The sequence below is a fragment of the Salmonella sp. 741265050_HSA genome (assembly GCF_046569445.1).
Taxonomy (GTDB): Bacteria; Pseudomonadota; Gammaproteobacteria; order Enterobacterales; family Enterobacteriaceae; genus Salmonella; species Salmonella enterica.
Genome location: NZ_JBKFSV010000016.1, coordinates 1 through 57,671, shown reverse-complemented (window position 1 = coordinate 57,671; position 57,671 = coordinate 1). Strand labels below are relative to the sequence as shown.

Genomic DNA, 57,671 nt, shown 5'->3' with positions numbered 1-57,671 from the left:
CCCTTCAGCGTCAGGGCAATGGCTATCAGGTGAGCAACACAACCGGCTACTACGTGGTGTTAAGCAACGCCAGCAACCGCATGGACGGCACACCAGCCAGAGGCTTTAGCCCTTTAGTGATTGCACCAAAAAGCAACGTGACGCTGGGAGGGGACGCCAGTGAATTAGGTCACTCGCCTGTGCTGACTTACGTCAACGATTATGGCGCGCGGTTACCGCTGATTTTTAACTGTACTGACAACAGTTGTGCGGTAGATGAAGCAAAAAGCAGAAAGTCGTAACCGACAAGGAGACGCAAGATGAGGCAATGGCGGTTACGGCTGGGCACGGTAACGTGTGCGGCCATGCTGAGTGCGGTCAGTATGCCGCTGGCAGCGGGAAGTAAGACGGTCAACATGACGCTGACGATAGTCGTTAATGCCGCGCCGCCCTGTACTGTGACCGGCGGTGAGGTGGAATTTGGCAATGTGTTGACGACGAAAGTGGATGGGGTGAATTACCGGCAGGCGGTGGGCTATCGCCTGAGCTGTAACGGCAGAGTGAGCGATTACCTGAAGTTACAGATTCAGGGGAATGCGGTGACTATCAATGGCGAGTCGGTATTGCAAACCGATGTCGATGGATTGGGTATCCGTCTGCAAACCGCCACGGATGGCGCGCTGATTTCACCCGGCAATACGCAATGGTTGTCATTTCAATACAGCGGCGGCAGCGGTCCGGCCATTGAGGCGATTCCCGTCAAAAATAATGGCGTAACGTTAACAGGTGGCGCGTTTAACGCAGGCGCCACGTTGGTGGTGGATTACCAATGAAAAAAATAGTTTTGACGATGTTAATGGGGGGCAGCCTTGCCGCACAGGCAGCCGATAATCTTAAGTTTCACGGCACATTAATTTCACCGCCGAATTGTACGATTAACAATGATCAGACGATCGACGTTAAGTTCGGTAACCTGCTGATTAATAAAATAGATGGTACGCGTTATGCGCAGAATGTTCCGTATGAGATCACCTGTGATTCAACGGTGCGCGATGAGACGATGGCGATGACCCTGACGCTAAGCGGTTCCGTGAGTGATTTTAATCCGGCGGCGGTAAACACCAGCGTGGCGGGGCTGGGGATTGAACTCAGGCAGAACGACCAACCCTTTACGTTGGGGTCCACCATTACGGTGAATGAACAATCGATACCTGTTCTGAAAGCCATACCGGTTAAAAAGAGCGGTGCTTCGCTGAAAGAAGGCGGCTTCGATGCGACGGCAACATTACAGGTGGATTATCAGTAATGGCTAAAAGACAGGCGTTATTACACGGCGCGGCCTGCATCCTCTGTGGGGCGCTGATATTGCCGGTCTCAGCGGCAGATAACCTGCATTTTTCCGGTAGCCTGGTGGCCAGTCCTTGCACGCTCACGATGCAGGGGACGGGGATTGCCGAAGTCGATTTTTCGTCGCTTGACAGTTCTGATTTCACTCCCGACGGCCAGTCTGCTCGTAAGCCTTTGGTGTTTGAACTCACGGATTGCGATTCGGCGCTGAGTAACGGGGTGCAGGTGACTTTCACTGGAACCGAAGCGACCGGAATGCGCGGTATCCTGGCCATCGATAGCTATTCAGGCGCTTCCGGGATCGGGATTGGTATTGAAACGCTATCCGGCGTTCCCGTGGGCATGAACGATAAAGAGGGTGCGATATTTACGCTGGTGACGGGGAAAAATACGCTAAACCTGAATGCCTGGGTACAACGTCTTCCCGGCGAGGACCTGATTCCGGGAAGGTTCTCTGCAAGTGCGCTAGCCACATTTGAGTATTTATAATGAAAATAATACGGACTTTATTTTTGCTGCTGATTGCCGTTTATGGCAGTTCGGTAGTGGCCAAACCCATGCTGAAAGCGACGTTTTCAAGCACCACGATGTATTATGGTATTGGCCCTAATAGCGACAAATCTATTGTGGCGGAGGTGACGATAGCGACTCCGGAGGGAGTGTACTATGGCTCCTGGAACCTTTCGGGACATCGTAAAGGAGAAACGCTAACCGCAGACTCCTGGTCTGGGCCAGAACCTGCGCCGAAGGTTGTATTGAAGGATTTTGATAACACTGTTTCGCGATCTGCGTGCAAGAATCTTCCCTCGAACTGGAGGGGGTGTGGTTCTTTTACCCTGGAGATTACGGTACAAAGCGATGATTATGGTTGCCCCTGGCTGGCGTCGAGCCATATCGTTGCTACCACTTTTATCACTAACGAAACGTATTCCCCGCCGGATACGCGCAGTTCAGTTTGCCCGAAAGTTCCCGTTGATACTTTTGATATCTCCTGGGATGCGAACGTTTCGAAACAGAAAACAACCCTCATGCTTGATGCCACCGGTGGCACGGTGAATCGCACGTTACATACCTATTTGATGGAGGGGGGAAAACTGTGCGATGGCAGCAAATTTGACAACCGTGGCGCTTATTGCCGTTTTGTCTCATCGGGTATTACGCTCAATGTGCTGGGCTGCGACCAGTCGAGCGTCACGACCAGCGCCGTTGATCATCCGATAACCGATGTTGAGCTTCATGACATTAATGTAGCGGTGAACACCCGCAACATTGGCTCCGGGCAGTTCACGTCGACCTGTAGCTTCCAGTATATTATTGATGAGCTTTAGGGGGGCTGGGTGTTTGGCGAAGATTCACGCTAACCTGGTATGAACCAAAAAAAAACCGGGTGGCGGCTTCGCCTTACCCGGCCTACGTTGTTTCTGGACGTTCTCTTTTACAATTTCGCAAACACCCGACGTGCGGCGTCAATGGTATTATTAATGTCGTCCATGCTGTGTGCGACCGACATAAAACCCGCCTCAAACGCCGATGGCGCCAGATACACGCCTTCCTCCAGCATCAGGTGGAAGAAACGCTTAAAGCGTTCAACGTCGCACGCCATCACGTCCTGATAGCAGGTTACGCTCTCAGCGTCGGTGAAGAAAATCCCGAACATGCCGCCGACATGGTTGACGACCAGCGGAATATTCGCTTCTTCGGCAGCTTCCAGCAAACCTTCCGCCAGACGGGTGGTAAGCTCATCCAGCGTTTCATGAATGCCGGGCTGGGCGACTTCATTCAGGCAGGCGAAACCGGCCGCCATCGCAATAGGGTTGCCGGAAAGGGTGCCCGCCTGGTAAACCGGGCCCGTCGGCGCCAGCGCATCCATTACATCGCGACGACCGCCAAACGCGCCTACCGGCATCCCGCCGCCGATGATTTTACCCAGACAGGTCAGGTCCGGCACGACGCCGTAGTAATCCTGGGCTCCGGCCAGCGCTACGCGAAAACCGGTCATCACTTCGTCGATAATCAGCAGCGCGCCGAACTCATCGCACAAGGCGCGCAGGCCCGGCAGGAATTCCGGCAGCGGCGGGACGCAGTTCATATTGCCCGCCACGGGTTCGACGATGATACAGGCGATTTCCTGCGGATATTGTTCAAACGCCGCGCGTACTGACGCCAGATCGTTATAAGTGCAGGTCAGCGTATGTTTCGCGAAATCTGCCGGCACGCCCGGCGAGTTTGGCTGACCGAGCGTCAGCGCGCCAGAACCGGCTTTGACCAGCAGGCAGTCTGCGTGGCCGTGGTAGCAGCCTTCGAATTTGATAATCTTATCGCGGCCAGTAAAACCACGCGCCAGGCGAATAGCGCTCATCGTTGCTTCGGTGCCGGAGTTCACCATGCGCACCATGTCCATGGTCGGCACCAGGTTGGTGACCAGTTCCGCCATTTTCACTTCCATCTCGGTTGGCGCGCCGAAGCTTAAACCGCGCTCCGCAGCTTCGATCACCGCATTGCGGATAGCCGGATGGTTATGCCCCAGTACCATTGGCCCCCAGGAACCGACATAGTCGATATACGCTTTGCCATCGACATCATAAAGATACGCGCCGTCCGCTTTTTCGATAAACAGCGGGGTGCCGCCCACGCCAGTGAAGGCGCGAACAGGGGAGTTCACGCCACCGGGGATCAGCTCGCGGGCCGCGCTATAGAGATTTTCAGACTTACTCATGGAAAGATTCCTGGTTCGTAGAAAAAGTGAATACCCGCTATTCTAAGTTATTCAGAGAAGGTTATGAAAGTTTTACGCATTTGAAACAATACGATTTGCAGGGGATTTTCGCGGCGTTGGCGAGTAGAATGCCGACTTTAGATTTGTATTACTAATTAATGATCTTCTGATGAAAACAGACACTTCCACCTTTTTAGCTCAGCAAATTGTGCGTTTACGGCGCAGAGATCAGATTCGCCGGTTAATGCAGCGGGATAAAACGCCGCTGGCCATTCTGTTCATGGCGGCCGTTGTCGGCACGCTTACCGGACTGGTTGGCGTCGCCTTTGAAAAGGCGGTTTCCTGGGTACAAAACATGCGCATTGGCGCGCTGGTTCAGGTCGCGGACCATGCGTTTTTGCTTTGGCCGCTGGCCTTTATCCTTTCGGCGTTACTGGCGATGGTCGGCTACTTTTTGGTGCGAAAATTTGCGCCGGAAGCCGGCGGCTCGGGTATCCCGGAAATTGAAGGTGCGCTGGAGGAGCTACGTCCGGTGCGCTGGTGGCGCGTGTTGCCGGTGAAGTTTATCGGCGGGATGGGAACGTTGGGCGCAGGAATGGTATTAGGGCGCGAAGGGCCAACGGTGCAAATCGGGGGCAACCTGGGGCGCATGGTGCTGGATGTTTTTCGTATGCGCAGCGCCGAAGCGCGGCATACGTTGCTGGCGACCGGCGCGGCGGCGGGGCTCTCTGCGGCGTTTAACGCGCCGCTGGCGGGTATCCTGTTTATTATTGAAGAGATGCGCCCGCAGTTTCGCTACAACCTGATTTCGATTAAAGCGGTGTTTACCGGCGTCATCATGTCGAGCATTGTGTTCCGCATATTTAACGGCGAAGCGCCGATTATTGAAGTCGGCAAACTGTCTGATGCGCCGGTTAACACGCTGTGGTTATACCTTATCCTCGGCATTATTTTTGGCTGCGTCGGGCCGGTATTTAATTCGCTGGTGCTGCGTACCCAGGATATGTTTCAGCGCTTTCATGGCGGCGAAATTAAAAAATGGGTGCTAATGGGCGGCGCGATCGGCGGCCTGTGCGGTATTCTGGGGTTGATTGAGCCGGAAGCGGCAGGCGGCGGATTTAACCTTATTCCTATCGCCGCGGCAGGTAATTTTAGCGTCGGGCTACTGCTGTTCATCTTTATTGCCCGGGTGGTCACGACGCTGCTTTGCTTTTCTTCCGGCGCGCCGGGGGGCATTTTCGCCCCGATGCTGGCGCTGGGAACGCTGCTTGGTACGGCCTTCGGTATGGCGGCGGCAGTGCTTTTCCCGCAGTATCACCTGGAGGCCGGTACCTTTGCGATTGCCGGGATGGGGGCGCTGATGGCGGCGTCGGTGCGCGCCCCGCTGACGGGGATTGTGCTGGTGCTGGAGATGACCGATAACTACCAGCTCATTTTGCCAATGATTATCACCTGTCTTGGCGCGACACTATTAGCCCAGTTTTTGGGCGGGAAACCGTTATACTCAACCATCCTGGCACGCACTCTGGCGAAGCAGGATGCGGAACAGGCGGCGAAAAACCAGAATGCGCCTGCGGGCGAGAATACTTGAACGAATTACCAGGGTATTAGATAATGACTGCCAATATTGGGTGAAAATTTATCCAATTACCGATGTCGTTTGGAGCAAAATATGAGTGATGACGTAGCGCTGCCGCTGCAGTTTACCGACGCAGCAGCGAATAAAGTAAAAAGTCTTATCGCTGACGAAGATAACCCGAATCTGAAACTACGCGTGTATATCACTGGCGGTGGTTGCAGCGGCTTCCAGTATGGTTTTACCTTTGACGATCAGGTTAACGAAGGGGATATGACCATCGAAAAACAGGGCGTTGGCCTGGTGGTTGACCCGATGAGTTTGCAGTATCTGGTGGGTGGTTCGGTCGATTATACCGAAGGCCTGGAAGGTTCCCGCTTCATTGTAACCAACCCGAATGCGAAAAGTACCTGCGGGTGTGGCTCTTCCTTCAGTATTTGATTGCTGTTCGTTGTGCCGGATGGCGACGCGAGCGTCTTATCCGGCCTACAACATCTTTCCTGTAGGCCCGATAAGCGTAGCGCCATCGGGCAAAACAATATCAACGTCCGTTTTCATCCAGGGCAAACGTCGGCAATTTCAAATGCCAGCGAATGGCCGCCAGCCGAATGAACAGCGTGACCACCATACCCATCATGCTGGCGCTTTCCAGCGGTACTGAAAACGTATAAAACGCGGTGGCGTGAACAATCCCGCCGATAATACAGGCCGTGGCATAGATTTCGGTGCGTAGGATCATGGGGATCTCGCGTGCCAGAACATCGCGAATAATCCCGCCGCCGACGCCGGTAATCACGCCCATACAGACAGCCACTAATGGCCCCGTTTCAGCGAGGAAGGCTTTATTCACCCCAATGCCGACAAATACCGCCAGCCCGACCGCATCCAGTACCGGCAACATCCATTTCGGCAGACGTCTTGGCTGGCGAACCAGCAGGATGGTCAGCATACTGGTGACCATGGCGACGACCAAATCGGTAGGATCTTTAACCCAGAATACCGGGCCGTTATCCAGCGCCATATCGCGGATTGTCCCGCCGCCGACGGCAGTAACGACGCCGAGCACCAGGACGCCGAACGGGTCCATACGTAATTTCCCGGCCAGCAACACGCCAGAGATAGCAAATACAGCCGTGCCTACAATATCCAGCCAATAGACGAGCATTGTCGAATCCCCACTGGGAGCCTGGTAAGACAGGCTCTAATTCACCTGTGAAAGCGCATTACAGAGTTGTTTTGCGGCGAGGATAATACGCGGGCTTGCGCGTTCAAACCAGTCGCTGTTAAGCGGAATAACCGGAATTTTTAACAGGTTTCCCCAGTATTGTTCAATTTTGAGAATTTCGCCCGCTTTTCCGGCCACGATAATGGCCTGGGGATGCCTTGCCAGCACCTGTTCACGGCTGACTTGCGGCCACGGCACGCGGCTGTCAGCAAAGACGTTTTCTCCGCCGCAGGTCGTCAAAACCTGATGTTGAATAGACCCTTTACCACTGGTAAACAGAGGATTCATGCCAAACTGAAGAAAGACGCGCTTTTTAGCTTTACCGGCATACTCGGCGTTGAGTGCGGCGTACTCGTTTAGCAATGTCTGCGCTGCCTGCTGAGCCTTTTCCGGCTGCGGGCTCCAGGCGGCCAGTTGACGGAGCGTGTCGGCGATCTGTTCGATGCTTACCGCGTCCACCCACATGACCTTAATACCTAATGACGTCAGTTGGTTTACCTGGCGTTCCGCATTACCGCCGCGCCAGGCGACGACCAGATCCGGCTTCAGCGCCACAATGCGTTCCAGATTCATTCCCTGCCAGGTAGAGACCTGTTCTATTTTTTGCGCTTCGGGCGGGTAGTCGGAATAGCTGCTGACGCCAACGGGCGTAATCCCGGCGGCAAAAGCGAGCTCCGTATTGGCGGGAGAGAGGGTAATGACGCGCGGCACAGCGTAAAGCCACACCGGGAGCGTAAGCAGCAGGGCGACCAGCGCCCTGAACATTTGCTTAGCCATGCGCCAGTTTCTGTACCAGCGTTTCGACCATCAGAGTTGACTGTTTCGCCGCCACCGCGAGGAATTCGTCAAAGCTGAGGTGCGATTGCTGATCGGCCACGTCAGAAATAGCGCGTACCACCACGAACGGCACGTTGAAGTTATAGCAGACGTGGGCGATAGCGGTGGCTTCCATCTCTACGGCGACCGCGTCGGGGAAGTTATGCCGAATTTTCGCCAGCCCGACGGAGCCGTTAATAAACGCGTCGCCGCTAACAATAAGGCCGCGTACCGCGTTCAGATTCAACTCCCTGATGCAGGATTCCGCGGCGGCGATCAGTTTGTCATCGGCCTTAAATCCGGCCGGACAGCCCGGTAATTGCCCGTATTCATAGCCGAAAGCGGTCACATCAGCGTCGTGGTAACGCGCTTCGTCAGAGACGACGATATCGCCGACCTTCAGCGTGGACGCCAGACCGCCTGCGGAACCGGTATTGATGATCACGTCCGGCTTGCAGTGCTCCAGAAGCAACGTTGCGCCCAGCGCCGCCGCGACTTTACCGATACCGGATTTCAGCAACGCCACTTCGGTGCCGTTCAACTGGCCGGTGTAAATTTCGCAGCCGCCCAGCGTAATCGTCTGATGGTTGTCAATTTTGTCACGCAGCAGCGTAACTTCTTCTTCCATTGCGCCAATGATGCCGATTTTCATAGATTTACTCGCGATAAGTCAGTTTTGAGGGCATAGTTTATCATGCGCTTATGGGGAAGCGCATTTCTCAGGCGGGGAGAGGATATGGCATCGATCGATTTCCGAAATAAAATTAACTGGCATCGTCGTTATCGTTCACCGCAGGGCGTAAAGACGGAACATGAGATCCTGCGGATTTTTGAAAGCGATCGCGGGCGGATTATCAACTCTCCGGCTATACGCCGTTTGCAGCAAAAAACGCAGGTTTTCCCGCTGGAGCGCAATGCCGCGGTGCGTACTCGCCTGACGCATTCGATGGAAGTGCAGCAGGTAGGGCGTTATATCGCGAAAGAGATTTTAAGCCGCCTGAAAGAGCAAAACCGACTGGAGGAGTACGGTCTGGATGCGCTGACCGGTCCCTTTGAAAGTATTGTGGAAATGGCCTGCCTGATGCACGACATCGGTAATCCGCCGTTCGGTCATTTTGGCGAGGCGGCGATCAATGACTGGTTTCGTCAGCGGCTGCATCCGGAAGATGCGGAAAGTCAGCCGCTCACGCATGATCGCTGTGTGGTTTCCTCGCTACGGTTACAGGAAGGCGAAGAAAATCTGAACGATATTCGCCGCAAGGTACGTCAGGATATCTGCCATTTTGAAGGCAATGCACAGGGAATTCGTCTGGTGCATACGCTCATGCGGATGAATCTTACCTGGGCGCAGGTTGGCGGAATTTTAAAATATACCCGTCCGGCATGGTGGCGAGGGCCGGTGCCGGATTCCCATCGCTATTTAATGAAGAAACCGGGCTATTATCTTTCTGAAGAGAAGTATATTGCGAGGTTACGTAAAGAACTTCAGTTAGCGCCTTACAGTCGCTTTCCATTAACGTGGATTATGGAAGCCGCAGATGATATTTCTTATTGTGTCGCCGATCTTGAAGACGCGGTAGAGAAAAGAATCTTTAGCGTTGAGCAGCTTTATCACCATTTATATCACGCGTGGGGCCACCATGAGAAGGATTCGCTGTTTGAGCTGGTGGTAGGAAATGCGTGGGAAAAATCACGCGCCAATACATTAAGCCGCAGTACCGAAGATCAGTTTTTTATGTATTTACGGGTAAATACATTAAATAAACTGGTGCCCTATGCCGCTCAGCGTTTTATTGATAATTTGCCGCAGATTTTTGCCGGTACCTTCAATCAGGCGTTGCTGGAAGATGCCAGCGGTTTTAGCCGCCTGCTTGAACTCTATAAGAATGTGGCGGTTGAACATGTGTTTAGCCATCCGGATGTAGAACAGCTTGAACTACAGGGATACCGGGTGATCAGCGGGTTATTAGATATCTATCAGCCGCTATTAAGTTTGTCGCTTAACGACTTTCGCGAGCTGGTGGAAAAAGAACGGTTGAAACGCTTCCCCATAGAATCGCGCTTATTTCAGAAACTTTCTACGCGCCATCGTTTGGCCTACGTGGAAGTCGTCAGTAAATTACCTACGGATTCGGCGGAGTACCCGGTGCTGGAATATTATTATCGCTGTCGGTTGATTCAGGATTATATCAGCGGGATGACTGACCTTTACGCATGGGATGAATATCGGCGTTTGATGGCGGTCGAACAGTAAATGGACTTTTGTAAAGATGGACAATAAATTTTTACTTTTTCCAGAAACTTTGTTCCGGAACTTCGCGTTATAAAATGAATCTGACGTACACAGCAATTTTGCGTTACCTGTTAATCGAGATTGAAACACATGAAAAAAACCACATTAGCAATGAGTGCACTGGCTCTGAGTTTAGGTTTGGCATTGTCGCCTCTGTCTGCCACGGCGGCTGAAACGTCCTCTTCAGCAATGACTGCCCAGCAGATGCCAAGCCTGGCACCGATGCTCGAAAAAGTGATGCCATCGGTGGTCAGTATTAATGTAGAAGGTAGCACCACGGTGAATACGCCGCGTATGCCGCGTAATTTCCAGCAGTTCTTTGGCGATGACTCCCCGTTCTGCCAGGACGGTTCTCCGTTCCAGAATTCTCCGTTCTGCCAGGGCGGCGGTAACGGCGGCAACGGCGGTCAACAACAGAAATTCATGGCGCTGGGCTCCGGCGTAATTATTGACGCCGCGAAGGGCTACGTCGTTACCAACAACCACGTGGTTGATAACGCCAGCGTGATTAAAGTACAGCTTAGCGATGGGCGTAAATTCGATGCTAAAGTGGTGGGCAAAGATCCGCGTTCTGATATCGCACTGATTCAAATTCAGAATCCGAAGAACCTGACGGCGATTAAGCTGGCGGACTCCGACGCGCTGCGCGTGGGGGATTATACCGTCGCTATTGGTAACCCGTTTGGTCTGGGCGAAACGGTGACGTCAGGTATCGTTTCGGCGCTGGGGCGTAGCGGCCTGAACGTAGAAAATTACGAGAACTTTATTCAGACCGACGCCGCGATTAACCGTGGTAACTCCGGCGGCGCGCTGGTGAACCTGAACGGTGAGCTGATCGGTATTAACACCGCGATTCTGGCGCCGGACGGCGGCAACATCGGTATTGGCTTCGCTATCCCCAGTAACATGGTGAAAAACCTGACGTCGCAGATGGTGGAATACGGCCAGGTGAAACGCGGCGAACTGGGGATCATGGGGACTGAGCTGAATTCCGAATTGGCGAAAGCGATGAAAGTCGATGCCCAGCGTGGCGCGTTCGTCAGCCAAGTGATGCCGAATTCGTCCGCAGCGAAAGCGGGTATCAAAGCCGGGGATGTCATTACCTCGCTGAACGGTAAACCGATCAGCAGCTTTGCGGCGCTGCGCGCTCAGGTCGGCACTATGCCGGTCGGCAGCAAAATCAGCCTCGGTCTGCTGCGTGAAGGTAAAGCGATTACGGTTAATCTGGAACTGCAGCAGAGCAGCCAGAGTCAGGTTGATTCCAGCACCATCTTCAGCGGGATTGAAGGCGCTGAAATGAGCAATAAAGGCCAGGATAAAGGCGTTGTGGTGAGCAGCGTGAAAGCGAATTCACCCGCCGCGCAAATTGGCCTCAAAAAAGGCGATGTCATTATCGGCGCTAACCAGCAGCCGGTGAAAAATATCGCCGAGCTGCGTAAGATTCTCGACAGCAAACCGTCGGTTCTGGCGCTGAATATTCAGCGTGGTGATAGTTCTATTTATTTGCTGATGCAGTAATCACCTTTGTCCCCCTTCCTCCATGGAAGGGGGCAACCCTTTTCTGTGAAACCCCCCACAACTCCATACTTATTTGCACCGTTTTGTGCATTTGCACAATGTCGAGACCTGTCATCTTCCTTATGCTTGTGCTCTGCTCACAGGAGGGATTTATGGCTGGCTGGCATCTTGATACCAAAATGGCGCAGGATATCGTGGCGCGCACTATGCGCATCATCGATACCAATATCAACGTAATGGATGCCCGCGGGCGTATTATCGGCAGCGGCGATCGGGAACGTATTGGTGAATTGCACGAAGGCGCGCTGTTAGTGCTGTCGCAGGGCCGGGTTGTGGATATCGACGACGCCGTGGCGCGACACCTGCACGGGGTGCGTCAGGGGATTAATCTTCCCTTACGCCTTGAGGGCGAAATTGTCGGCGTGATCGGCCTCACCGGCGAACCAGAGCATCTGCGTAAATATGGCGAACTGGTGTGTATGACTGCCGAGATGATGCTGGAACAGTCGCGGTTAATGCACCTTTTGGCGCAGGATAGCCGTTTGCGCGAAGAGCTGGTGATGAACCTGATTCAGGCCGAAGAAAATACGCCGGCGCTGGTGGAATGGGCGCAGCGTTTGGGGATCGATTTGAACCAGCCGCGTGTGGCGGCGGTGGTGGAAGTCGACAGCGGCCAGCTTGGCGTCGATAGCGCAATGGCGGAACTTCAGCAGTTGCAGAATGCGCTTACCACGCCGGAGCGTAACAACCTGATAGCCATTGTTTCTCTCACCGAGATGGTGGTGCTCAAACCCGCCTTAAACTCCTTTGGTCGCTGGGATGCTGAAGATCATCGTAAGCGCGTAGAGCAGCTTATCTCGCGAATGAAAGAGAATGGTCAGCTACGTTTTCGCGTAGCGCTGGGCAATTACTTTACCGGGCCGGGCAGTATTGCACGCTCATACCGCACGGCGCGCACCACGATGATGGTCGGCAAACAGCGGATGCCAGAAAGCCGCAGCTATTTTTATCAGGATTTGATGCTGCCGGTTCTGTTAGATAGCCTGCGTGGCGGCTGGCAGGCCAATGAGCTGGCGCGCCCGCTGGTAAAACTCAAAGCGATGGATAACAACGGGTTATTACGTCGGACGCTGACGGCGTGGTTTCGCCATAATGTCCAGCCGCTGGCGACCTCTAAGGCGCTGTTTATTCATCGTAACACGCTGGAATATCGGCTAAATCGTATTTCGGAACTGACCGGGCTGGATTTGGGAAATTTTGACGATCGGCTGTTGCTGTATGTGGCGCTACAACTGGATGAACAGCGTTAAGTCCGGCGGCGCTTCGCTGACCAGACCAGGGGATTTGGGCGAAGTAGTAGGCCGGATTAGGCAAAACCGCCATTCGACAACGTAATCTCACAGCGCCCGAAGACGCTGTGATGGGGTGGGGTTAATTCGTGGTCAGGCGCTGCAATCCCCGCGCCGTGACCTGCCAGATCACGTGTTGCGGCTGCGGCCAGCTTTCGCCATTGAGCGGGTTGCGGATAACCGACTGGTCTGCGCCCTCGGCATGAAAGACCTCAATCGTATAATCCTCATCCAGCCCGCAGACGTCAGTATAGCCGCCAAGCTGCACCGAACCTTTTATCGACTGACGGTAAACCACCGTACCGCGCGTATTATAAATCGTCACTGCCGCATATTCTGTTGCGAAGTCGCTATGCGGCGCAATTGGGTATGCGGTAAAGATAAATTGTTGCGCACGGATGTCTATTTCCATACTGGCAAAACCATTTTCTTCCTTGCCAATAAGCTGCCAGCTGAATTTATCGCCATATAATACGGCAGCATCGGAGGTATTTTTCTCTTCCGTTTGTTCCGGTGAGTCGACCTCCAGCCCATCGCTCACCACGCGCCAGCGGTTGTGTTTTTTCAGCGTGACGTTTTGCCCGGTCGTTTCATTGATGGCGCTGCAACGGTAAGGTTCGTCATGGAAGAGCTCAATGTACATTCCCGCTTGCAAAACAACCGTATCGCTATCGGCTGGATAGTGGGTGATGCCATCATAATGACGGCTATAGATAACCTCGCCGGACTCCTCCTTCACCGTGAGCGTGCTGTATGTCGCGGTATAGTAAGGATGAGGCTGCCCGGCCTGTGTTTCTATTGTCATGCGCTGTTGCCGATTATCGTAAGCAAGCTGGCAAAACGTTCTGTCGCCTTGTCCGCGTAACTGCAACGTCACGCCTTTACCGATGCCTTCGCCCGGCTCGCTGTTATCCGCCGGCAGCACATCAACGCTGTCGCGCATTAACGCGCTACGGGTCGGCTCTTCAATGTGGGAGAGCATCAGCCAGAGATCGTTTTTGCAAGCGGCATAAGGTTGCGCCATTAATAAAGGGCAGGCGCGGATAGCATCTGCGCGATGGCTGAACATAGCCTGGAGATCTGCGACAGGATCGTTGTTGAGCGAAAAATGATAAAGCCCTTCGCTATCAAGACGCAGTAACTGATATTTCGTCGACGAGACCAATGTCAGATAGCCCGGCGAGGCTTTCAGGCGGCCAGGCTCGGCATGATAAAGATAAAGGTGGTAGTGGTCGCTAAACGGCACCACAATTTTTCCGGTGGCGCAGTTTGTTCCGTTCATCTTACGTTCAAAAACCTTTTCGCCGCTGGCGGTTAACACCGTTATGCTGGCGTATAACGTATTCGCGAAGTAGCTGTGCGGCGTGGCGTTCGTGATATCCAGAACTAATTGTCTGGCCTCATGATCCACGGCTAAACGGGCGAAGGGCATGTCACCGTAGCCGAGGAAAATCAACTGCTCGTTATGCGCGGCGCTGTCCTGCAAGGCGGTGAAATTAACGGTAAGTGCGTTTTCCCCTTCGCGGATAACCACATAGTCCGTGTCCGGGCGGTATTTCTGCGATCGCCCTTTGGGCAGGGTGAGATGGTAAATGCCAATGGGCAGGGGAGTTAACGTGAGCGTACTGTCGTTGACGGGCAATGTATATGTGCTGCCGGCGTTGTCGTGTAGCGTTAAGGCGCGTCCATAAAGTTGCTCCGGCTGATCGATATTCAGCGTTAGCGTGAGCGTTCCCGTTTTGTTCAGCGCCGCCAGCTCGGCGTTTTCAACCAGCCAGACAAAAGAGTCCAGCCCTAACTGTTGGCGCGCGCTTTCCCATTCGCGCTCCGGCAGCAGATCGTAAAGCGGCCAGACGGGTTTTACCGCCCGTGCGGCGATCTGCTCGCGGGTGAACGCATCGACCGGTAAGCCGCACAGCTGAATAAACGGCGCGACGTCATAACCTGAGGCTGTGGCGATGGCGTCCGCCAGCAGATCGGTCAGGCGATGCTCGCAGGGCAAAAAGTTTTCGTCAGCACCCAGCTCGCGGTAGTTCTGGTTAAACACCCGGAAGGCTTCTGTTCCGCCTTTAAATAACATCAGCATCAGAAATTGCAGGCGGGGGCGGACGCCCCAGGCGCTAACCGGCGTGCGATTCCGCAGATAGGTAATGAATTGCAATTCCTGCTCAGACTGCCGTCCGTAATTGTAGAGCCAGCCGTCGGTATAAAGATGGTTCCCCTGGTTCAGGTTAAACTGCTGGAAAAACGCGGCGTAAATGTTGTTCCACACCTCACCGACTGGCAGGTCGACGTCATTCATAAAGACGCCCTGATAGCCGTGACCGATTTCATGCAGAATCGTCCACTGCGTGGCGACATTATCGATCCACCCCTGGCTTAATGTTGCAGCCGTTTGCGCGCACCACCAGGGGAGATAATAAGCCGCGCCGACGCCGTGTTTATCCGCTTTAATAAAATAGCGGTTAGCGACATTTTGATTAAGCGGCGAAGCAGGGCTATCGCTGAGACCAGTCCAGTCATTATAGGCGTCGATCACTCGCGTGTAGTACGCATCCAGCGCGGTGATACCGGCGTTGATGACATTAGCGCGATCCGCCCAGGGCAGCAGAAAACGCACGCGGTCCAGTTCCAGCAGGGCAAAAGGCGACGCCTGTTCTTCCCAGGTCTGGAAAAAAGCGTCTTCGGATTGCCCCTTACGCCAGTGTGGCAAATTTTTATTGCTGGTTGGCTGTCGGTAGATCACCGAAAACTCGCCGCCCTGCGCAAAAAAGAGGGTATCAATAAAGGGAACGGAATCGACCGTTGTGCTGATCGTTTGCCAGTTGCCGTTCAGCGTAAGCGATTTCTCACACGCTGAGTCATTGCACAGCAGACGGAGTCTGGCGTTACCGGCGTTGTTATTTGGCTGGCGGATTTGCAGCTGCGTATTCGCTGGCAGAATAAATCCCAGCGCCTGGCGGTCGTGCTCGCGCCCCTTTTCAAATTTGATGTTATCCAGTCCGGGGGCCGCAGGCAGCGAATAACATGTTAGTGTGATTTCCTGAGTCATATAACCTCCATAAATAGGGAGGATGAACATAGCTTTTTATTTTTATTAATAAATACAGCAGGATAACGAAATGATATGTATTGAGCCGCTGTGAGGCATAGTGATGAAAAATGGTGGTAGCCGTGAGGCGGATGAGAGGGAGCAGCAGCGTGAGAGGGGCCCGAAATGAAGCCCCGGCAGCTTTTTTATTTGCGGGTAAGCTTGTCCAGATCGGCTTCGATTTCACTGATCTTATTCGCGACGACGCTTTCCAGGTGGCGCAAGTCGTCGAGGATCTTACGTTTGAGATCGAGTTCTGAGCGGTCGCGCTGGCAGATTTGGTCCAGCTCGTCAATCACATAGCGTAGGTTAGGGCTAATCTCCTGTACTTCTTTATAACCCTGACCGATGCCATCGGCCACCACCGTTTTACGCTGGCGTGGATACTTAAACTTCACGCTTTTAGCAAAGAATTCACCTCTATCCTTTTGAAAATAGATTTTCAGGATATCGTTATTGGCTTCTTGCCGCAGGCTGTAACGATCGATTTCCTCAGGATTGGTAATGCCCAGACTTTTTAGATTGTCATACATAGCGGTATCCTTCATCACACTATAACTTTTGAATAATTAACGAAAAATTGGTTTTTCGCCACCAGTGTATACAAAAAAAGCGCGGTTGATCGCAGAAGACGTCTCGGCAACGTCATGAGCAAAAGGGCGGCGGTTATTGATAGCTTAAGTAATTCAACGCGATATTCCGTTTATAGAGAAAGCGTTTGAGGTCAGTGTGGGAAATTGACCGGAGGTAGTGGTCGATAACCTTGAGAGGCGGAGTCTATGTCCGGAACGTATAATGCTACTATTCGCCGGGTGGTGGTTTCCGCCTGGATAGGAAACTCCATTGAATATTATGATTTTCTATTATACGGCCTGGCAAGCGCGCTGGTATTTGGCCCGCTTTTTTTTCCTGGCGCCAGCCCATTGACTGCAACGTTATCTTCTTTTGCCAGTTTCGGCGTGGGATTTATCTCCCGGCCGCTGGGCGCACTATTTTTTGGCAACAGGGGAGATACGCTTGGGCGTAAAAACACGTTATTAATTACGTTAGGGGGGATGGGCGCGGTCACGTTTCTCATCGGTTGCCTGCCTTCTTACGCCAGTATTGGCGCGCTGGCGCCTGCTTTACTGGTTATTCTGCGTTTTCTACAGGGATTTATGGTTGGAGGCGAATGGGGAGGCGCCATGTTGATGGTCGTGGAATATGCTGCTGGAAAGCACCGGGGGCGGTTAAGCGCGCTATCGCAAACAGGAGGACTCACGGGACAATTATTGGCGACAGGCGTATTTATAGTCGTGACCCAATTACCGAAGGAGGCGTTGTTATCGTGGGGATGGCGTATTCCTTTTCTGCTCAGTGCGCTTTTGGTGTTGCCTGGATTATATATGCGTCATCGTCTGGATGAGACGCCTGTCTTCCGTGCGTTTAAAAAGCAGCAGGCCATTAATCATAGGCAGCAAAGAGAAGAAAGGCCGGTGGTCAAAGTAGTACGAGAACAATGGCGCAGCATTTTGCTGATTATAATTCTGCGTTTTGCGGAAAGCGTTCCCTTTTTTCTTGCTACCGTCTTCGCGGTTTCCTGGGCGACGACGCAGCTTGGGATTGCCAGCCTGACTATTCTGTACATTGTAATGTTCACCTGTCTGCTGGCGTATCCCATGCACGTGCTATTTGGCATCATGTCGGATCGGCGTGGCTGCCGTCAGGTGTATATTTTCGGCGCGCTTTTTGTCGCGGCAATGGCTTTTCCCTTTTTCTGGCTGCTGGAAAGCCGTTCGCTCATACTGATGACAATGGGCTACGTTCTGCTTATTAACATTGGTCATAATTCACTGAATGCCGTGCAACCTTCTTTTTTCGCCGGACTGTTTCATCCGCCTGTACGCTACAGCGGTTCATCAATTGGCGCTCAGTTGGGGGCGGTTGTGGCAGGGGGATTCACGCCGTTTATCGCTAAAGCGTTAAGCGCAGTCTATGATAACAGTTGGACTTTGATTGCCGGTTATGTCGTTTTAACTGCGCTGGCTTCGGCGTTTGCGGCAAAGATTGCGCCGGAAACCGTGTTACCGCATTCGCCGTAATGCAAAGGGGGGCTGTCGCCCCCACTTTTCACTCGCTTAATCAATAGTACGCAATAATTCGTTAATGCCCACTTTACCACGCGTTTTGGCGTCGACTTTTTTCACGATCACCGCGCAGTACAAACTGTACTTGCCGTCTTTTGACGGCAGGTTGCCGGAAACGACCACGGAGCCCGCCGGTACGCGGCCATAGTGAACTTCACCGGTTTCGCGATCGTATATTTTGGTGCTCTGGCCGAGGTATACGCCCATGGAAATGACGGAACCTTCTTCGACAATGACGCCTTCCACGACTTCAGAACGCGCGCCAATAAAGCAGTTGTCTTCAATGATGGTCGGGTTAGCCTGCAGCGGCTCCAGTACGCCGCCGATACCCACGCCGCCGGAAAGGTGAACATTTTTACCAATCTGCGCGCAGGAACCCACCGTCGCCCAGGTGTCAACCATGGTGCCTTCGTCAACGTAGGCGCCGATGTTAACGTAAGACGGCATCAACACGGTGTTGCGGGCGATAAATGCGCCCTGACGAACGGCCGCAGGCGGAACGACGCGGAAGCCTTCTTTCTGAAAACGCGCTTCGTCGTAATCAGCGAATTTCATCGGGACTTTATCGAAGTAGCGGCTTTCCGCACCGTCGATAACCTGGTTATCGTTAATACGGAAAGAGAGCAGAACCGCTTTCTTCAGCCACTGGTGAGTGACCCACTGACCGTCGATTTTTTCTGCGACACGCAGCGCGCCGGAATCAAGTAGAGAAATGACCTGGTTTACCGCCTCTCGGGTCACGGTATCTACATTAGCCGGCGTAATATCGGCGCGGCGCTCAAAAGCGGTCTCAATAACGTTCTGTAGCTGCTGCATTGTTAAACTCTTTCATATAAATAAACACACTACCCTTTATCGTTTGGATTGAGGGCCGCTGTCAACCGTTGTTGCACCTCAAGTTGCAGCACATTATTAAGTGCGCGCCGATCCGCTGTGGCGATTATGAATAAATCTTCTACTCGTTCACCAATGGTTGTAATTCGGGCGCCATGAAGCGAAATTCCCAGATCGGCAAAAATTTGTCCGACCCTGGCCAGCAGACCAGGTTGATCGAGCGCGATCAATTCCATGAATGATTTTCTGTCGGTATGGGTGGGCAGAAAATTGACTTCCGTTTCGACCGTAAAGTGCCGTAACTTTGCCGGTTGCCGACGCGGCTGCGGCGGCTGCCAGCTACGCTGCGTAATGGTCTGTTCAAGACCGGTGCGAATAACGTCATGGCGATCCGCCGCCAGCGGGCTGCCGTCTGGTTCCAGAACGATAAACGTATCCATTGCCATGCCGTCGCGAGTGGTAAAGATCTGCGCGTCATGGACGCTTAAATTACGCCTGTCCAGCTCGGCGCAGACGGCGGCAAACAGATAGGGTCTGTCCGGACTCCAGATAAAAATTTCGGTTCCGCCGCGCGTTGCCTGCGGACTGAGCAACACTAACGGTTGGCGCAGATCGTGCTGCAATAAATGGCGTGCGTGCCAGGCGAGCTGATTTGGACTATGACGAACAAAATAGTTAGCGCGACAGCGGGTCCAGATTTTATGCAGCGCGGCTTCATCAATATTGTCCATTCGCAGCAGCGCCAGCGCCTGAAGCTGATGGTGACGCACGCGCTCACGCATATCCGGCGTATTTTGCATTCCACGCCTGAGCTGTTTTTCAGTGGCGAAGTACAGCTCGCGCAGCAGGCTCTGTTTCCAGCTATTCCACAAGGTTTCGTTGGTCGCGCAGATGTCCGCGACGGTCAGGCAGACCAGAAAACGCAGCCGTGTTTCGGTTTGCACCTCTTCGGCAAACTGCTTGATGACTTCCGGATCCTGGATGTCGCGGCGCTGGGCGGTGACTGACATCAGCAGGTGTTGGCGCACCAGCCAGGCGACCAGTTGCGTTTCGCGTGAGTTCAAACCGTGCAGTTCGGCGAAGGTGAGTACATCCTGCGCGCCCAGTACCGAATGGTCGCCGCCGCGTCCTTTCGCAATATCGTGGAATAGCGCGGCGATCAGGATCAGTTCCGGATGGGGAAGCCGCGGCCAGAGATCGACGCATAGCGGATGGCGCTGGCGTGTCTCTTCTTTCGCAAAGCTCTCCAGTTTGAGCATTACGCGGATGGTGTGTTCATCCACCGTGTATGCGTGGAACAGGTCAAACTGCATTTGTCCGACGATGTGCGACCACTGCGGCATATAAGCCCACAGTACGCTGTGGCGATGCATGGGCAGCAGGCCGCGGCTGACCGCGCCGGGATGGCGCAGCATACTCAGAAACAGAGTGCGCGCCTCCGGGATGTAACACAGCGGTTGGCTCAGGTGGCGGCGGGCGTGGCGCAAGTGGCGTAACGTCGTAGAGTAGATGCCGGTGATCGCGCTATTGCGCACCATCATATAAAACATGCGCAGGATCGCTTGCGGTTCGCGGATAAACAGCGTGTCGTCACGCAGATCAATAAGCGTGCCGCGCAGTTGAAACTCATCGTCAATAGGACGTGGTTTTTCATCCGCAGGCAGCGCCAGAATCGCCTCGTCAAATAGCTGAAGCAGCATCTGATTAAGTTCGCTCACCCGACGCGTAACCCGGAAGTAGTCTTTCATCATCCGCTCAACCGGATCATTGCCCTCGCCGCTGTAGTTAAGGCGTTGAGCGACGCTTAACTGGCGGTCGAACAGCAGGCGGTTATCGTAGCGGCTGACCACCAGATGTAGCGCAAAGCGAATGCGCCACAGGATATGCAGGCACTCGTTGAGCTCCGCGCGCTCAGCCGGGGTTAAAAAGCCGAATCCCACCATCTCATCGAGCGAGGTGGCGCCGAAGTGACGTCGGGCGACCCACTGTAACGTATGGATATCGCGCAGGCCGCCGGGGCTGCTTTTAATATCCGGCTCCAGATTATAGCTGGTGCCGTGATAGCGCTGGTGGCGCTGGTTCTGCTCTTCTACTTTGGCGGCGTAAAATTTGTCGGACGGCCAAAAACCTTCGCTGAAAATATGTTTTTGCAGTGCCAGAAACAGAGCGACATCACCAATCAGCAGGCGCGTTTCGATGAGGTTTGTCGCAACGGTTAAATCAGACAGACCTTCCAGCAGACACTCTTCCAGCGTACGTACGCTATGCCCGACATCCAGCTTGACGTCCCATAATAAAGTCAGCAGCTCGCCGACCTTTTGTGCCTGTTCATCGGGCAGCTTTTTGCGGCTTAAAATGAGCAGATCAATATCGGAAAGCGGATGCAGTTCGCCGCGTCCATAGCCGCCGACGGCGACCAGCGCCAGATCGGCAATCTGACCGAAACCGGCCTCAATCCACAGGCGTTGCAACAACTGGTCGATAAATTCGGTTCGAGCTTCAATAAGCTGTTCAGCACAAATGCCGCTGTCAAATGCCTCTCCCAGCCAGTGTTGAAAGATGTCGATGCGGGCTTTGATACCGGCGACGGTCAGTTCAGCGCGCGGCCAGACGCCAGGGTTTTGCGGCTGGTCAGGGAGGGTGGGGAGTGCGGTATTCGCGTGCTGTTCAGGAAGAGTATTCATATGCGCCACCCATTAAAAAGCCGGATAATGGCGTGAACGCCTTATCCGGCCTACGTATTTACTCTTCATCCTTCAAGTTGCTTCTACGTTGGCTGCGCTCGTTCACTCCAGTCACGTACTTATGTACGCTCCTGAAGATTCACTCTCTTGCCGCCTTGAGGCAACTCGAATGATTTTGAGTAAAGGTGTAATTTGTAGGCCTGATAAGATGCGAAGGCATCGCCATCAGGCAAAACATTATTCATCGTGTGTGATGATCGCCGGGATGGTGTCATCTTTACGCAGCGTCAGAATTTCACAGCCGTTTTCCGTTACCACAATAGTATGCTCGTACTGAGCAGACAAGCTGCGGTCTTTGGTTTTTACCGTCCAGCCGTCTTTCATGGTGCGGATACGGTAATCCCCGGCGTTCAGCATCGGTTCAATGGTAAAGGTCATGCCAGGCTGCAACACGACGCCGCCATCGTCTGCATCATAATGCAGCACCTGCGGTTCTTCATGGAAGCCGCGACCAATACCGTGTCCGCAGTATTCACGTACCACGGAGAAACCTTCGCCTTCGGCATATTTCTGGATGGCGGCGCCAATGGTGCGCAGGCGGATGCCCGGTTTCACCATTTTGATGCCCAGATACAGGCTCTCTTGCGTGACGCGGCACAGACGCTCGCCCAGAATGGTCGGTTTGCCGACGATAAACATCTTCGAGGTATCGCCGTGGAATTCATCTTTAATCACGGTCACGTCGATGTTGACGATATCACCATCTTTCAGATGTTTAGCGTCATCCGGAATGCCGTGGCACACCACTTCATTAATAGAAATACAGACGGATTTCGGATAGCCGTGGTAGCCGAGGCAGGCGGAGATCGCGTGTTGTTCGTTAACGATGTAATCGTTACAGATACGGTCCAGTTCGCCGGTGGTGACTCCCGGTTTGATATACGGTTCGATCATTTCCAGCACTTCGGCTGCCAGACGGCCCGCGACGCGCATTTTTTCGATGTCTTCAGATGTCTTGATAGAGATAGCCATGAATTCTGTCCATCAGTGCCGATGATTTCGGCAATAATTGTGTAAGTGCTGACAATGGTATCAGTCAGGGGTGTACCCTGCCAAATTGAGAATCATTCTGAACTTCGCCTTTCGTGCCACAGGTGCGTTGGCGACATTTTTTCACCCCAGTCACTTATTGGCCGTAAGCTCCCGGGGATGCAAAAATTTGCCGCCTGCCTGTAACACGAAATTCATCGTTCAATTCAGCACTGAGTGCCAACAATTATTGGTGTCGGTGGCGTATTTGTGGTATAAAGCGCGCCGGACTTCCGATCCATTCGAAGACTACACACGATGGACGGGAGCGACAAATCTCACTTTGTGTAACAACACACACGTATCGGCACATATTCCGGGGTGCCCTTTGGGGTCGGTAATATGGGATACGTGGAGGCATAACCCCAACTTAATCTATAGAGGTTTTAAATCATGGCAACTGTTTCCATGCGCGACATGCTCAAGGCTGGTGTTCACTTTGGTCACCAGACCCGTTACTGGAACCCGAAAATGAAGCCTTTCATCTTCGGCGCGCGTAACAAAGTTCACATCATCAACCTTGAGAAAACTGTACCGATGTTCAACGAAGCTCTGGCTGAACTGAACAAGATCTCTGCTCGTAAGGGTAAAATCCTTTTCGTTGGTACTAAACGCGCTGCAAGCGAAGCGGTGAAAGAAGCTGCTAACAGCTGCGACCAGTTCTTCGTGAACCATCGCTGGCTGGGCGGTATGCTGACTAACTGGAAAACAGTTCGTCAGTCCATCAAACGTCTGAAAGACCTGGAAACTCAGTCTCAGGACGGTACTTTCGAAAAGCTGACCAAGAAAGAAGCGCTGATGCGTACTCGTGAGCTTGAGAAACTGGAAAACAGCCTGGGCGGTATCAAAGACATGGGCGGTCTGCCGGACGCTCTGTTCGTTATCGATGCTGACCACGAGCACATTGCTATCAAAGAAGCGAACAACCTGGGTATCCCGGTATTTGCTATCGTTGATACCAACTCTGATCCGGACGGCGTTGACTTCGTTATCCCGGGTAACGATGACGCAATCCGTGCTGTTAGCCTGTACCTGGGCGCTGTCGCTGCAACCGTTCGTGAAGGCCGTTCTCAGGATCTGGCTTCCCAGGCGGAAGAAAGCTTCGTAGAAGCCGAGTAATAAGGCTTGATAACTCCCTAAAATAGTTCGAGTTGCAGGAAGGCGGCAAGCTCGAGAATTCCCGGGAGCTTACATCAGTAAGTGTCCGGGATGAGCGAGTGAAGGCAACGCGCCTGCGGCTCGAAATATGAAGGGGAGAGCCCTTATAGACCAGGTAGTATCACGTTTGGTTAGGGGGCCTGTATATGGCCCCCTTTTTCACTTTTATATCTGTGCGGTTTGATGCCGGGCAGATCAAATCTTTCGAGGATTTTAGAATGGCTGAAATTACCGCATCCCTGGTAAAAGAGCTGCGTGAGCGTACCGGCGCAGGCATGATGGATTGCAAAAAAGCGCTGACTGAAGCGAATGGCGACATTGAGCTGGCAATCGAAAACATGCGTAAGTCCGGCGCTATCAAAGCGGCGAAAAAAGCAGGCAACGTGGCTGCTGACGGCGTAATCAAAACCAAAATCGACGGCAACGTCGCTTTCATTCTGGAAGTTAACTGCCAGACTGACTTCGTGGCTAAAGATGCTGGCTTCCAGGCATTTGCTGACAAAGTGCTGGACGCCGCTGTTGCTGGCAAAATCACTGACGTAGAAGTTCTGAAAGCACAGTTCGAAGAAGAGCGCGTTGCTCTGGTAGCGAAAATCGGCGAGAACATCAACATTCGTCGCGTCGCTTCCCTGGAAGGCGACGTTCTGGGTTCTTACCAGCACGGTGCGCGCATCGGCGTTCTGGTTGCCGCTAAAGGCGCTGACGAAGAGCTGGTTAAACAGCTGGCGATGCACGTTGCGGCAAGCAAGCCGGAATTCGTTAAGCCGGAAGACGTGTCTGCTGACGTGGTAGAGAAAGAGTACCAGGTACAGCTGGACATCGCGATGCAGTCCGGTAAGCCGAAAGAAATCGCAGAGAAAATGGTTGAAGGCCGCATGAAGAAATTCACCGGCGAAGTTTCTCTGACTGGTCAGCCTTTCGTCATGGAACCGAGCAAATCTGTTGGCCAACTGCTGAAAGAGCACAACGCTGACGTGACTGGCTTCATCCGCTTTGAAGTGGGCGAAGGCATTGAGAAAGTCGAGACTGACTTTGCAGCAGAAGTTGCTGCGATGTCTAAGCAGTCCTGATTTTCCTGAGGAGCCGCCTGAGGGCGGCTTCTTTTTGCGCCTCTCTTGTAAAATCAGCCGACGCCTGGCGTCTGCGCTGAAATGCGACGTACAATGTCGCCGGAATTAACTCATATCAATCGTTGACAGTCTCAGGAAAGAAACATGGCTACCAATGCAAAACCCGTCTATAAACGCATTCTGCTTAAATTAAGCGGCGAAGCTCTGCAGGGTACGGAAGGCTTCGGTATTGATGCAAGCATACTGGATCGTATGGCTCAGGAGATCAAAGAACTGGTTGAACTGGGTATTCAGGTTGGTGTGGTGATTGGCGGTGGTAACCTGTTCCGTGGCGCGGGTCTGGCAAAAGCGGGGATGAACCGCGTTGTGGGCGACCACATGGGCATGTTGGCCACCGTCATGAACGGCCTGGCAATGCGTGATGCGCTTCACCGCGCCTATGTGAACGCCCGCCTGATGTCGGCAATTCCTTTAAACGGCGTGTGCGACAACTACAGTTGGGCCGAGGCTATTAGCCTGCTGCGTAATAACCGTGTTGTGATTCTGTCTGCAGGTACGGGTAACCCGTTCTTCACTACCGACTCTGCGGCCTGTCTGCGCGGGATCGAAATTGAAGCGGATGTCGTACTGAAAGCGACCAAAGTGGATGGCGTATTCACTGCCGATCCGGCAAAAGATCCTTCCGCGACCATGTACGATCAGCTGACCTACAGCGAAGTGCTGGATAAAGAGCTGAAAGTGATGGATCTGGCGGCGTTCACGCTGGCTCGTGACCACAAACTGCCGATTCGTGTTTTCAACATGAACAAACCAGGCGCGCTGCGTCGTGTGGTGATGGGCGAAAAAGAAGGGACGTTAATCACGGAATAATTCCCGTGAGCGCCAAATACGGGTAAGATTCTGTTCTATTGACGGGTCTTATTACCTGGCAGAAATTAAACGAGACTATACTTAGCACATCTTTGTATTGTGTGACCGTCTGGTCTGACTGAGACTAGTTTTCAAGGATTCGTAACGTGATTAGCGATATCAGAAAAGATGCTGAAGTACGCATGGAAAAATGCGTTGAAGCGTTCAAAACCCAAATCAGCAAAGTGCGCACGGGTCGTGCTTCTCCCAGCCTGCTGGATGGTATTGTCGTAGAATACTATGGCACTCCGACCCCGCTGCGTCAGTTGGCAAGCGTAACGGTAGAAGACTCCCGTACCTTAAAAATTAACGTGTTTGACCGTTCTATGGGGCCAGCCGTTGAAAAAGCGATCATGGCGTCAGACCTCGGTTTGAATCCAAGCTCTGCGGGCACCGACATTCGCGTTCCGCTGCCGCCGCTGACCGAAGAACGTCGTAAAGATCTGACGAAAATTGTCCGTGGCGAAGCGGAGCAGGCGCGTGTCGCCGTTCGTAACGTCCGCCGTGATGCGAACGATAAAGTAAAAGCTCTGCTGAAAGATAAAGCGATCAGTGAAGATGACGATCGTCGCTCTCAGGAAGAAGTACAGAAAATGACCGACGCGGCAATTAAGAAAGTGGATGCGGCGTTGGCAGATAAAGAAGCAGAACTGATGCAGTTCTGATTGATCTGTACGCAGATATAAACTCATTCCACCGCTAAACCTGGCGGATGAGTGGTGTACAAAGCGCCGCGCAGAAGACATTATCAGGTCTCCTGTGCGGCGTTTTGCTTTTTATTCCGTTTCAACACTTCTGGACGTTTCATGAAGCAATTAACCATTCTGGGCTCGACCGGCTCTATTGGTTGCAGCACACTGGACGTGGTGCGCCATAATCCTGATAGCTTCCGCGTTATCGCGCTGGTGGCGGGTAAAAATGTCGCCCGCATGGCGGAGCAGTGCCTGGAATTCTCGCCGCGTTATGCCGTGATGGACGATACGTCGAGCGCAGAACAGCTCAAAATAATGCTTCAGCAGCATGGCAGCCGCACCGAGGTTCTGAGCGGTCAGCAGGCTGCCTGTGAGATGGCGGCGCTTGATGAGGTCGGGCATGTGATGGCGGCCATTGTGGGCGCGGCTGGTTTACTGCCGACCCTGGCGGCGATTCGCGCAGGGAAGACGATTCTGCTGGCGAATAAAGAATCGCTGGTGACCTGCGGGCGGCTGTTTATGGACGAAGTAAAACGCAGCAACGCCCGGCTTTTACCCGTCGATAGCGAACATAACGCGATTTTTCAGAGTTTGCCGCAATCTATTCAGCATAATCTGGGATACGCTGACCTTGAGCAAAATGGCGTAACGTCGATTTTGCTTACCGGGTCTGGTGGCCCGTTTCGTGAAACGCCAATGTGCGATCTGGCAGCGATGACGCCGGATCAGGCATGTCGTCATCCGAACTGGTCGATGGGGCGAAAAATCTCCGTCGACTCCGCCACCATGATGAATAAAGGTCTGGAATACATTGAAGCGCGTTGGTTATTTAATGCCAGCGCACGTCAGATGGAAGTGTTGATCCATCCGCAATCGGTCATTCATTCGATGGTGCGTTATCAGGACGGCAGCGTCCTGGCGCAGCTTGGAGAACCTGACATGCGTACGCCTATTGCGCATACGATGGCATGGCCGAATCGCGTCACGTCCGGCGCGCAGCCGCTTGATTTTTGCAAACTCAGCGCGCTGACGTTTAGCGCGCCAGATTATCAGCGTTATCCATGCCTGAAGCTGGCGATGGAGGCGTTTGAGCAAGGTCAGGCGGCAACGACGGCGCTCAATGCGGCAAACGAAATCACCGTTGCCGCGTTTCTGGCGCAACAGATTCGTTTTACCGATATCGCCGGGCTCAATTTAGCGGTGCTGGAGAGGATGGATTTACAGGAACCGGCAAGCGTTGAGGACGTATTGCAGGTTGACGCCATCGCGCGTGAAGTAGCCAGAAAACAAGTGATACGGCTCTCACGCTGACGATTATCCCGCGACAGAAGATCGTGCTATTTGTTAGCGTTGGGCTTCGGTGATATAGTCTGCGCCACCTGATCGCAGGTTTTTGGCTTTTTTCGGTCAGGTTAGCCGTGGTTTTACACGGCTTTTTTGTGGATACACAAAATCATTCAGGACGCATCGGGACGGCAGGCGAATACGTTCCCGGCGTGCGCAGACAGCGCACGACAGGGGCGATGACGCGCAGTCATCCGCGAAGCGAACCGAAGAGAATGTGTATAAAGGCTTCAGTATTCCTGAGTACCGCTAAATCCTTTCAGGGACAAAAAACGCGTTATGTTGTCTGCAACTCAACCAGTAAGCGAAAATTTGCCAGCGCATGGCTGCCGTCATGTTGCAATAATTATGGATGGCAATGGTCGCTGGGCGAAAAAGCAAGGGAAGATCCGGGCCTTTGGGCATAAAGCCGGAGCGAAGTCCGTCCGGCGAGCGGTCTCTTTTGCTGCCAATAACGGTATTGATGCGTTAACGCTGTATGCCTTTAGTAGTGAAAACTGGAACCGACCGGCGCAGGAAGTGAGCGCGTTAATGGAGCTGTTTGTGTGGGCGCTGGATAGCGAAGTCAAAAGCCTGCACCGCCATAACGTTCGCCTGCGTATTATCGGCGATATCAGCCGATTCAACTCACGTTTACAAGAACGTATTCGCAAGTCAGAAGCGCTTACCGCCCATAATACGGGTCTAACGCTGAATATCGCTGCGAATTACGGCGGACGTTGGGATATTGTCCAGGGAGTCCGACAACTGGCGGAACAGGTGCAGGCTGGAGTGCTGCGCCCCGATCAGATTGATGAAGAGAGACTAGGCCAGCAAATCTGTATGCATGAGCTGGCGCCTGTGGATTTAGTAATTAGGACTGGGGGAGAGCATCGCATTAGTAACTTTTTGCTTTGGCAAATTGCCTATGCCGAACTTTACTTTACGGATGTTCTTTGGCCCGATTTCGATGAACAAGACTTTGAAGGTGCGCTGCATGCCTTTGCTAATCGAGAGCGTCGTTTCGGCGGTACCGAGCCTGGTGATGACAAAGCCTGATGGGGGTTGCTTTTGCTGAAGTATCGCCTGATTTCTGCTTTTGTGTTAATACCCGCGGTCATCGCTGCGCTTTTTTTATTGCCGCCGGTGGGGTTCGCTATTATTACGCTGGTTGTCTGTATGCTGGCCGCGTGGGAATGGGGACAGTTAAGCGGTTTCGCCGCGCGTTCACAGCGGGTTTGGCTGGCGGTGCTGTGTGGTCTGTTATTGGCGCTGATGCTATTTTTGTTGCCTGAGTATCATCACAACATTCGTCAACCGCTGGTTGAGATGTCGCTTTGGGCATCGTTAGGATGGTGGGTTGTCGCGCTACTGCTGGTGCTATTTTATCCCGGTTCGGCGGCAATCTGGCGCAACTCAAAAACATTGCGTCTCATTTTCGGTTTGTTAACTATTGTGCCATTTTTCTGGGGCATGCTGGCGCTGCGCGCCTGGCACTATGACGAGAATCATTACAGTGGCGCAATATGGCTACTCTATGTCATGATCCTGGTCTGGGGAGCGGACTCTGGCGCGTATATGTTTGGTAAATTATTTGGCAAACATAAGCTGGCGCCGAAGGTTTCCCCGGGTAAAACCTGGCAAGGGTTTATCGGCGGGCTTGCTACGGCTGCCGTGATCTCATGGGGTTACGGTATGTGGGCGAATCTGAATGTTGCGCCTGTTATCTTGCTGATTTGCTCTGTGGTGGCGGCTCTGGCTTCTGTACTGGGCGACCTCACCGAGAGTATGTTTAAGCGCGAAGCAGGAATTAAGGATAGCGGCCACTTGATTCCAGGCCATGGCGGCATTCTGGACCGAATTGACAGCCTGACGGCTGCCGTACCGGTCTTTGCTTGCCTGTTGTTACTGGTGTTCAGGACGCTCTAACGGAAGGTTTTATGCTGAGTATTCTCTGGAATCTGGCTGCATTCATCATCGCACTGGGCGTGCTGATCACTGTGCATGAATTTGGTCATTTCTGGGTTGCCCGGCGCTGCGGTGTGCGAGTTGAGCGCTTTTCCATCGGTTTTGGCAAAGCGCTCTGGCGTCGTACCGATCGGTACGGCACAGAGTATGTCATCGCCCTGATCCCGCTGGGCGGCTACGTCAAAATGCTGGATGAACGCGCCGAACCGGTAGCGCCGGAATTGCGTCGTCACGCCTTCAATAACAAAACGGTGGGCCAGCGCGCCGCAATTATTGCCGCAGGTCCGGTTGCGAACTTCATTTTTGCTATCTTTGCTTACTGGCTGGTCTTTATCATCGGCGTCCCTGGCGTTCGTCCGGTCATTGGCGAAATAACGCCCAACTCGATTGCTGCGCAGGCGCAAATTGCGCCTGGTACGGAACTTAAAGCCGTTGATGGTATCGAAACCCCTGATTGGGATGCCGTGCGTTTACAACTGGTGTCCAAAATTGGCGATCAGCAGACGACGGTGAGCGTCGCGCCGTTTGGTAGCGACCAGCGGCAGGACAAAACGCTTGATTTACGTCACTGGGCATTTGAGCCTGATAAGCAAGATCCTGTATCTTCTTTAGGGATTCGGCCCCGCGGGCCACAGATTGAACCGGTACTGTCAGAAGTGCAGGCGAATTCCGCAGCCAGTAAAGCGGGTTTGCAAGCGGGCGACAGGATCGTTAAAGTCGATGGTCAGCCGTTAACGCAGTGGATGAAATTCGTGACGTTTGTACGCGATAATCCCGGTAAGCCGTTAGCGTTAGAGATTGAAAGGCAGGGGAGCGCCTTGTCGTTGACGTTAACGCCGGATACGAAATCGGTTAACGGAAAGGCGGAAGGGTTTGCAGGCGTGGTGCCTAAAATTATTCCTCTGCCGGAAGAGTACAAGACTATACGCCAGTATGGGCCTTTTAGCGCCATCCTCGAAGCCACGGATAAGACGTGGCAGTTGATGAAGCTGACGGTCAGTATGCTGGGTAAATTGATAACCGGTGATGTGAAACTGAACAACCTCAGTGGGCCGATTTCTATCGCTCAGGGGGCTGGGATGTCAGCGGAGTTCGGGGTGATTTATTACCTGATGTTCCTTGCGCTAATCAGCGTGAACTTAGGGATAATCAACCTGTTTCCGCTGCCCGTTCTTGACGGGGGTCATCTGCTGTTCCTGGCGATTGAAAAGCTTAAGGGCGGGCCGGTATCCGAGCGGGTTCAAGACTTTAGTTATCGCATTGGCTCGATTTTGCTGGTGTTGTTAATGGGGCTTGCACTTTTCAATGATTTCTCTCGGTTGTAAGAGAGTTAGTTAGGAAGAACGCATAATAACGATGGCGATGAAAAAGTTGCTCATAGCGTCGCTGCTGTTCAGCAGCGCCACCGTATACGGTGCTGAAGGGTTCGTAGTGAAGGACATTCATTTCGAAGGCCTGCAGCGAGTCGCCGTTGGTGCGGCTCTCCTCAGTATGCCGGTGCGCACAGGCGACACGGTTAATGATGAAGATATCAGTAACACCATTCGCGCTCTGTTCGCCACCGGCAACTTTGAGGACGTCCGCGTCCTGCGCGATGGTAATACCCTTCTGGTTCAGGTAAAAGAACGTCCGACCATTGCCAGCATCACTTTCTCCGGGAACAAGTCGGTGAAAGATGACATGCTCAAGCAAAACCTCGAAGCGTCTGGCGTACGTGTTGGCGAGTCTCTGGATCGCACCACGTTGTCTGATATCGAAAAAGGTCTGGAAGACTTTTACTATAGCGTAGGTAAATACAGCGCCAGCGTTAAGGCGGTCGTCACGCCGCTGCCGCGCAACCGTGTTGATCTTAAACTGGTGTTCCAGGAGGGCGTATCGGCGAAGATCCAACAGATCAACATCGTCGGTAACCATGCCTTTAGCACCGAAGAACTCATTTCCCATTTCCAGTTGCGTGACGAAGTGCCGTGGTGGAACGTCGTCGGCGATCGTAAATACCAGAAACAGAAGCTGGCGGGCGACCTTGAAACCTTGCGCAGCTACTATCTGGATCGCGGCTACGCGCGTTTCAATATTGACTCCACGCAAGTCAGTCTGACGCCGGATAAGAAAGGGATCTACATCACCGTCAATATCACCGAAGGCGATCAGTACAAGCTTTCCGGGGTTCAGGTGAGCGGTAACCTGGCCGGACATTCCGCTGAAATTGAGAAACTGACGAAAATTGAACCGGGCGAGCTCTATAACGGCACCAAAGTGACCAAAATGGAAGATGACATCAAAAAGCTTCTGGGTCGCTATGGTTACGCCTATCCGCGCGTGCAGTCACAGCCTGAAATTAACGATGCTGACAAAACCGTAAAACTGCGCGTAAACGTCGATGCGGGCAACCGTTTCTACGTGCGTAAGATCCGCTTTGAAGGCAACGACACCTCAAAAGATTCCGTTCTGCGCCGTGAAATGCGCCAGATGGAAGGGGCGTGGCTGGGCAGCGACCTGGTTGACCAGGGGAAAGAGCGTCTGAACCGTCTCGGCTTCTTTGAAACCGTCGACACCGACACGCAGCGCGTTCCGGGTAGCCCGGATCAGGTTGATGTGGTGTACAAGGTGAAAGAGCGCAACACCGGTAGCTTTAACTTCGGTATCGGTTACGGTACAGAAAGCGGCGTTAGCTTCCAGGCCGGCGTTCAGCAGGACAACTGGTTAGGTACCGGTTATTCCGTGGGGATTAACGGTACCAAAAACGACTACCAGACCTACAGCGAACTGTCCGTTACTAACCCATACTTTACCGTTGACGGCGTGAGCCTCGGTGGTCGTATCTTCTATAACGACTTTGAAGCGGATGATGCCGACCTGTCCGACTATACCAACAAGAGTTACGGTACGGATGTGACGCTTGGCTTCCCCATCAACGAGTACAACACGTTGCGTGCTGGTCTGGGTTATGTCCATAACAAACTGTCCAACATGCAGCCGCAGATCGCGATGGATCGTTATCTTGAATCGATGGGCGACCCTGATGCCAGCGATTTTGCTGCCGACGACTTCACCTTTAACTACGGCTGGACCTATAACAAGCTTGACCGTGGGTATTTCCCGACGGACGGCTCGCGAGTCAACCTGACGGGTAAGGTGACGATCCCAGGTTCCGACAACGAATACTACAAAGTGTCGCTGGATACCGCGACCTATGTGCCTATCGATAACGATCACAAGTGGGTGGTTCTGGGGCGTACTCGTTGGGGTTACGGCGATGGTTTAGGCGGCAAGGAAATGCCGTTCTATGAGAACTTCTATGCCGGTGGTTCCAGTACCGTGCGTGGTTTCCAGTCGAATACTATCGGCCCGAAAGCGGTCTATAAAAATGGCGCCCACACTAGTTGGGACGATAATGATGATTACGAAGACTGTACTCAGGAATCAGGCTGTAAATCAGATGATGCGGTAGGTGGTAATGCCATGGCTGTCGCCAGCCTGGAATTTATTACCCCGACGCCGTTCATCAGCGAAAAGTATGCCAACTCGGTTCGTACCTCCTTCTTCTGGGATATGGGTACCGTTTGGGATACGAACTGGGATCCGTCATCTGCGCCGTCAGATGTACCGGATTACAGCGATCCAGGCAACATCCGTATGTCCGCGGGTATCGCATTACAATGGATGTCCCCATTGGGGCCGTTGGTCTTCTCCTACGCCCAGCCGTTTAAAAAGTACGATGGAGACAAAGCCGAGCAGTTCCAGTTTAACATTGGTAAAACCTGGTAATTGTTCACTGCAAAGGAATGCATTGGTAGTGTAGCGATGACTTTTGGCGATGCCCCCACGGATCGCCAGGCCACGCAAAGAGCTGTACCTTCGGGTGCAAATGGGATGGTAAGGAGTTTATTGTGAAAAAGTGGTTATTAGCTGCAGGTCTTGGTTTGGCGATGGTAACGTCCGCACAGGCTGCTGACAAAATTGCAATCGTCAACATGGGTAATCTGTTCCAACAGGTTGCGCAGAAGACGGGTGTATCCAATACACTGGAAAACGAATTTAAAGGCCGTGCGGCTGAACTGCAAAAAATGGAAACCGATCTGCAATCTAAAATGCAGCGTCTGCAATCCATGAAAGCAGGTAGCGATCGTACTAAGCTGGAAAAAGACGTGATGTCTCAGCGCCAGACTTTCGCACAAAAAGCGCAGGCTTTTGAGAAAGATCGCGCTCGTCGTTCCAACGAAGAACGCAACAAACTGGTGACTCGTATCCAGACTGCGGTGAAAAAAGTGGCTAACGACCAGAGTATCGATCTGGTGGTAGACGCAAACACCGTTGCTTACAACAGCAGCGATGTGAAAGACATCACCGCTGACGTACTGAAACAGGTTAAATAAGTAATGCCTTCAATTCGACTGGCTGACTTAGCAGAACAGTTGGATGCAGAATTACACGGTGATGGCGATATCGTCATCACCGGCGTTGCGTCCATGCAATCTGCAACAACAGGCCACATTACGTTTATGGTAAATCCTAAGTACCGTGAACACTTAGGTTTATGCCAGGCTTCTGCGGTTGTCATGACGCAGGACGATCTTCCTTTTGCTAAGAGCGCGGCGCTGGTAGTTAAAAATCCCTACCTGACCTACGCGCGCATGGCGCAAATTTTAGATACTACGCCGCAGCCCGCGCAGAATATCGCGCCAAGCGCCGTGATTGATGCGACGGCAACGCTGGGTAGCAATGTTTCAGTCGGCGCGAATGCGGTGATTGAATCTGGCGTACAACTGGGCGATAACGTGGTTATCGGCGCAGGCTGTTTCGTCGGAAAAAATAGCAAAATCGGGGCGGGTTCACGCTTGTGGGCGAACGTAACGATTTACCACGACATTCAGATCGGTGAGAATTGCCTGATCCAGTCCAGTACGGTGATCGGCGCGGACGGTTTTGGCTACGCTAACGATCGTGGCAACTGGGTGAAGATCCCACAACTGGGCCGGGTCATTATTGGCGATCGTGTCGAGATCGGCGCCTGTACCACCATTGACCGTGGCGCGTTGGATGATACTGTTATTGGCAATGGCGTGATTATTGATAATCAGTGCCAGATTGCACATAACGTCGTGATTGGCGACAATACGGCAGTTGCCGGTGGCGTCATTATGGCGGGTAGCCTGAAGATTGGCCGTTACTGCATGATTGGTGGCGCCAGCGTGATCAATGGGCATATGGAAATATGCGACAAAGTCACGGTAACTGGCATGGGTATGGTGATGCGTCCCATCACGGAACCGGGCGTCTACTCCTCAGGCATTCCGCTGCAACCCAACAAAGTATGGCGTAAAACTGCTGCACTGGTGATGAACATTGATGATATGAGCAAGCGTCTCAAAGCGATTGAGCGCAAGGTTAATCAACAAGACTAACGTTTCGCCTTGTAGTTGCCATTCTTTTCCGGCCTGTCACATTCATACGATTGCGGCAGGCCGTGTTATTATTGCCTTTTTGTATATTTGGACAGGAAGAGTATTTTGACTACTAACACTCATACTCTGCAGATTGAAGAGATTTTAGAGCTTCTGCCGCACCGTTTTCCGTTTTTACTGGTCGATCGCGTGCTGGACTTTGAAGAAGGTCGTTTTCTGCGTGCGGTGAAAAATGTCTCCGTCAACGAGCCGTTTTTCCAGGGACACTTCCCGGGCAAACCGATTTTGCCAGGCGTGCTGATTCTGGAAGCGATGGCGCAGGCAACCGGTATTCTGGCGTTTAAAAGCGTTGGTAAACTGGAACCTGGCGAACTGTATTATTTCGCGGGTATTGATGAAGCGCGATTTAAGCGTCCGGTGGTGCCAGGCGATCAGATGATCATGGAAGTCACTTTCGAGAAAACGCGCCGTGGCCTGACCCGCTTTAAAGGGGTTGCGCTGGTCGACGGTAAAGTCGTGTGCGAAGCAACCATGATGTGTGCTCGTAGCCGGGAGGCCTGATTCGTGATTGATAAATCCGCCTTTATTCATCCTACCGCCATTGTGGAAGATGGCGCTGTAATTGGCGCTAATGCCCACATTGGTCCCTTTTGTATTGTTGGGCCGCAGGTCGAAATTGGTGAGGGAACCGTACTGAAGTCTCATGTGGTCGTGAATGGTCAAACCAAAATCGGCCGCGACAACGAGATTTATCAGTTTGCCTCCATCGGTGAAGTGAACCAGGATCTAAAATATGCGGGTGAGCCGACCCGTGTGGAAATTGGCGATCGTAACCGCATCCGCGAAAGCGTCACCATTCATCGTGGTACAGTGCAGGGCGGTGGGTTGACGAAGGTGGGTAGCGATAACCTGCTGATGATCAATGCGCATGTCGCACATGATTGTACGGTAGGTAATCGCTGTATCCTCGCCAACAACGCCACGCTGGCGGGGCACGTATCAGTCGATGATTTTGCGATCATCGGCGGTATGACGGCAGTTCATCAATTCTGCATTATCGGTGCGCATGTGATGGTCGGCGGCTGCTCCGGCGTGGCTCAGGATGTCCCTCCGTATGTGATTGCGCAGGGTAACCATGCGACGCCGTTCGGGGTAAATATCGAAGGGCTGAAGCGTCGCGGCTTTAGCCGTGAAGGGCTGGTGGCGATTCGTAATGCCTACAAACTGTTGTACCGCAGTGGTAAAACGCTCGACGAAGCGAAGCTGGAAATTGCTGAACTTGCTGAAAAGCATCCGGAAGTGAAGGCGTTTACCGAGTTCTTTGAGCGTTCAACGCGCGGTCCGATTCGTTAATGGCGGCACAGCGTCCTTTAACGATTGCCCTGGTCGCCGGTGAAACGTCCGGCGATATTCTTGGCGCAGGCTTAATTCGTGCGCTGAAAGCGCGCGTACCCAACGCCCGTTTTGTGGGCGTTGCGGGGCCGCGTATGCAGGCCGAAGGGTGTGAAGCCTGGTACGAAATGGAAGAGCTGGCGGTCATGGGCATTGTTGAAGTGCTCGGACGTTTACGCCGTTTGTTGCATATCCGCGCCGATCTGACCCGCCGTTTTACCGAACTCAAGCCCGATGTCTTTGTCGGGATTGATGCCCCTGATTTCAATATTACCCTCGAAGGTAATCTGAAAAAACAAGGGATTAAGACCATTCATTATGTCAGCCCGTCCGTTTGGGCCTGGCGACAGAAACGCGTTTTCAAAATAGGCAGATCCACCCATATGGTGCTGGCTTTTCTGCCTTTCGAAAAAGCGTTTTACGATAAATTTAACGTCCCGTGCCGCTTTATTGGTCACACCATGGCGGATGCCATGCCGCTGGACCCGGATAAAAATGCGGCGCGCGACGTGCTGGGTATCCCGCATGACGCCCATTGTCTGGCGCTACTGCCTGGCAGTCGTGGCGCGGAAGTGGAAATGCTCAGCGCCGACTTCCTGAAAACCGCACAATTGCTGCGACAGCGCTATCCCGACTTGGAAGTGGTAGTGCCGCTGGTGAACGCGAAACGCCGCGAGCAGTTTGAAAAAATTAAAGCGGAGGTTGCGCCGGATCTCGCCGTTCATTTGCTGGACGGCATGGCGCGCGAGGCGATGATCGCCAGCGACGCGGCTCTGCTGGCCTCGGGTACGGCGGCGCTGGAGTGTATGCTGGCAAAATGCCCGATGGTAGTGGGGTATCGTATGAAGCCCTTCACTTTCTGGCTGGCGAAACGTCTGGTGAAAACGGAGTATGTGTCTTTGCCTAACCTGCTGGCGGGAAGAGAATTAGTCAAAGAGCTGTTGCAGGAAGAGTGCGAACCGCAAAAACTCGCCGAAGCGCTGTTTCCGCTACTGGCGAACGGTAAAACCAGCCATGCGATGCACGACACCTTCCGTGAACTGCATCAGCAGATCCGCTGTAATGCCGATGAGCAGGCGGCAGATGCCGTCCTGGAGTTAGCACAATGATCGAATTTGTTTATCCACACACCCATTTAGTGGCGGGTGTGGATGAAGTGGGCCGTGGCCCGCTGGTGGGCGCCGTAGTGACCGCCGCCGTGATCCTCGATCCGGCTCGCCCGATCGTCGGTCTGAATGATTCCAAAAAATTGTCTGAAAAGCGTCGTCTGTCATTGTATGACGAGATTAAAGAAAAGGCGTTAAGCTGGAGTCTGGGACGCGCGGAAGCGCATGAAATTGATGAGCTGAATATTTTGCACGCCACCATGCTCGCCATGCAGCGCGCTGTCGCTGGTCTTCATATTGCGCCAGAATATGTGCTGATCGACGGCAATCGCTGTCCGGCGCTGCCTGTGCCGTCAATGGCCGTGGTGAAAGGCGACAGCCGCGTGGCGGAGATTAGCGCGGCGTCTATTCTGGCGAAAGTCACCCGCGATGCAGAAATGGCGGCGCTGGATATCGTTTTTCCTCAGTATGGCTTTGCGCAGCACAAAGGCTATCCAACCGCTTTTCATCTGGAAAAGTTGGCACAGTATGGCGCGACGGCGCACCACCGACGCAGTTTTGCGCCTGTTAAACGCGCTCTGGGACTTGTGTCCTGATTCTTGTATCGAGAAATCTGAAGATGTCTGAACCACGTTTCGTTCACCTGCGGGTGCACAGCGACTACTCTATGATCGATGGGCTGGCGAAGACCGGGCCGCTGGTGAAAAAGGCGGCCTCATTAGGTATGCCTGCGCTGGCGATCACCGATTTTACCAACCTCTGCGGTCTGGTGAAGTTCTACGGAGCGGGTCATGGCGCGGGTATTAAACCCATCGTCGGGGCGGACTTTAACGTTCACAACGAACTGCTGGGAGATGAGCTGACTCATCTGACGGTACTGGCGGCGAATAATACGGGATACCAGAACTTGACGTTGCTGATCTCGAAAGCGTATCAGCGCGGCTACGGCGCGGCAGGCCCGATTATCGAGCGCGACTGGCTGGTAGAGCTTAAAGAAGGTTTGATCCTGCTTTCCGGCGGGCGCATGGGCGACGTAGGCCGCTGTCTGCTACGCGGCAACCAGGCGCTGGTGGAAGAGTGCGTTGCTTTCTATGAAGCGCATTTTCCCGATCGCTACTTTCTGGAACTGATCCGTACCGGCAGACAGGATGAAGAGACCTATCTCCATGCTGCGGTTGAACTGGCTGAGGCACGTGGTTTGCCGGTTGTCGCGACAAACGATGTCCGTTTTCTTGAAAGCGATGATTTTGACGCCCATGAAATTCGTGTCGCGATCCACGACGGTTTCACGCTTGACGATCCTAAGCGTCCGCGCAATTACTCGCCGCAGCAATATATGCGCAGCATCGATGAGATGTGCGAGCTGTTCGCCGATATTCCGGAGGCGCTGGAAAATACGGTGGAGATTGCCAAACGCTGCAACGTAACGGTGCGTCTGGGTGAATATTTCCTGCCGCAGTTCCCGACCGGCGATATGACCACCGAAGATTATCTGGTCAAAAAATCGAAAGAGGGGCTGGAAGAGCGTCTGGCTTTCCTGTTTCCGGACGAAGAAGAGCGCAAAAAGCGTCGCCCGGAATATGACGAGCGTCTGGATATTGAACTACAGGTTATCAACCAGATGGGGTTCCCTGGCTACTTCCTCATCGTGATGGAGTTTATCCAGTGGTCAAAAGATAACGGCGTGCCGGTAGGGCCGGGACGTGGTTCCGGGGCCGGTTCGCTGGTGGCCTACGCGCTGAAAATTACCGACCTTGATCCGCTGGAATTTGACCTGCTGTTCGAACGTTTCCTGAACCCGGAACGTGTCTCGATGCCTGACTTCGACGTTGACTTCTGTATGGAGAAACGCGACCAGGTGATTGAGCACGTCGCAGACATGTACGGGCGTGATGCAGTATCGCAAATTATCACCTTCGGTACGATGGCGGCGAAAGCCGTTATCCGCGATGTGGGCCGCGTGCTGGGGCATCCGTACGGTTTTGTCGATCGTATCTCGAAGCTGGTGCCGCCCGATCCGGGCATGACGCTGGCAAAAGCCTTTGAAGCGGAACCGCAACTGCCGGAAATTTACGAGGCGGACGAAGAGGTCAGAGCGCTGATCGATATGGCGCGTAAGCTTGAAGGTGTCACGCGTAACGCCGGTAAACACGCTGGTGGCGTGGTCATCGCGCCGACCAAAATTACCGACTTTGCGCCGCTGTACTGCGATGAAGAGGGCAAGCATCCGGTTACCCAGTTTGATAAAAGCGACGTGGAATATGCCGGACTGGTGAAGTTCGACTTCCTCGGTTTGCGTACGTTGACTATCATCAACTGGGCGCTGGAGATGATCAACAAGCGGCGCGAGAAAAACGGCGAGCCGCCGCTGGATATCGCCGCCATTCCGCTGGACGATAAAAAAAGCTTCGACATGCTGCAGCGCTCGGAAACCACGGCGGTCTTCCAGCTTGAATCGCGCGGTATGAAAGACCTGATCAAGCGTCTGCAGCCGGACTGCTTTGAAGATATGATCGCGCTGGTGGCCCTGTTCCGTCCCGGTCCGTTGCAGTCCGGGATGGTAGATAACTTTATCGACCGTAAGCACGGTCGTGAAGAACTCTCTTACCCGGACGTTCAGTGGCAGCATGAAAGCCTGAAGCCGGTACTGGAGCCGACCTACGGCATCATTCTGTATCAGGAACAGGTGATGCAGATTGCCCAGGTACTTTCCGGGTATACTCTCGGCGGCGCGGATATGCTGCGTCGTGCGATGGGTAAGAAAAAGCCGGAAGAGATGGCCAAACAGCGTTCCGTTTTTGAAGAGGGCGCGAAAAAGAACGGTATCGACGGCGAACTGGCGATGAAAATCTTTGACCTGGTGGAGAAATTCGCCGGTTACGGGTTTAACAAATCGCACTCCGCCGCTTATGCGCTGGTTTCTTATCAGACGCTATGGCTAAAGGCGCACTATCCGGCTGAATTTATGGCGGCGGTGATGACTGCCGATATGGACAACACCGAGAAGGTCGTTGGCCTGGTGGACGAGTGCTGGCGGATGGGACTAAAAATTCTGCCGCCGGATATTAACTCCGGATTGTACCATTTCCACGTTAACGATGAGGGCGAGATCGTCTACGGCATCGGCGCGATCAAAGGCGTCGGCGAAGGGCCGATCGAAGCGATCATCGACGCGCGTAATCAGGGCGGCTATTTCCGCGAACTGTTTGATCTGTGCGCGCGGACCGACACGAAAAAGCTCAACCGCCGGGTGCTGGAAAAGCTGATCATGTCCGGGGCGTTCGACCGCCTGGGGCCGCACCGCGCCGCGCTGATGAACTCATTGGGCGATGCGCTGAAAGCCGCCGACCAGCATGCCAAAGCGGAAGCTATCGGTCAGGCGGATATGTTCGGCGTACTGGCGGAAGAGCCGGAGCAAATCGAGCAATCCTATGCCAGCTGCCAGCCGTGGCCGGAGCAGGTGGTGTTAGATGGGGAACGTGAAACGTTGGGGCTGTACCTGACGGGCCACCCTATCAATCAGTATTTAAAAGAAATTGAGCGCTATGTCGGCGGGGTAAGGCTCAAAGACATGCATCCGACAGAACGTGGTAAAGTCACCACGGCTGCGGGGCTCGTGATTGCCGCAAGGGTTATGGTCACCAAGCGCGGCAATCGTATCGGCATCTGTACGCTGGATGACCGTTCCGGGCGTCTGGAAGTGATGTTATTTACCGACGCGCTGGATAAATACCAGCAGTTGCTGGAAAAAGACCGCATACTTATCGTCAGCGGACAGGTCAGCTTTGATGACTTCAGCGGGGGGCTTAAAATGACCGCCCGCGAAGTGATGGATATTGACGAAGCTCGCGAAAAATACGCTCGCGGGCTTGCTATCTCGCTGACGGACAGGCAAATTGATGACCAGCTTTTAAACCGACTCCGTCAGTCTCTGGAACCCCACCGCTCGGGGACCATTCCAGTACATCTCTACTATCAGAGGGCGGATGCGCGTGCGCGACTGCGTTTTGGCGCAACGTGGCGTGTCTCTCCGAGCGATCGTTTACTTAACGATCTGCGTGGCCTCATTGGTTCGGAGCAGGTGGAACTGGAGTTTGACTAATACAGGAATACTATGAGTCTGAATTTCCTTGATTTTGAACAGCCGATAGCAGAGCTGGAAGCGAAAATCGATTCTCTGACTGCGGTAAGCCGCCAGGATGAGAAACTGGATATTAATATCGATGAAGAAGTCCATCGCCTGCGCGAAAAAAGCGTAGAACTGACGCGCAAAATCTTCGCCGATCTCGGCGCATGGCAGGTAGCCCAACTGGCGCGCCATCCGCAGCGTCCGTACACCCTGGATTATGTCCGTCTGGCGTTTGATGAGTTTGATGAGCTGGCGGGCGATCGCGCCTATGCTGATGACAAAGCCATCGTCGGCGGTATCGCGCGTCTGGAAGGGCGGCCGGTGATGATCATTGGTCATCAGAAAGGTCGTGAAACCAAAGAAAAAATTCGTCGTAACTTTGGCATGCCAGCGCCGGAAGGCTACCGCAAAGCACTGCGCCTGATGGAAATGGCTGAACGCTTCAACATGCCGATTATCACCTTCATCGACACCCCGGGCGCTTACCCTGGCGTGGGCGCGGAAGAGCGTGGTCAGTCTGAAGCTATCGCCCGCAACCTGCGTGAGATGTCTCGTCTGAACGTACCGGTCATCTGCACCGTGATTGGCGAAGGCGGCTCCGGCGGCGCATTGGCGATTGGCGTGGGTGATAAAGTGAATATGCTGCAATACAGCACCTATTCCGTTATCTCCCCGGAAGGTTGCGCCTCTATTTTGTGGAAGAGCGCCGACAAAGCGCCATTGGCTGCTGAAGCAATGGGCATCATCGCGCCGCGTCTGAAAGAGCTGAAGCTAATCGATTCCATCATTCCGGAGCCGCTGGGCGGCGCGCACCGTAATCCGGAAGCGATGGCGGCGTCGCTAAAAGCGCAGCTGCTGGAAGATTTAGCCGATCTCGATGTGTTAAGCACCGATGATTTAAAAAACCGTCGTTACCAGCGTTTGATGAGCTACGGTTACGCCTAATCATTTACCTCATTTTTCCCAGGAGGCCGGATAATCCGGCCTCTTTTTTTTGGACGAGGAAAAATGAGACGCCGATGAGTTGATGTGATTAAACGCAACAGCATGTTCTCCCTGACACTGTAGCAACTGCCAGGCGTGTGGCCAGGGCAGGCAGTGAACTACCCTTCAAGGAGAAAATTATGGGATTGCAAAAAACACTGGCGCTCAGCGCCGTGGCGGCAGGAATCATGTTGAGCTTATCCGGTGCGCAGGCCGCGCCGCTGCTTAGCAGTAGTGAGCCAATGACCATCAACGCCAGCGATCTGGCGGCGAAAGAGAAAGCGCTGACGGATTTTCCGTTAATGGAGGCAGTGAAATCCTCTATCCAGACGTTGGATAACAGCGCGGTCGAACAAATCGAACCGGGGCGCGCCGCTAACCCGGCAAACGTAAAACGTGTTGAAAGTATTCTGAAAGAGGCCGACTGGGATTATCTGTTCCCGATGCGCGCACCGGAATACACTTACTCTAACTTCCTGAAAGCGATAGGTAAATTCCCGGCGGTTTGTGGTACCTACACCGATGGACGCGATAGCGACGCTATCTGCCGTAAAACCCTGGCTACTATGTTTGCGCATTTTGCCCAGGAGACGGGCGGTCACGAAAGCTGGCGTGACATTCCGGAATGGCGTCAGGCGCTGGTCTATCTGCGCGAAGTCGGCTGGACAGAAGGGCAGAAAGGCGGCTACAACGGCGAATGTAACCCGGATGTATGGCAGGGCCAGACCTGGCCGTGCGGTAAAGATAAGGACGGCGATTTCCTCAGCTATTTTGGTCGCGGGGCAAAACAGCTTTCTTATAACTACAACTATGGGCCTTTCTCTGACGCGATGTATGGTGACGTTCGCCCTCTGCTGGATAAACCCGAGCTGGTGGCGGATACCTGGATGAACCTGGCGAGCGCCGTCTTCTTCTTTGTGTATCCGCAGCCGCCGAAGCCGTCTATGCTACATGTGATTGACGGTACCTGGCAGCCAAACGATCGCGATAAAGCAAACGGCCTGGTATCAGGTTTCGGCGTCACCATTCAGATCATCAATGGCGGCGTGGAGTGCGGCGGCGCAGATGAGAATGCGCAGTCGCTTAACCGTATTGCCTACTACAAAGAGTTTGCCAACTACCTGAAAGTGCCGGTGCCGGCTGACGAAGTGTTGGGCTGTAAAAAGATGAAGCAGTTCGATGAAGGCGGCGCTGGCGCGTTACCGATCTATTGGGAACAAGACTGGGGCTGGAGCGCCGATACTGCGGACGGTAAAACCTATTCCTGCCAGTTAGTGGGATATCAGACGCCGTATACCGCCTTTAAAGAGGGCGACTACACGAAATGTGTACAGCATTATTTCAACGTTAATGTCGTCGATGATAACGGAACCACTGAACCGGATGTCACGCCAACTCCGGCGCCAGTGACGGATGAAAACGTGGCGCCAGTCGCGCGCATTGCCGGGCCGGTCGGGGCGGTGGAAGCCGGTAGCCCGGTTTCACTCAGCGCGGAAGGATCGACCGACGCGAATGGCGACAAGCTCACCTATACCTGGATGTCGCAGGATGGCAAAACGCTGAGCGGTCAGGATAAAGCCGTTGTGATTTTCAACGCGCCGGATGTCACTCAGAACACCCAGTATGTGGTGAATCTGACCGTTAGCGACGGTACGCTCTCCAGTACAGCGGTTTATACGCTGAATGTGAAAGCGAAGGCCGCCGCTGCGGATGACGAAGATAAGACCACCAGCTACCCTGCCTGGAGCAGCAGCCAGAAATGGAATCCGGGCGACATCGTCAACAATAATGGCGCATTGTACCAGTGCAAACCGTTCCCGGAAGGCTCATGGTGTAATGTTGCGCCTGCCTACTATGAGCCCGGTGTAGGGATTGCCTGGGCCGATGCATGGAACGCATTGTAATAAGATAAATCCTGTCGGTGCTTTGCATCGGCAGGATTGTTACTATGCTTATCTCAGGTTTTTTCAGGAGAAAGCATGAACATCATCGCCATTATGGGGCCGCACGGGGTTTATTATAAAGATGAACCCATCAAGGAGCTTGAGCGTGCATTACAATCCCTGGGATTTCAAATTATCTGGCCGCAAAATAGCGTTGACTTGTTGAAGTTTATTGAACATAACCCGCGCATCTGCGGCGTTATTTTTGACTGGGATGAATACAGTCTCGACCTTTGTAGCGAAATCAACCAGTTAAATGAATACCTTCCTCTCTACGCCTTTATCAATACCAACTCCACGCTGGACGTTAGCGTTCACGATATGCGCATGGCGCTGTGGTTTTTTGAGTATGCATTGGGGCTGGCTGAAGATATCGCGACACGCATTCATCAATATACAAACGAATATCTCGATAATATTACGCCGCCGTTTACCAAAGCGCTGTTTACCTACGCCAAAGAAGGAAAATATACCTTTTGTACGCCGGGTCATATGGCGGGAACGGCGTATCAGAAAAGCCCGCCAGGCTGTCTGTTTTATGACTTTTTTGGCGGCAATACCTTAAAGGCCGATGTGTCGATTTCGGTGACTGAACTGGGATCGCTGCTGGATCACACCGGGCCGCATCTGGAAGCGGAAGAGTATATCGCCCGTACTTTTGGCGCCGAGCAGAGTTATATGGTGACGAACGGTACGTCGACCTCGAATAAAATTGTCGGTATGTATGCCGCGCCTGCGGGAAGTACGCTACTTATTGATCGTAATTGCCATAAATCGCTGGCGCATTTGCTGATGATGAGCGATGTGGTGCCTCTCTGGTTGAAGCCGACGCGCAATGCGCTCGGTATTCTCGGCGGTATTCCTAAGCGTGAATTTACCCGCGACAGCATTGCGCGTAAGGTGGCGGAAACCGCGCAGGCGCAATGGCCGGTTCATGCGGTTATCACCAATTCTACTTACGATGGTCTGTTGTATAACACTAACTGGATCAAGCAGATGCTGGACGTTCCCTCGATCCATTTTGATTCCGCCTGGGTACCCTATACCCATTTCCATCCGATCTACCAGGGGAAAAGCGGGATGAGCGGCGATCGGGTGCCCGGAAAAGTGATTTTCGAAACGCAATCCACCCATAAAATGCTGGCGGCTTTTTCGCAGGCGTCGCTTATTCATATCAAAGGGGAATATGACGAAGAGACGTTTAACGAAGCGTTTATGATGCACACTTCCACATCGCCGAGCTATCCCATTGTCGCCTCTATCGAAACCGCAGCGGCGATGCTGCGCGGCAATCCAGGGAAAAGATTGATTAATCGTTCGGTGGAGCGGGCGCTCCATTTTCGTAAAGAGGTACAGCGGCTACGTGAAGAGTCCGATAGCTGGTTCTTTGATATCTGGCAGCCGGAAGAGGTTGATGAGGCCGAATGCTGGCCGGTCACGCCGGGAGAAACCTGGCATGGCTTCGCCGATGCCGATGACGATCATATGTTCCTCGATCCGGTTAAGGTGACAATCCTGACGCCGGGAATGGATGAACAGGGCAACATGAGCGAAGAGGGGATACCCGCCGCGCTGGTGGCGAAGTTCCTCGATGAGCGAGGCGTGGTGGTGGAAAAAACCGGGCCGTATAATCTGCTGTTTTTGTTCAGCATAGGGATTGATAAGACCCGTGCGATGGGGCTGCTGCGCGGACTGACAGAATTTAAACGGGCCTACGATCTTAACCTGCGCGTCAAAAATATGTTGCCGGATCTGTATGCGGAAGATCCGGATTTTTATCGCAATATGCGCATTCAGGATCTGGCGCAGGGGATCCATAAACTGATCCGCCAGCACGATCTTCCGGGGCTGATGTTGCGGGCGTTCGAGGTTTTACCGGAGATGATCATGACCCCGCACCAGGCCTGGCAGCGTCAGATCAAAGGCGAGGTGGAAACCGTGGCGCTCGATCAACTGCCAGGGCGCGTTTCCGCGAATATGATCCTGCCTTATCCGCCAGGCGTTCCGCTGTTGATGCCCGGCGAGAGGATCACGCAACAGAGTCGGGCCGTGCTCGATTTTCTGCTGATGCTCTGCTCGATTGGCCAGCATTATCCCGGTTTTGAAACGGATATTCACGGCGCGAAACGGAATGAAGACGGGGTGTACCAGGTACGAGTCTTAAAACACGCCTGTTAGCTTGCCTGACGGGAATGTGACGAGTAACGTACTGATAATCAATAAAGGAGACGCTATGCTGGGATTAAAACAGGTTCATCACATCGCGATCATTGCGACAGACTATGCGGTGAGCAAGGCGTTTTACTGCGATATTCTGGGGTTCGATCTGCTAAGCGAAGCCTGGCGGGAAGAGCGTGACTCGTGGAAGGGCGATTTGGCGCTAAACGGGCAGTATGTGATTGAGCTTTTCTCTTTTCCCTTCCCTCCGGCGCGTCCAAGCCGACCTGAAGCCTGCGGCCTGCGCCATCTGGCTTTCAGCGTGGAAAATGTGGAAAACGCCGTTGCGCATCTGGAAAAGCATCAGGTTAAGTGCGAACCGATACGCATCGATCCGTATACCGGGAAGCGCTTTACTTTTTTCAACGATCCGGACGGTTTACCGCTTGAGCTGTATGAGCAGTAAGGCTTGTCATTAAGACGCTCGCCAGGTAACGTTGCCGGGCTAAGTCACTATAAGCATGGATCATGACCACTCTCACGTTGAATACCTCGTTACTCTCTTCTCGCCGTATTCTGGCTGCCTTTAGCGGTGGCCTGGATTCTACGGTGCTTCTGCATCAACTGGTGTTGTGGCGAGAACGCCATCCTGACGTCACGCTGCGTGCTATCCATATTCATCACGGTTTAAGCCCTCATGCTGATAGCTGGGTGCGGCATTGCGAAACCGTATGCGAACGCTGGCAGGTTCCGCTGGTAGTGGAGCGGGTGACGCTGGCAGATAATGGCCTGGGTATCGAGGCCCATGCGCGTGAAGCGCGCTACCGGGCGTTCGCACAGACGCTATTGCCTGGCGAAGTGCTGGCAACCGCGCAGCACCTTGACGATCAGTGTGAAACATTCCTGCTGGCGTTAAAGCGCGGCAGCGGTCCGGCCGGACTTTCCGCGATGGGAGAATGCTCGCCTTTTGCCGGAACTCTGCTTCTTCGCCCGCTGTTGAGAGAAACGCGGAAGACGCTGGAACAGTGGGCTGTGCGTCATGGCTTATGCTGGATTGAAGATGAAAGCAATCAGGATGACGCCTACGATCGCAATTTCTTACGCCTGCGCGCGCTTCCGCTCTTGCAGCAGCGCTGGCCGCATTTTCCTGCGGCGGTAGCCCGTAGCGCGACGCTCTGCGCCGAGCAAGAAAGGCTGCTGGACGAGCTTCTGGCCAGCGATCTTACGGACTGTATCACGGCGGAGGGAACATTGCGGCTCTCTCCATTAATGTCGATGAGCGATGTACGGCGGGCGGCGATTTTGCGTCGCTGGCTGGCGATGCGTAATGCGCCGATGCCCTCTCGCGACGCGCTGGAACGTATCTGGCAGGAGGTGGCGCTGGCGCGCGACGATGCCTCTCCCTGTTTACGCTTTGGCGATCACGAGATTCGCCGTTATCAGTCGCAACTGTGGTGGATTAAATCCGTGGCCGGACAACACGAAACGACGGTCGCCTGGCCCGCCTGGCAAACACCGCTGGCGCTGCCTGCCGGCTTAGGGACGGTACAGCTCGTTCCTGGGGGCGAACTGCGCCGACCGCGAGAGGAAGAATCCGTCAGCATTCGGTTTAAGGCGCCAGGGTTGCTACACATTGTGGGACGTCACGGCGGACGTAAGCTGAAGAAAATCTGGCAGGAGCAGGGGATCCCGCCCTGGCGACGAGATACCACGCCGCTGTTGTTTTACGGCGAAACGCTGATTGCGGCTGCGGGTGTTTTTGTGACGCGTGAGGGAGCTGCAGAAGATAAAGAAGGGGTGAGTCTGGTTTGGCATGCCTGATGGCGCTGCGCTTATCAGGCCTACGTATCGCATGGAACGTAGGCCGGATAAGGTGCTTGCACCACCATCCGGCAACAAAATACTCAGGATTCGCTAACTACCACGGTACCAATTTCCGGGTGGCTGAAACTGGCGATTTTATCGAGACGAAGTTCACAAGACTCGCCGGAAACCTCGGCAAGCAGATACTCTACGTTTTTACGTAAGATCAAATCGTTCGCTTTTGCCTGCAAAACCTCGCCATCTTTTAACGTTAGCGTCAGTATTAAATGATGCATGCAGGCAAGCTCAAGACTATCGTAGTCATCGCAATTAATGGGTTGATACGTTTCATTCATTGACATAATCGCTCACCAGTAAGTTCGCGGCAGCATAAGCTGCCTTTTCCCTGACCGACTCTGAAAGGGCGCTATCTGCCGCCACTTCATTAAGCACTTTCAATACACAACCCAGCGCATCCGGGACATACCCTAAGTCTCCGCTGGCGATTTCCGCATACCGCTTGCGTACTAACTCACAATATTTTTCCACATGCCCTCCTGTCAGCATTCTGACTTAACCGTGGATGCAAGTCTAAGCCTACGAAGTTAAATCTTGTTTAGCAAGGTGACTATACCATACTCATTTGCGCAATATCAGCGCCTGACGCGAGTGGGTAAAAGATTCGTTAACAGCCTTTTAGCGCGGTTTTCGCTACAATGGGCGCCTGATTCGAAAGGAGTTTTCTCATGGCGCTTAAAGCGACAATTTATAAAGCCGTCGTCAATGTGGCTGACCTTGATCGCAACCGGTTTCTGGATGCGGCATTGACGCTGGCGCGTCACCCTTCTGAAACGCAGGAGCGCATGATGCTGCGCCTGTTGGCATGGATAAAATATGCTGATAAACGGTTGCAGTTTACACGCGGGCTCAGCGCGGAAGATGAACCGGAGGCCTGGCTGCGCAACGATCATCTGGGCATCGATCTCTGGATAGAGCTGGGGCTGCCGGATGAGCGCCGTATTAAGAAAGCCTGTACTCAGGCGAGCGACGTCGCGCTCTTTGCTTATAACTCCCGGGCGGCGCAAATCTGGTGGCAGCAGCATCAAAGCAAGTGCGCGCAGTTCGCTAACCTGTCCGTCTGGTATCTGGATGACGGGCAACTGGCGCAGCTCAGTGAGTTTGCCGATCGTACCATGACGCTACAGGCGACGATTCAGGACGGCGCAATCTGGCTTTCTGATGCTCGGAATAATCTGGAAATACAGCTAACCGCCTGGCAACAGCCCTCATGATTGCCATCTCCCGGACGGTCTCCATAGCCGATGATGAGCTGGAAATTACGGCCATTCGCGCGCAGGGCGCGGGTGGTCAGCACGTAAATAAGACCTCTAGCGCGATTCATTTGCGCTTTGACATTCGGGCCTCTGGCCTGCCAGAGTATTATAAACAGCGTTTGCTGACGGCCAGCCACCATCTGATAAGCGATGATGGCGTCATTATCATTAAGGCGCAGGAGTTCCGGAGCCAGGAGCTCAACCGGGAAGCGGCTATCGCCAGGCTGGTTGCCGTCATAAAAGAATTAACTGCGGAGCAGAAAAGCCGTCGCGCAACCCGTCCGACGCGTGCCTCGAAAGAGCGCCGTTTGTCCTCAAAGGCGCAAAAATCTTCTGTAAAGGCGCTTCGCGGTAAAGTTCGTCGTCCACTGGATTGACGGGCAGGAATAGCAATTTCATAAGGATTTTATGGTGAGAACAGCAATATTGTCAGTAGCGGCAGCCTGTACGCTATTTGCATTGATAGGGTGTAATAACCGTGCGGAAGTTGACGCCCTGCAACCTGCGCAGGCGGCGGAATTAAAACCCATGCAGCAAAGCTGGCGCGGCGTGCTGCCCTGTGCGGATTGTGAAGGTATTGAAACGTCACTGTTTCTGGAAAAAGACGGCACATGGGTGATGAACGAGCGCTATCAGGGCGTGCGCGAAGAACCTTCCTCTTTTGCGTCATACGGTACCTGGGCGCGGACGGCGGATAAACTGGTGTTAACCGACAGCAATGGCGAGAAATCGTATTATCGCGCGAAAGGCAATGCGCTGGAGATGCTCGACAGAGAAGGCAATCCGGTGGCTTCGCAGCTTAATTATACGCTTGTGCCTGTTACCGCCAGCCTGCCGGTAACGCCAATGCCGTTGCGTGGTATGTATGTATACAGGGCCGATGCGGCGACCTTTACCGATTGTGCGACCGGAAAACGGCTGCCGGTCGCCAGTAACGCCCAGCTTGAGCGCGGCTATTTGACGGCGAAAGGTGAAGCGGAAAAACCGGTGCTGCTGACGGTAGAAGGGCATTTTGTGTTTGCCGCGAACCCGGACACGGGCGAGCCGGTAAAAATGCTAATAGCCGATAAAAATGCGAAGTTTACGCCGGGTAAAGATTGCACTCACTAATAAAAGGCCTCGCAGGGTGCGAGGCCTTTACATATCTGCCGGATGGCGCCGGGCAATCCCAACAAAATGTCGTTTAGCCTTTAATCGCCTTGACCAGATAATCAACGATATCGCCGGTTTTAATCAGCGATTTTTCACCGCTACGACGGTATTTATACTCAATATCGTCGTTATCCAGGTTGCGATCGCCAATCACGATAGTATGTGGAATACCAATCAGCTCCATATCGGCAAACATCACGCCCGGGCGCTCTTTACGGTCGTCCATCAGCACTTCAATGCCCTGCGCGCGCAATTCGCTGTACAGCTTTTCCGCCAGCTCCTGCACACGGAAGGATTTGTGCATATTCATCGGCAGAATAGCGACCTGGAAAGGCGCAATGGCGTCAGGCCATACAATGCCGCGCTCGTCAAAGTTCTGCTCAATAGCCGCGGCAACGACACGTGTTACGCCGATACCGTAACAGCCCATTGTCAGAATCTGGTTACGGCCATCTTCCCCCTGAACGGAGGCTTTCAGCGCTTCTGAGTACTTGGTACCTAACTGGAAGATGTGACCCACTTCGATACCGCGTTTGATAAGCAACGTTCCCTGACCATCCGGACTCGGATCGCCGGCGACTACGTTACGGATGTCGGCAACAACAGGCGTCGCCACATCGCGATCCCAGTTAATACCAAAGTAGTGTTTACCGTCGATGTTAGCGCCAGCGGCAAAATCGCTCATGGCGGCAACGGTGCGATCGATGATGACCGGAATCGGCATATTGACCGGGCCGAGGGAGCCAGGGCCGGCATTAATCACGGCGCGAATCTCTTCTTCGGTAGCGAAGGTCAGCGGGCTGGCAACGTGCGGCAGTTTTTCCGCTTTAACTTCATTCAGTTCATGATCGCCGCGAACCAGCAGAGCCACCAGCGGAGACTTGCTGTCTTTCGCCGCTTTCACCAGCAGCGTTTTTACCGTTTTTTCAATTGGCAGGTTGAATTGTTCCACCAGCTCCGCGATGGTTTTGGCATTTGGCGTATCGACCAGAGTCATTTCCTGCGTCGCCGCTGCGCGCGGCGTTTGCGGCGCGATAGCTTCTGCCAGTTCAATGTTAGCCGCGTAATCAGAAACATCAGAGAAAACGATATCGTCTTCGCCGCTTTGCGCCAGCACCTGGAATTCATGCGAGGCGTTGCCGCCGATAGAACCGGTATCGGCCTGTACCGCGCGGAAATCCAGCCCCATACGGCTGAAGATACGGCTATACGCGGCGTACATGGCGTCATAGGTTTCCTGCAACGACTCCTGAGAGGTGTGGAAAGAGTAAGCATCTTTCATCAGGAATTCGCGCGAACGCATCACGCCAAAGCGCGGACGCACTTCATCACGGAATTTGGTCTGGATTTGGAAGAAGTTCAGCGGCAACTGCTTATAAGAGCTGAGTTCATTACGCACCAGATCGGTGATAACTTCTTCGTGGGTCGGGCCGAGTACGAACGGACGCTCGCCACGGTCGACAAAACGCAGCAGTTCCGGACCGTACTGTTCCCAACGACCACTCTCTTGCCACAGGTCGGCTGGCTGAACGACTGGCATCGACACCTCGATAGCACCGGCGTTGTTCATCTCTTCACGCACGATGTTTTCGACTTTTTTCAGGACGCGCAGGCCGGTCGGCAGCCAGGTATATAACCCGGAGGCGAGCTTGCGGATCATCCCGGCGCGCAGCATCAGCTGGTGGCTGATAACCTCGGCGTCGGCAGGTGTCTCCTTCAGAGTGGAGAGCAGGTATTGGCTAGTACGCATGTTGTTACGGTTCCAGTTGAACGATCGAACAGGCTCAATGTGAGCCTGATACAAAAAAAGTGATTTAGTTTACCAGCGTGCAAGAGATGTCAAAAGAGAAGGGCGTGAAATTACCGTGGTTCCAGCGCAAACACTTCAAATCCCGAGTTAACCACACGCCAGCGCACGTTAAAATCATGCAGCCAGACGGCATAGGTTTTGCCCGTCTCTTCACCCTTACGATAAGCCGGGCGAGGATCTTGCGCCAGCACATCGCAAATAAATGTCCGTAGCTGCGGATAACGCCTTTCCAGCGTCGTAAGCTGTTGAGCCACCTCAGCGGTAAAACTCACGGGCATTTCAGCTATCGGCGCCTGTTGCGCATAGCTGGCGGCGGCGTCCGGTAAGGCCTCGGCAAACGGTAAATACGGTTTAATATCCACCACCGGCGTGCCATCCACCAGATCCAGACTGCCTAATTTCAGAATTACGCTCTCTTTCCGGCACTCGATACCTTTTAGCGCAACGAGCGACATGCCAATCGGATTGGGGCGGAACGTGGAGCGCGTGGCAAAAACGCCCATTCTGGCGTTACCGCCAAGACGGGGCGGACGAACTGTTGGCCGCCAGCCGCCGTCCATCGTCTGATGAAAAACGAAAAGCACCCACAAATGGCTGAACGCCTCCAGGCCGCGAACGGCATCGGCCTGGTTGTAAGGCGCTATCAGATGCAGTTCGCCGCAGGCGCTTTTGACCAGACCAGGCTGGCGCGGAACGGCGAATTTTTCTTTATAGGGGGAGCGAATAACGCCGATTTGTTCAAACTGAAAGCTGCTCATTTCGCCGAAATATTCAGGGCGGACCCGATACAAACCGCCTGACGGTAGCAGCCTGGCGTGCCGCTGGTAATTTCACAGCTGTGCAGCAGGACGGCGTTGGCTTTCATTTTAGATGCATTAATCTGCATACGCTTGCGCGCAGTTGGAATGTTAGGCGGAGAGTCTTGATTTGTCGCCTGGCAGGATTCGCCGCTAACTTCGCCAAGATCGCGGAAAGGTTTGCCGACTAAGTCTTCAGCATTGGTGTAAATCCTGACGGGAGCGGCACGCGGCGCTTTAGGTTTCTCCGGCTCCGCTTTTGGCGGGGTTGCGGTGCTTTGAACGGGTTCAACAGGGGATCTGCTTAGCATGGAACAACCGCCCAGCATGAGTGCCAATAAACAGATCGGTAAAGCACGCATAATATTTCCTCAATGAATGTTCTAATTGCCAGATATTGAATCAGGAGCTTGCATAAATGACAAGACGGGCAATAGCCCGTCCTGAATAATATTACAGATTGTGGAATCAGCCTAAAACTTACCAGCCTTTCACCGCGCCGCCATTAAAAACTTTATTTGCGGCTTCGTATACTTCATCAGACTGGTAAGCCTGAACGAATTTTTTCACATTCTCGGCGTCTTTGTTATCTTCACGCGTCACGATCAGGTTAACGTACGGAGAATCTTTATCTTCAACGAAGATACCGTCTTTCGCTGGCGTCAGGCCAATCTGGCTGGCGTAAGTCGTATTAATGACCGCTAACGCGATCTGCGCGTCATCCAGCGAACGCGGCAACTGCGGCGCTTCCAGCTCAACAATTTTCAGATTTTTCGGGTTTTCCACGATATCCAGCGAGGTAGGAAGCAGACCGACGCCGTCTTTCAGTTTAATCAGCCCTACTTTTTGCAGCAGCAACAGGGAACGACCAAGGTTGGTCGGGTCGTTAGGCACAGCGACCTGGGAACCGTCCTTGAGCTCATCCAGAGATTTGATTTTTTTGGAATATCCTGCAATGGGATAGACAAAAGTCTTACCAACGGAAACCAGTTTGTAGCCGCGATCTTTGATTTGCTGATCCAGATACGGTTTGTGCTGGAAGGCATTGGCATCGATATCGCCTTTGCTCAGCGCTTCATTAGGCAGAACATAATCATTAAAGGTCACCAATTCCACGTCCAGGCCGTATTTTTCTTTCGCGACTTTCTGCGCGACTTCGGCAACTTGCTGCTCTGCGCCAACGATTACGCCGACTTTAATATGATTCGGATCTTTTTCATCCTGACCGCAACCCGCAAGTGCCAGAGAACCAATCAGAGCACCCACTGCCGCAAAGGTTTTGAATTTGAACGCCATGCTTATTTCCTTAATGAGTATTTGTGTTGTGTTTAACGTTACTTATGCGTGACAGCCCTGACGATGCGATCGCCGGATAACTGAATTAAATAAACCAGAACGACAAGTAATACCAGCACCGTATTCATCACGGTAGCATTGTATCCAATATAACCGTACTGATAGCCGATTTGACCGAGGCCGCCTGCGCCGACGGCGCCGCCCATTGCGGAGTAACCGACCAGGGTGATCAGTGTAATGGTTGCCGCATTCACCAGACCAGGCAGCGCTTCCGGTAAAAGGATTTTACGTACAATTTGCACCGGCGTGGCGCCCATCGCTCGCGAGGCTTCAATCAGCCCGGCAGGGATCTCTAACAACGCATTTTCCACCATACGGGCGATAAAAGGCGCGGCGCCGACGGTCAGCGGTACAATCGCGGCCTGCAAACCAATGGAGGTGCCGACAATTATTCGGGTAAAAGGAATCATCCACACCAGCAGGATGATAAAGGGAATCGAGCGGAAAATATTGACCACCGCAGAGAGGGAGCGATACAGCCGGGCGTTCTCCATAATCTGCCCCGGGCGCGTAACATACAGCAATACGCCAACCGGCAGGCCAATCACGAAACCGAAGAAACCGGAGACAAAGGTCATCGCCAGCGTTTCCCAGACGCCACGAACCAGTAACCACATCATTGCCTCAGACATAACCCAGTACCTCTACTTTCACATGGTGATCCTGCAGCCAGGCAATTGCGGCTTGCGTCTCTTCTTGTGTGCCGTGCATTTCCGTTAGCATAATGCCGAACTTCACACCGCCCGCGTAATCCATCTGCGCGCTAATAATATTATTGTTCACGTTGAAACGACGCGCGGTTTCAGAAAGCAGCGGGGCATCCACAGACTGCCCGGTGAACTCCATGCGCAGCATCGGCACGCTGTCAGTTTCCGGCGACGCTTTCAAACGCGCCTGGTAATCTTCCGGAATGTCCAGATGCAGAGTGGACTGAATAAACTTCTGCGCCAGCGGCGTTTTAGGATGCGAGAAGACTTCGCTGACCGTATCCTGCTCAATAAGCTCGCCATTACTGATAACGGCAACGCAGTCGCAGATACGTTTTACGACATCCATTTCATGAGTGATAAGCAGAATCGTCAACCCCAGACGACGGTTGATATCTTTCAGCAATTCCAAAATCGAACGGGTCGTTGCGGGATCAAGCGCGCTGGTGGCTTCATCGCACAGCAACACTTTTGGATTACTGGCTAACGCGCGGGCAATCGCGACACGCTGTTTCTGACCGCCGGAAAGATTTGCCGGATAGCTGTCGTGCTTGTCGCCAAGACCGACTAAATCCAGCAGCTCTGTGACACGGCATTTGATCTCTTCCTTTGGTGTGTTATCCAGTTCCAGCGGCAACGCGACGTTGCCAAACACGGTACGGGAAGAGAGCAGGTTAAAATGTTGGAAAATCATGCCGATTTGACGGCGAGCTTTGGTCAACTCAGACTCTGAAAGCGTTGTCAGCTCCTGATCGCCGACCTGAACGCTGCCTTCGGTTGGGCGTTCAAGTAAGTTAACGCAGCGGATAAGCGTACTTTTACCGGCGCCGGAGGCGCCGATGACGCCATAAATCTGCCCGGCAGGGACGTGCAGGCTGACATTATTTAGCGCCTGAATGGTGCGCGTCCCCTGCTGGAACACTTTGGTAATATTCGAAAGTTTAATCATTGGTTATTTATTATCGTAATTAAGTTAGCCGTGGCATTTTCGTCTGTCTAATACGGTCAACGCCGTCAACAGAATGGATGTTAAGGCATCCAGACGTCTAAATCAATCAGGCTTTATACGATGAGCACTTTCTTGCCTGCTGAAACATGCGATACTAGCGCCACTTGCTTTACTCAGGAGCTATAAAAGGTGGCAAAGTCTGTACCCGCAATTTTTCTCGACCGTGACGGCACCATTAATGTGGATCACGGCTACGTACATGAAATCGATGCATTTGAGTTTATAGACGGTATTATTGACGCGATGCGCGAGCTAAAAAAAATGGGCTATGCGCTGGTGGTGGTGACGAACCAGTCCGGAATCGCGCGCGGCAAATTCACCGAGGCGCAGTTTGAAACGTTAACCGAATGGATGGACTGGTCGTTGGCGGATCGCGATGTCGATTTGGACGGCATCTATTATTGTCCTCACCATCCGCAGGGCAGTATAGAAGAGTTCCGTCAGGTATGTGATTGTCGCAAGCCGCATCCAGGAATGCTTATCTCGGCGCGTGATTTTCTGCATATCGATATGGCGGCTTCTTATATGGTGGGAGACAAGCTGGAAGATATGCAGGCGGCTGCGGCGGCAAATGTCGGGACAAAAGTGCTGGTGCGTACGGGCAAACCGGTCACGGCAGAAGCAGAAAACGCGGCGGACTGGGTGTTAAACAGCCTTGCCGATCTGCCATCGGCGATAAAAAAGCAGCAAAAATAAGCGTTATGGATAAAAGATGAGCGGTTAAAACAAAAATGCATTTTTCCGCTTGTCTTCCTGAACCGACTCCCTATAATGCGCCTCCATCGACACGGCGGATGTGAATCACTTCACACAAACAGCCGGTC

The 57,671-nt window shown here is 53.3% G+C and carries 53 protein-coding genes (1 of these 53 running past the window's edge); 36 read left to right on the top strand and 17 right to left on the bottom strand.

Translation table 11 applies throughout. The features are described 5' to 3' along the window. The 5 genes in view from stfD to stfH are tightly spaced (at most 18 nt apart) and all read left to right on the top strand, a layout consistent with a single transcriptional unit that may run on beyond the window. Positions 1-281, top strand: the 3' end of a protein-coding gene (gene stfD / locus ACLD4F_RS19350; protein WP_000987334.1) for a fimbrial chaperone StfD. Its footprint begins 472 nt before the window's first position; only the last 281 of its 753 coding nucleotides appear in the window; the start codon falls outside the window, past its left edge; it ends in the stop codon at positions 279-281. Positions 282-299: 18 nt separating this feature from the next. Next, complete coding sequence (locus ACLD4F_RS19345) at positions 300-812, top strand: fimbrial protein (RefSeq protein ID WP_001250313.1); 513 nt, start codon at positions 300-302, stop codon at positions 810-812. Then, positions 809-1,285, top strand: a complete 477-nt coding sequence (stfF, locus tag ACLD4F_RS19340) for a fimbrial minor subunit StfF (RefSeq protein ID WP_000725075.1) — start codon at positions 809-811, stop codon at positions 1,283-1,285. Before ACLD4F_RS19345 ends, stfF begins: the two co-directional genes overlap by 4 nt. Further along, positions 1,285-1,815 (top strand): fimbrial protein, encoded by a 531-nt coding sequence (locus ACLD4F_RS19335; RefSeq protein WP_001129320.1) that lies wholly within the window; start codon positions 1,285-1,287, stop codon positions 1,813-1,815. Before stfF ends, ACLD4F_RS19335 begins: the two co-directional genes overlap by 1 nt. Then, positions 1,815-2,654, top strand: coding sequence for a fimbrial adhesin StfH (gene stfH, locus ACLD4F_RS19330; protein WP_000691870.1), 840 nt, complete (start codon positions 1,815-1,817; stop codon positions 2,652-2,654). The genes ACLD4F_RS19335 and stfH overlap by 1 nt, the downstream gene beginning before the upstream one ends. Positions 2,655-2,761: 107 nt before the next feature. On the opposite strand, the gene hemL is transcribed toward stfH, so the two are convergent. Next, positions 2,762-4,042, bottom strand: coding sequence for a glutamate-1-semialdehyde 2,1-aminomutase (gene hemL / locus ACLD4F_RS19325; RefSeq protein WP_000045249.1), 1,281 nt, complete (start codon positions 4,040-4,042; stop codon positions 2,762-2,764). 169 nt (positions 4,043-4,211) lie between these two features. Here hemL and clcA point away from each other — a divergent pair, with 169 nt between their 5' ends. Both clcA and erpA read left to right on the top strand, forming a co-directional pair. After that, a complete protein-coding gene (gene clcA / locus ACLD4F_RS19320) occupies positions 4,212-5,633 on the top strand; it encodes a H(+)/Cl(-) exchange transporter ClcA (RefSeq protein WP_000845428.1) in 1,422 nt (473 codons plus the stop codon). An 81-nt stretch (positions 5,634-5,714) separates the two neighbouring features. After that, positions 5,715-6,059: an iron-sulfur cluster insertion protein ErpA gene (gene erpA / locus ACLD4F_RS19315; protein ID WP_001278668.1), complete on the top strand. Its 345-nt coding sequence runs from the start codon at positions 5,715-5,717 to the stop codon at positions 6,057-6,059. 100 nt (positions 6,060-6,159) lie between these two features. Here the strand turns inward: erpA and ACLD4F_RS19310 are convergent, their stop codons facing one another. From ACLD4F_RS19310 to mtnN, 3 genes are read right to left on the bottom strand one after another with little or no spacing between them, the layout of a single operon-like run. Continuing rightward, a complete protein-coding gene (locus tag ACLD4F_RS19310) occupies positions 6,160-6,783 on the bottom strand; it encodes a TRIC cation channel family protein (RefSeq protein WP_000964234.1) in 624 nt (207 codons plus the stop codon). A 36-nt stretch (positions 6,784-6,819) separates the two neighbouring features. After that, complete coding sequence (gene btuF, locus ACLD4F_RS19305; protein WP_079944299.1) at positions 6,820-7,620, bottom strand: vitamin B12 ABC transporter substrate-binding protein BtuF; 801 nt, start codon at positions 7,618-7,620, stop codon at positions 6,820-6,822. Then, entirely contained in the window at positions 7,613-8,311 is a 699-nt protein-coding gene (gene mtnN, locus ACLD4F_RS19300) for a 5'-methylthioadenosine/S-adenosylhomocysteine nucleosidase (protein ID WP_411010988.1), read from the bottom strand. Before mtnN ends, btuF begins: the two co-directional genes overlap by 8 nt. 84 nt (positions 8,312-8,395) lie before the next feature. On the opposite strand from mtnN, the gene dgt reads away from it, so the two are divergent. The 3 genes from dgt (at position 8,396) to cdaR (ending at position 12,780) form a co-directional block, all read left to right on the top strand. Beyond that, positions 8,396-9,913, top strand: coding sequence for a dGTPase (gene dgt / locus ACLD4F_RS19295; protein WP_000146450.1), 1,518 nt, complete (start codon positions 8,396-8,398; stop codon positions 9,911-9,913). A gap of 129 nt (positions 9,914-10,042) precedes the next feature. After that, on the top strand, positions 10,043-11,470 hold the full coding sequence (gene degP, locus ACLD4F_RS19290; protein ID WP_000753958.1) for a serine endoprotease DegP: 1,428 nt from the start codon (positions 10,043-10,045) through the stop codon (positions 11,468-11,470). Positions 11,471-11,622: 152 nt separating this feature from the next. Further along, the gene (gene cdaR / locus ACLD4F_RS19285; RefSeq protein WP_000929420.1) at positions 11,623-12,780 is read left to right on the top strand and encodes a DNA-binding transcriptional regulator CdaR; all 1,158 of its coding nucleotides are present in this window, start codon (positions 11,623-11,625) and stop codon (positions 12,778-12,780) included. Positions 12,781-12,901: 121 nt separating this feature from the next. Here the strand turns inward: cdaR and ACLD4F_RS19280 are convergent, their stop codons facing one another. Together ACLD4F_RS19280 and ACLD4F_RS19275 are read right to left on the bottom strand one after the other, a co-directional pair. Then, entirely contained in the window at positions 12,902-15,871 is a 2,970-nt protein-coding gene (locus ACLD4F_RS19280) for a putative mucin/carbohydrate-binding domain-containing protein (protein ID WP_058331362.1), read from the bottom strand. A gap of 185 nt (positions 15,872-16,056) precedes the next feature. Then, positions 16,057-16,443, bottom strand: coding sequence for a DUF3461 family protein (locus ACLD4F_RS19275; RefSeq protein WP_000272193.1), 387 nt, complete (start codon positions 16,441-16,443; stop codon positions 16,057-16,059). Positions 16,444-16,689: 246 nt separating this feature from the next. On the opposite strand from ACLD4F_RS19275, the gene ACLD4F_RS19270 reads away from it, so the two are divergent. After that, positions 16,690-17,991, top strand: coding sequence for an MFS transporter (locus ACLD4F_RS19270; protein WP_079944300.1), 1,302 nt, complete (start codon positions 16,690-16,692; stop codon positions 17,989-17,991). 36 nt (positions 17,992-18,027) lie between these two features. On the opposite strand, the gene dapD is transcribed toward ACLD4F_RS19270, so the two are convergent. The 3 genes from dapD to map all read right to left on the bottom strand — a co-directional run bounded on the left by dapD (position 18,028) and on the right by map (position 22,586). Beyond that, on the bottom strand, positions 18,028-18,852 hold the full coding sequence (gene dapD, locus ACLD4F_RS19265) for a 2,3,4,5-tetrahydropyridine-2,6-dicarboxylate N-succinyltransferase (protein ID WP_001186673.1): 825 nt from the start codon (positions 18,850-18,852) through the stop codon (positions 18,028-18,030). A 29-nt stretch (positions 18,853-18,881) separates the two neighbouring features. Continuing rightward, on the bottom strand, positions 18,882-21,554 hold the full coding sequence (gene glnD, locus ACLD4F_RS19260) for a bifunctional uridylyltransferase/uridylyl-removing protein GlnD (protein WP_079944308.1): 2,673 nt from the start codon (positions 21,552-21,554) through the stop codon (positions 18,882-18,884). Between the two features lie 237 nt (positions 21,555-21,791). Next, positions 21,792-22,586 carry a type I methionyl aminopeptidase gene (gene map, locus ACLD4F_RS19255; RefSeq protein ID WP_001018214.1) on the bottom strand — a complete coding sequence of 265 codons (795 nt, stop codon included), beginning with the start codon at positions 22,584-22,586 and terminating at the stop codon, positions 21,792-21,794. 450 nt (positions 22,587-23,036) lie between these two features. Here map and rpsB point away from each other — a divergent pair, with 450 nt between their 5' ends. The 21 genes from rpsB to tilS all read left to right on the top strand — a co-directional run bounded on the left by rpsB (position 23,037) and on the right by tilS (position 48,700). After that, the gene (gene rpsB / locus ACLD4F_RS19250; protein ID WP_000246886.1) at positions 23,037-23,762 is read left to right on the top strand and encodes a 30S ribosomal protein S2; all 726 of its coding nucleotides are present in this window, start codon (positions 23,037-23,039) and stop codon (positions 23,760-23,762) included. A 257-nt stretch (positions 23,763-24,019) separates the two neighbouring features. Continuing rightward, a complete protein-coding gene (tsf, locus tag ACLD4F_RS19245; protein WP_000808106.1) occupies positions 24,020-24,871 on the top strand; it encodes a translation elongation factor Ts in 852 nt (283 codons plus the stop codon). A gap of 144 nt (positions 24,872-25,015) precedes the next feature. Then, a complete protein-coding gene (pyrH, locus tag ACLD4F_RS19240) occupies positions 25,016-25,741 on the top strand; it encodes a UMP kinase (protein WP_000224567.1) in 726 nt (241 codons plus the stop codon). A gap of 146 nt (positions 25,742-25,887) precedes the next feature. Further along, positions 25,888-26,445 (top strand): ribosome recycling factor, encoded by a 558-nt coding sequence (gene frr, locus ACLD4F_RS19235; RefSeq protein WP_000622423.1) that lies wholly within the window; start codon positions 25,888-25,890, stop codon positions 26,443-26,445. Positions 26,446-26,586: 141 nt separating this feature from the next. Next, the gene (gene ispC, locus ACLD4F_RS19230) at positions 26,587-27,783 is read left to right on the top strand and encodes a 1-deoxy-D-xylulose-5-phosphate reductoisomerase (RefSeq protein ID WP_000811905.1); all 1,197 of its coding nucleotides are present in this window, start codon (positions 26,587-26,589) and stop codon (positions 27,781-27,783) included. Positions 27,784-28,095: 312 nt separating this feature from the next. Beyond that, positions 28,096-28,854 (top strand): (2E,6E)-farnesyl-diphosphate-specific ditrans,polycis-undecaprenyl-diphosphate synthase, encoded by a 759-nt coding sequence (gene ispU, locus ACLD4F_RS19225; RefSeq protein WP_000947413.1) that lies wholly within the window; start codon positions 28,096-28,098, stop codon positions 28,852-28,854. A gap of 12 nt (positions 28,855-28,866) precedes the next feature. Next, positions 28,867-29,724, top strand: a complete 858-nt coding sequence (cdsA, locus tag ACLD4F_RS19220; protein WP_000922422.1) for a phosphatidate cytidylyltransferase — start codon at positions 28,867-28,869, stop codon at positions 29,722-29,724. Between the two features lie 11 nt (positions 29,725-29,735). Next, positions 29,736-31,088, top strand: coding sequence for a sigma E protease regulator RseP (gene rseP / locus ACLD4F_RS19215; RefSeq protein WP_000949017.1), 1,353 nt, complete (start codon positions 29,736-29,738; stop codon positions 31,086-31,088). A gap of 31 nt (positions 31,089-31,119) precedes the next feature. Further along, positions 31,120-33,531 carry an outer membrane protein assembly factor BamA gene (gene bamA / locus ACLD4F_RS19210; protein ID WP_001240922.1) on the top strand — a complete coding sequence of 804 codons (2,412 nt, stop codon included), beginning with the start codon at positions 31,120-31,122 and terminating at the stop codon, positions 33,529-33,531. Between the two features lie 122 nt (positions 33,532-33,653). Next, positions 33,654-34,139 (top strand): molecular chaperone Skp, encoded by a 486-nt coding sequence (gene skp, locus ACLD4F_RS19205; RefSeq protein WP_000758966.1) that lies wholly within the window; start codon positions 33,654-33,656, stop codon positions 34,137-34,139. A 3-nt stretch (positions 34,140-34,142) separates the two neighbouring features. Beyond that, on the top strand, positions 34,143-35,168 hold the full coding sequence (gene lpxD, locus ACLD4F_RS19200) for a UDP-3-O-(3-hydroxymyristoyl)glucosamine N-acyltransferase (RefSeq protein ID WP_001139265.1): 1,026 nt from the start codon (positions 34,143-34,145) through the stop codon (positions 35,166-35,168). 105 nt (positions 35,169-35,273) lie between these two features. Next, positions 35,274-35,729 (top strand): 3-hydroxyacyl-ACP dehydratase FabZ, encoded by a 456-nt coding sequence (fabZ, locus tag ACLD4F_RS19195; protein ID WP_000210741.1) that lies wholly within the window; start codon positions 35,274-35,276, stop codon positions 35,727-35,729. 3 nt (positions 35,730-35,732) lie between these two features. Then, positions 35,733-36,521, top strand: a complete 789-nt coding sequence (lpxA, locus tag ACLD4F_RS19190) for an acyl-ACP--UDP-N-acetylglucosamine O-acyltransferase (protein ID WP_000565950.1) — start codon at positions 35,733-35,735, stop codon at positions 36,519-36,521. Continuing rightward, complete coding sequence (gene lpxB / locus ACLD4F_RS19185; protein WP_076726072.1) at positions 36,521-37,669, top strand: lipid-A-disaccharide synthase; 1,149 nt, start codon at positions 36,521-36,523, stop codon at positions 37,667-37,669. Before lpxA ends, lpxB begins: the two co-directional genes overlap by 1 nt. After that, the gene (rnhB, locus tag ACLD4F_RS19180) at positions 37,666-38,262 is read left to right on the top strand and encodes a ribonuclease HII (protein WP_000569411.1); all 597 of its coding nucleotides are present in this window, start codon (positions 37,666-37,668) and stop codon (positions 38,260-38,262) included. Before lpxB ends, rnhB begins: the two co-directional genes overlap by 4 nt. 23 nt (positions 38,263-38,285) lie before the next feature. Continuing rightward, positions 38,286-41,768 carry a DNA polymerase III subunit alpha gene (dnaE, locus tag ACLD4F_RS19175; protein ID WP_001294832.1) on the top strand — a complete coding sequence of 1,161 codons (3,483 nt, stop codon included), beginning with the start codon at positions 38,286-38,288 and terminating at the stop codon, positions 41,766-41,768. 12 nt (positions 41,769-41,780) lie between these two features. Continuing rightward, a complete protein-coding gene (gene accA, locus ACLD4F_RS19170) occupies positions 41,781-42,740 on the top strand; it encodes an acetyl-CoA carboxylase carboxyl transferase subunit alpha (protein ID WP_000055753.1) in 960 nt (319 codons plus the stop codon). 179 nt (positions 42,741-42,919) lie between these two features. Then, a complete protein-coding gene (locus ACLD4F_RS19165; protein ID WP_000524167.1) occupies positions 42,920-44,683 on the top strand; it encodes a chitinase in 1,764 nt (587 codons plus the stop codon). Positions 44,684-44,758: 75 nt separating this feature from the next. Further along, a complete protein-coding gene (gene ldcC / locus ACLD4F_RS19160) occupies positions 44,759-46,900 on the top strand; it encodes a lysine decarboxylase LdcC (RefSeq protein ID WP_001021042.1) in 2,142 nt (713 codons plus the stop codon). A gap of 55 nt (positions 46,901-46,955) precedes the next feature. Further along, the gene (locus tag ACLD4F_RS19155; RefSeq protein ID WP_000901086.1) at positions 46,956-47,345 is read left to right on the top strand and encodes a VOC family protein; all 390 of its coding nucleotides are present in this window, start codon (positions 46,956-46,958) and stop codon (positions 47,343-47,345) included. Positions 47,346-47,407: 62 nt separating this feature from the next. Continuing rightward, complete coding sequence (tilS, locus tag ACLD4F_RS19150; protein WP_076726075.1) at positions 47,408-48,700, top strand: tRNA lysidine(34) synthetase TilS; 1,293 nt, start codon at positions 47,408-47,410, stop codon at positions 48,698-48,700. Between the two features lie 83 nt (positions 48,701-48,783). Here the strand turns inward: tilS and rof are convergent, their stop codons facing one another. Next, positions 48,784-49,044 (bottom strand): Rho-binding antiterminator, encoded by a 261-nt coding sequence (gene rof, locus ACLD4F_RS19145; protein ID WP_000062330.1) that lies wholly within the window; start codon positions 49,042-49,044, stop codon positions 48,784-48,786. After that, positions 49,031-49,231 (bottom strand): YaeP family protein, encoded by a 201-nt coding sequence (locus tag ACLD4F_RS19140; RefSeq protein WP_001518678.1) that lies wholly within the window; start codon positions 49,229-49,231, stop codon positions 49,031-49,033. Before ACLD4F_RS19140 ends, rof begins: the two co-directional genes overlap by 14 nt. 197 nt (positions 49,232-49,428) lie before the next feature. Here ACLD4F_RS19140 and ACLD4F_RS19135 point away from each other — a divergent pair, with 197 nt between their 5' ends. From ACLD4F_RS19135 to nlpE, 3 genes are read left to right on the top strand one after another with little or no spacing between them, the layout of a single operon-like run. Then, entirely contained in the window at positions 49,429-49,974 is a 546-nt protein-coding gene (locus ACLD4F_RS19135; RefSeq protein WP_411010987.1) for a YaeQ family protein, read from the top strand. Further along, positions 49,971-50,393 (top strand): alternative ribosome rescue aminoacyl-tRNA hydrolase ArfB, encoded by a 423-nt coding sequence (arfB, locus tag ACLD4F_RS19130; RefSeq protein WP_023206495.1) that lies wholly within the window; start codon positions 49,971-49,973, stop codon positions 50,391-50,393. The genes ACLD4F_RS19135 and arfB overlap by 4 nt, the downstream gene beginning before the upstream one ends. 31 nt (positions 50,394-50,424) lie before the next feature. Then, positions 50,425-51,126, top strand: a complete 702-nt coding sequence (gene nlpE / locus ACLD4F_RS19125) for an envelope stress response activation lipoprotein NlpE (RefSeq protein ID WP_023203651.1) — start codon at positions 50,425-50,427, stop codon at positions 51,124-51,126. A gap of 73 nt (positions 51,127-51,199) precedes the next feature. Here the strand turns inward: nlpE and proS are convergent, their stop codons facing one another. The 6 genes from proS to metN form a co-directional block, all read right to left on the bottom strand. Beyond that, positions 51,200-52,918 (bottom strand): proline--tRNA ligase, encoded by a 1,719-nt coding sequence (gene proS / locus ACLD4F_RS19120; protein ID WP_001260672.1) that lies wholly within the window; start codon positions 52,916-52,918, stop codon positions 51,200-51,202. Between the two features lie 110 nt (positions 52,919-53,028). Further along, a complete protein-coding gene (gene tsaA, locus ACLD4F_RS19115) occupies positions 53,029-53,736 on the bottom strand; it encodes a tRNA (N6-threonylcarbamoyladenosine(37)-N6)-methyltransferase TrmO (protein ID WP_000093986.1) in 708 nt (235 codons plus the stop codon). Then, on the bottom strand, positions 53,733-54,137 hold the full coding sequence (gene rcsF, locus ACLD4F_RS19110; RefSeq protein WP_001202315.1) for an Rcs stress response system protein RcsF: 405 nt from the start codon (positions 54,135-54,137) through the stop codon (positions 53,733-53,735). Before rcsF ends, tsaA begins: the two co-directional genes overlap by 4 nt. A 118-nt stretch (positions 54,138-54,255) precedes the next feature. Further along, on the bottom strand, positions 54,256-55,071 hold the full coding sequence (gene metQ / locus ACLD4F_RS19105; RefSeq protein WP_000874215.1) for a methionine ABC transporter substrate-binding lipoprotein MetQ: 816 nt from the start codon (positions 55,069-55,071) through the stop codon (positions 54,256-54,258). Between the two features lie 38 nt (positions 55,072-55,109). Continuing rightward, positions 55,110-55,763, bottom strand: a complete 654-nt coding sequence (locus ACLD4F_RS19100) for a methionine ABC transporter permease MetI (RefSeq protein WP_411010986.1) — start codon at positions 55,761-55,763, stop codon at positions 55,110-55,112. Further along, positions 55,756-56,787 (bottom strand): methionine ABC transporter ATP-binding protein MetN, encoded by a 1,032-nt coding sequence (gene metN / locus ACLD4F_RS19095; RefSeq protein ID WP_079944304.1) that lies wholly within the window; start codon positions 56,785-56,787, stop codon positions 55,756-55,758. The genes ACLD4F_RS19100 and metN overlap by 8 nt, the downstream gene beginning before the upstream one ends. A 189-nt stretch (positions 56,788-56,976) precedes the next feature. Between metN and gmhB the strand changes: the two genes are divergently transcribed. Beyond that, positions 56,977-57,543, top strand: coding sequence for a D-glycero-beta-D-manno-heptose 1,7-bisphosphate 7-phosphatase (gene gmhB, locus ACLD4F_RS19090; RefSeq protein ID WP_076934787.1), 567 nt, complete (start codon positions 56,977-56,979; stop codon positions 57,541-57,543). Positions 57,544-57,671: the final 128 nt, after the last annotated feature.

Excerpts from the sequence above, each read along its gene's own strand:
- ACLD4F_RS19345 (WP_001250313.1), top strand. The coding sequence starts at position 300 with ATGAGGCAATGGCGGTTACGGCTGGGCACGGTAACGTGTGCGGCCATG.
- stfF (WP_000725075.1), top strand. The coding sequence starts at position 809 with ATGAAAAAAATAGTTTTGACGATGTTAATGGGGGGCAGCCTTGCCGCA.
- ACLD4F_RS19335 (WP_001129320.1), top strand. The coding sequence starts at position 1,285 with ATGGCTAAAAGACAGGCGTTATTACACGGCGCGGCCTGCATCCTCTGT.
- stfH (WP_000691870.1), top strand. The coding sequence starts at position 1,815 with ATGAAAATAATACGGACTTTATTTTTGCTGCTGATTGCCGTTTATGGC.
- hemL (WP_000045249.1), bottom strand. The coding sequence starts at position 4,042 with ATGAGTAAGTCTGAAAATCTCTATAGCGCGGCCCGCGAGCTGATCCCC.
- clcA (WP_000845428.1), top strand. The coding sequence starts at position 4,212 with ATGAAAACAGACACTTCCACCTTTTTAGCTCAGCAAATTGTGCGTTTA.
- erpA (WP_001278668.1), top strand. The coding sequence starts at position 5,715 with ATGAGTGATGACGTAGCGCTGCCGCTGCAGTTTACCGACGCAGCAGCG.
- ACLD4F_RS19310 (WP_000964234.1), bottom strand. The coding sequence starts at position 6,783 with ATGCTCGTCTATTGGCTGGATATTGTAGGCACGGCTGTATTTGCTATC.
- btuF (WP_079944299.1), bottom strand. The coding sequence starts at position 7,620 with ATGGCTAAGCAAATGTTCAGGGCGCTGGTCGCCCTGCTGCTTACGCTC.
- mtnN (WP_411010988.1), bottom strand. The coding sequence starts at position 8,311 with ATGAAAATCGGCATCATTGGCGCAATGGAAGAAGAAGTTACGCTGCTG.
- dgt (WP_000146450.1), top strand. The coding sequence starts at position 8,396 with ATGGCATCGATCGATTTCCGAAATAAAATTAACTGGCATCGTCGTTAT.
- degP (WP_000753958.1), top strand. The coding sequence starts at position 10,043 with ATGAAAAAAACCACATTAGCAATGAGTGCACTGGCTCTGAGTTTAGGT.
- cdaR (WP_000929420.1), top strand. The coding sequence starts at position 11,623 with ATGGCTGGCTGGCATCTTGATACCAAAATGGCGCAGGATATCGTGGCG.
- ACLD4F_RS19280 (WP_058331362.1), bottom strand. The coding sequence starts at position 15,871 with ATGACTCAGGAAATCACACTAACATGTTATTCGCTGCCTGCGGCCCCC.
- ACLD4F_RS19275 (WP_000272193.1), bottom strand. The coding sequence starts at position 16,443 with ATGTATGACAATCTAAAAAGTCTGGGCATTACCAATCCTGAGGAAATC.
- ACLD4F_RS19270 (WP_079944300.1), top strand. The coding sequence starts at position 16,690 with ATGTCCGGAACGTATAATGCTACTATTCGCCGGGTGGTGGTTTCCGCC.
- dapD (WP_001186673.1), bottom strand. The coding sequence starts at position 18,852 with ATGCAGCAGCTACAGAACGTTATTGAGACCGCTTTTGAGCGCCGCGCC.
- glnD (WP_079944308.1), bottom strand. The coding sequence starts at position 21,554 with ATGAATACTCTTCCTGAACAGCACGCGAATACCGCACTCCCCACCCTC.
- map (WP_001018214.1), bottom strand. The coding sequence starts at position 22,586 with ATGGCTATCTCTATCAAGACATCTGAAGACATCGAAAAAATGCGCGTC.
- rpsB (WP_000246886.1), top strand. The coding sequence starts at position 23,037 with ATGGCAACTGTTTCCATGCGCGACATGCTCAAGGCTGGTGTTCACTTT.
- tsf (WP_000808106.1), top strand. The coding sequence starts at position 24,020 with ATGGCTGAAATTACCGCATCCCTGGTAAAAGAGCTGCGTGAGCGTACC.
- pyrH (WP_000224567.1), top strand. The coding sequence starts at position 25,016 with ATGGCTACCAATGCAAAACCCGTCTATAAACGCATTCTGCTTAAATTA.
- ispC (WP_000811905.1), top strand. The coding sequence starts at position 26,587 with ATGAAGCAATTAACCATTCTGGGCTCGACCGGCTCTATTGGTTGCAGC.
- ispU (WP_000947413.1), top strand. The coding sequence starts at position 28,096 with ATGTTGTCTGCAACTCAACCAGTAAGCGAAAATTTGCCAGCGCATGGC.
- rseP (WP_000949017.1), top strand. The coding sequence starts at position 29,736 with ATGCTGAGTATTCTCTGGAATCTGGCTGCATTCATCATCGCACTGGGC.
- bamA (WP_001240922.1), top strand. The coding sequence starts at position 31,120 with ATGGCGATGAAAAAGTTGCTCATAGCGTCGCTGCTGTTCAGCAGCGCC.
- lpxD (WP_001139265.1), top strand. The coding sequence starts at position 34,143 with ATGCCTTCAATTCGACTGGCTGACTTAGCAGAACAGTTGGATGCAGAA.
- lpxB (WP_076726072.1), top strand. The coding sequence starts at position 36,521 with ATGGCGGCACAGCGTCCTTTAACGATTGCCCTGGTCGCCGGTGAAACG.
- rnhB (WP_000569411.1), top strand. The coding sequence starts at position 37,666 with ATGATCGAATTTGTTTATCCACACACCCATTTAGTGGCGGGTGTGGAT.
- dnaE (WP_001294832.1), top strand. The coding sequence starts at position 38,286 with ATGTCTGAACCACGTTTCGTTCACCTGCGGGTGCACAGCGACTACTCT.
- accA (WP_000055753.1), top strand. The coding sequence starts at position 41,781 with ATGAGTCTGAATTTCCTTGATTTTGAACAGCCGATAGCAGAGCTGGAA.
- ACLD4F_RS19165 (WP_000524167.1), top strand. The coding sequence starts at position 42,920 with ATGGGATTGCAAAAAACACTGGCGCTCAGCGCCGTGGCGGCAGGAATC.
- ldcC (WP_001021042.1), top strand. The coding sequence starts at position 44,759 with ATGAACATCATCGCCATTATGGGGCCGCACGGGGTTTATTATAAAGAT.
- ACLD4F_RS19155 (WP_000901086.1), top strand. The coding sequence starts at position 46,956 with ATGCTGGGATTAAAACAGGTTCATCACATCGCGATCATTGCGACAGAC.
- tilS (WP_076726075.1), top strand. The coding sequence starts at position 47,408 with ATGACCACTCTCACGTTGAATACCTCGTTACTCTCTTCTCGCCGTATT.
- rof (WP_000062330.1), bottom strand. The coding sequence starts at position 49,044 with ATGTCAATGAATGAAACGTATCAACCCATTAATTGCGATGACTACGAT.
- ACLD4F_RS19135 (WP_411010987.1), top strand. The coding sequence starts at position 49,429 with ATGGCGCTTAAAGCGACAATTTATAAAGCCGTCGTCAATGTGGCTGAC.
- arfB (WP_023206495.1), top strand. The coding sequence starts at position 49,971 with ATGATTGCCATCTCCCGGACGGTCTCCATAGCCGATGATGAGCTGGAA.
- nlpE (WP_023203651.1), top strand. The coding sequence starts at position 50,425 with ATGGTGAGAACAGCAATATTGTCAGTAGCGGCAGCCTGTACGCTATTT.
- proS (WP_001260672.1), bottom strand. The coding sequence starts at position 52,918 with ATGCGTACTAGCCAATACCTGCTCTCCACTCTGAAGGAGACACCTGCC.
- tsaA (WP_000093986.1), bottom strand. The coding sequence starts at position 53,736 with ATGAGCAGCTTTCAGTTTGAACAAATCGGCGTTATTCGCTCCCCCTAT.
- rcsF (WP_001202315.1), bottom strand. The coding sequence starts at position 54,137 with ATGCGTGCTTTACCGATCTGTTTATTGGCACTCATGCTGGGCGGTTGT.
- metQ (WP_000874215.1), bottom strand. The coding sequence starts at position 55,071 with ATGGCGTTCAAATTCAAAACCTTTGCGGCAGTGGGTGCTCTGATTGGT.
- ACLD4F_RS19100 (WP_411010986.1), bottom strand. The coding sequence starts at position 55,763 with ATGTCTGAGGCAATGATGTGGTTACTGGTTCGTGGCGTCTGGGAAACG.
- metN (WP_079944304.1), bottom strand. The coding sequence starts at position 56,787 with ATGATTAAACTTTCGAATATTACCAAAGTGTTCCAGCAGGGGACGCGC.